At 66.7% G+C, this 55,530-nt stretch carries 56 protein-coding genes and 1 tRNA gene (2 of these 57 running past the window's edge); 29 read left to right on the forward strand and 28 right to left on the reverse strand.

Features of this window, described 5'->3' with window-relative positions:
• A protein-coding gene (locus tag AB0N05_RS23115) for a response regulator transcription factor (protein WP_364697707.1) crosses the window boundary here: on the forward strand, positions 1–590 show its 3' portion. 100 nt of this gene lie to the left of the window's left edge; only the last 590 of its 690 coding nucleotides appear in the window; its start codon lies beyond the left edge, outside the window; the stop codon is at positions 588–590.
• Entirely contained in the window at positions 587–1,882 is a 1,296-nt protein-coding gene (locus AB0N05_RS23120; protein WP_364697709.1) for a HAMP domain-containing sensor histidine kinase, read from the forward strand. The genes AB0N05_RS23115 and AB0N05_RS23120 overlap by 4 nt, the downstream gene beginning before the upstream one ends.
• 62 nt (positions 1,883–1,944) lie before the next feature.
• Here AB0N05_RS23120 and AB0N05_RS23125 read toward each other — a convergent pair whose 3' ends face one another.
• On the reverse strand, positions 1,945–2,487 hold the full coding sequence (locus AB0N05_RS23125) for a GtrA family protein (RefSeq protein WP_364697711.1): 543 nt from the start codon (positions 2,485–2,487) through the stop codon (positions 1,945–1,947).
• A gap of 64 nt (positions 2,488–2,551) precedes the next feature.
• Between AB0N05_RS23125 and AB0N05_RS23130 the strand changes: the two genes are divergently transcribed.
• The 5 genes from AB0N05_RS23130 (at position 2,552) to AB0N05_RS23150 (ending at position 6,821) form a co-directional block, all read left to right on the forward strand.
• A complete protein-coding gene (locus AB0N05_RS23130) occupies positions 2,552–3,775 on the forward strand; it encodes a 5-(carboxyamino)imidazole ribonucleotide synthase (protein ID WP_364697713.1) in 1,224 nt (407 codons plus the stop codon).
• Positions 3,768–4,271: a 5-(carboxyamino)imidazole ribonucleotide mutase gene (gene purE, locus AB0N05_RS23135; protein ID WP_364697715.1), complete on the forward strand. Its 504-nt coding sequence runs from the start codon at positions 3,768–3,770 to the stop codon at positions 4,269–4,271. The genes AB0N05_RS23130 and purE overlap by 8 nt, the downstream gene beginning before the upstream one ends.
• Positions 4,272–4,330: 59 nt before the next feature.
• Positions 4,331–5,017 carry a TetR family transcriptional regulator gene (locus AB0N05_RS23140; protein WP_364697717.1) on the forward strand — a complete coding sequence of 229 codons (687 nt, stop codon included), beginning with the start codon at positions 4,331–4,333 and terminating at the stop codon, positions 5,015–5,017.
• Positions 5,018–5,162: 145 nt separating this feature from the next.
• Positions 5,163–6,320: an acyl-CoA dehydrogenase family protein gene (locus AB0N05_RS23145; protein ID WP_364697719.1), complete on the forward strand. Its 1,158-nt coding sequence runs from the start codon at positions 5,163–5,165 to the stop codon at positions 6,318–6,320.
• Positions 6,321–6,473: 153 nt separating this feature from the next.
• Positions 6,474–6,821 carry a hypothetical protein gene (locus AB0N05_RS23150; protein WP_364697721.1) on the forward strand — a complete coding sequence of 116 codons (348 nt, stop codon included), beginning with the start codon at positions 6,474–6,476 and terminating at the stop codon, positions 6,819–6,821.
• Here the strand turns inward: AB0N05_RS23150 and AB0N05_RS23155 are convergent.
• The 3 genes from AB0N05_RS23155 to AB0N05_RS23165 all read right to left on the reverse strand — a co-directional run bounded on the left by AB0N05_RS23155 (position 6,818) and on the right by AB0N05_RS23165 (position 10,345).
• Positions 6,818–7,108: a GNAT family N-acetyltransferase gene (locus tag AB0N05_RS23155; RefSeq protein ID WP_364697723.1), complete on the reverse strand. Its 291-nt coding sequence runs from the start codon at positions 7,106–7,108 to the stop codon at positions 6,818–6,820. The two genes, AB0N05_RS23150 and AB0N05_RS23155, sit on opposite strands and share 4 nt — an antisense overlap.
• Before the next feature lie 46 nt (positions 7,109–7,154).
• Positions 7,155–8,474 (reverse strand): FAD-linked oxidase C-terminal domain-containing protein, encoded by a 1,320-nt coding sequence (locus tag AB0N05_RS23160; RefSeq protein ID WP_364697919.1) that lies wholly within the window; start codon positions 8,472–8,474, stop codon positions 7,155–7,157.
• 335 nt (positions 8,475–8,809) lie between these two features.
• A complete protein-coding gene (locus AB0N05_RS23165) occupies positions 8,810–10,345 on the reverse strand; it encodes an MFS transporter (protein ID WP_364697725.1) in 1,536 nt (511 codons plus the stop codon).
• Positions 10,346–10,419: 74 nt separating this feature from the next.
• On the opposite strand from AB0N05_RS23165, the gene AB0N05_RS23170 reads away from it, so the two are divergent.
• Positions 10,420–11,010, forward strand: a complete 591-nt coding sequence (locus AB0N05_RS23170; RefSeq protein ID WP_364697727.1) for a TetR/AcrR family transcriptional regulator — start codon at positions 10,420–10,422, stop codon at positions 11,008–11,010.
• 42 nt (positions 11,011–11,052) lie between these two features.
• Positions 11,053–11,373, forward strand: coding sequence for a co-chaperone GroES (locus AB0N05_RS23175; protein ID WP_364697728.1), 321 nt, complete (start codon positions 11,053–11,055; stop codon positions 11,371–11,373).
• Between the two features lie 69 nt (positions 11,374–11,442).
• Here the strand turns inward: AB0N05_RS23175 and AB0N05_RS23180 are convergent, their stop codons facing one another.
• The 5 genes from AB0N05_RS23180 to AB0N05_RS23200 form a co-directional block, all read right to left on the reverse strand.
• On the reverse strand, positions 11,443–12,231 hold the full coding sequence (locus AB0N05_RS23180) for an SDR family oxidoreductase (RefSeq protein ID WP_364697730.1): 789 nt from the start codon (positions 12,229–12,231) through the stop codon (positions 11,443–11,445).
• 71 nt (positions 12,232–12,302) lie between these two features.
• The gene (locus AB0N05_RS23185; RefSeq protein WP_364697732.1) at positions 12,303–12,878 is read right to left on the reverse strand and encodes a TetR/AcrR family transcriptional regulator; all 576 of its coding nucleotides are present in this window, start codon (positions 12,876–12,878) and stop codon (positions 12,303–12,305) included.
• Between the two features lie 91 nt (positions 12,879–12,969).
• Positions 12,970–14,391 carry an NAD(P)(+) transhydrogenase (Re/Si-specific) subunit beta gene (locus AB0N05_RS23190; RefSeq protein WP_364697734.1) on the reverse strand — a complete coding sequence of 474 codons (1,422 nt, stop codon included), beginning with the start codon at positions 14,389–14,391 and terminating at the stop codon, positions 12,970–12,972.
• Positions 14,392–14,393: 2 nt separating this feature from the next.
• Positions 14,394–14,711, reverse strand: a complete 318-nt coding sequence (locus tag AB0N05_RS23195) for an NAD(P) transhydrogenase subunit alpha (protein WP_364697736.1) — start codon at positions 14,709–14,711, stop codon at positions 14,394–14,396.
• On the reverse strand, positions 14,711–15,829 hold the full coding sequence (locus tag AB0N05_RS23200; protein WP_364697737.1) for a Re/Si-specific NAD(P)(+) transhydrogenase subunit alpha: 1,119 nt from the start codon (positions 15,827–15,829) through the stop codon (positions 14,711–14,713). The genes AB0N05_RS23195 and AB0N05_RS23200 overlap by 1 nt, the downstream gene beginning before the upstream one ends.
• A 328-nt stretch (positions 15,830–16,157) precedes the next feature.
• Between AB0N05_RS23200 and AB0N05_RS23205 the strand changes: the two genes are divergently transcribed.
• The 3 genes from AB0N05_RS23205 to AB0N05_RS23215 are packed head-to-tail and all read left to right on the forward strand — an operon-like array spanning position 16,158 to position 18,113.
• Positions 16,158–16,601 (forward strand): HIT domain-containing protein, encoded by a 444-nt coding sequence (locus tag AB0N05_RS23205; RefSeq protein ID WP_364697739.1) that lies wholly within the window; start codon positions 16,158–16,160, stop codon positions 16,599–16,601.
• A 48-nt stretch (positions 16,602–16,649) separates the two neighbouring features.
• Positions 16,650–17,468, forward strand: a complete 819-nt coding sequence (locus AB0N05_RS23210) for a maleylpyruvate isomerase family mycothiol-dependent enzyme (RefSeq protein ID WP_364697741.1) — start codon at positions 16,650–16,652, stop codon at positions 17,466–17,468.
• A 6-nt stretch (positions 17,469–17,474) separates the two neighbouring features.
• A complete protein-coding gene (locus AB0N05_RS23215; protein ID WP_364697743.1) occupies positions 17,475–18,113 on the forward strand; it encodes a Type 1 glutamine amidotransferase-like domain-containing protein in 639 nt (212 codons plus the stop codon).
• 123 nt (positions 18,114–18,236) lie between these two features.
• Here AB0N05_RS23215 and AB0N05_RS23220 read toward each other — a convergent pair whose 3' ends face one another.
• Entirely contained in the window at positions 18,237–19,670 is a 1,434-nt protein-coding gene (locus AB0N05_RS23220; RefSeq protein ID WP_364697745.1) for an MFS transporter, read from the reverse strand.
• Positions 19,671–19,741: 71 nt separating this feature from the next.
• On the opposite strand from AB0N05_RS23220, the gene AB0N05_RS23225 reads away from it, so the two are divergent.
• Positions 19,742–20,275, forward strand: coding sequence for a MarR family transcriptional regulator (locus AB0N05_RS23225; RefSeq protein WP_364697747.1), 534 nt, complete (start codon positions 19,742–19,744; stop codon positions 20,273–20,275).
• Here the strand turns inward: AB0N05_RS23225 and AB0N05_RS23230 are convergent.
• Positions 20,251–21,450, reverse strand: a complete 1,200-nt coding sequence (locus AB0N05_RS23230) for an MFS transporter (protein WP_364697749.1) — start codon at positions 21,448–21,450, stop codon at positions 20,251–20,253. The genes AB0N05_RS23225 and AB0N05_RS23230 overlap by 25 nt on opposite strands.
• A gap of 139 nt (positions 21,451–21,589) precedes the next feature.
• Complete coding sequence (locus AB0N05_RS23235) at positions 21,590–22,447, reverse strand: NAD(P)H-binding protein (RefSeq protein ID WP_364697751.1); 858 nt, start codon at positions 22,445–22,447, stop codon at positions 21,590–21,592.
• Between the two features lie 73 nt (positions 22,448–22,520).
• Here AB0N05_RS23235 and AB0N05_RS23240 point away from each other — a divergent pair, with 73 nt between their 5' ends.
• Positions 22,521–23,477 carry an AraC family transcriptional regulator gene (locus AB0N05_RS23240; protein WP_364697753.1) on the forward strand — a complete coding sequence of 319 codons (957 nt, stop codon included), beginning with the start codon at positions 22,521–22,523 and terminating at the stop codon, positions 23,475–23,477.
• Positions 23,478–23,503: 26 nt separating this feature from the next.
• Positions 23,504–23,947 (forward strand): thioesterase family protein, encoded by a 444-nt coding sequence (locus AB0N05_RS23245; protein WP_364697755.1) that lies wholly within the window; start codon positions 23,504–23,506, stop codon positions 23,945–23,947.
• 13 nt (positions 23,948–23,960) lie between these two features.
• Here the strand turns inward: AB0N05_RS23245 and AB0N05_RS23250 are convergent, their stop codons facing one another.
• The 3 genes from AB0N05_RS23250 to pdhA are packed head-to-tail and all read right to left on the reverse strand — an operon-like array spanning position 23,961 to position 27,442.
• On the reverse strand, positions 23,961–25,337 hold the full coding sequence (locus AB0N05_RS23250; RefSeq protein WP_364697921.1) for a dihydrolipoamide acetyltransferase family protein: 1,377 nt from the start codon (positions 25,335–25,337) through the stop codon (positions 23,961–23,963).
• A 45-nt stretch (positions 25,338–25,382) separates the two neighbouring features.
• Positions 25,383–26,366 carry an alpha-ketoacid dehydrogenase subunit beta gene (locus AB0N05_RS23255; RefSeq protein WP_364697757.1) on the reverse strand — a complete coding sequence of 328 codons (984 nt, stop codon included), beginning with the start codon at positions 26,364–26,366 and terminating at the stop codon, positions 25,383–25,385.
• The gene (gene pdhA / locus AB0N05_RS23260; protein WP_364697759.1) at positions 26,363–27,442 is read right to left on the reverse strand and encodes a pyruvate dehydrogenase (acetyl-transferring) E1 component subunit alpha; all 1,080 of its coding nucleotides are present in this window, start codon (positions 27,440–27,442) and stop codon (positions 26,363–26,365) included. The genes AB0N05_RS23255 and pdhA overlap by 4 nt, the downstream gene beginning before the upstream one ends.
• A 180-nt stretch (positions 27,443–27,622) precedes the next feature.
• Here pdhA and AB0N05_RS23265 point away from each other — a divergent pair, with 180 nt between their 5' ends.
• The 3 genes from AB0N05_RS23265 to AB0N05_RS23275 all read left to right on the forward strand — a co-directional run bounded on the left by AB0N05_RS23265 (position 27,623) and on the right by AB0N05_RS23275 (position 30,471).
• The gene (locus AB0N05_RS23265) at positions 27,623–28,138 is read left to right on the forward strand and encodes an Lrp/AsnC family transcriptional regulator (protein WP_364697761.1); all 516 of its coding nucleotides are present in this window, start codon (positions 27,623–27,625) and stop codon (positions 28,136–28,138) included.
• Between the two features lie 63 nt (positions 28,139–28,201).
• Positions 28,202–29,434 (forward strand): benzoate/H(+) symporter BenE family transporter, encoded by a 1,233-nt coding sequence (locus tag AB0N05_RS23270; protein ID WP_364697763.1) that lies wholly within the window; start codon positions 28,202–28,204, stop codon positions 29,432–29,434.
• Positions 29,435–29,637: 203 nt separating this feature from the next.
• Entirely contained in the window at positions 29,638–30,471 is an 834-nt protein-coding gene (locus AB0N05_RS23275; protein ID WP_364697765.1) for a sulfurtransferase, read from the forward strand.
• A gap of 9 nt (positions 30,472–30,480) precedes the next feature.
• Here AB0N05_RS23275 and AB0N05_RS23280 read toward each other — a convergent pair whose 3' ends face one another.
• Positions 30,481–31,170 carry a methyltransferase domain-containing protein gene (locus AB0N05_RS23280; RefSeq protein ID WP_364697767.1) on the reverse strand — a complete coding sequence of 230 codons (690 nt, stop codon included), beginning with the start codon at positions 31,168–31,170 and terminating at the stop codon, positions 30,481–30,483.
• A 132-nt stretch (positions 31,171–31,302) separates the two neighbouring features.
• Between AB0N05_RS23280 and AB0N05_RS23285 the strand changes: the two genes are divergently transcribed.
• Positions 31,303–31,869, forward strand: a complete 567-nt coding sequence (locus AB0N05_RS23285; RefSeq protein ID WP_364697769.1) for a helix-turn-helix domain-containing protein — start codon at positions 31,303–31,305, stop codon at positions 31,867–31,869.
• Here the strand turns inward: AB0N05_RS23285 and AB0N05_RS23290 are convergent.
• Positions 31,810–32,475 (reverse strand): HNH endonuclease family protein, encoded by a 666-nt coding sequence (locus tag AB0N05_RS23290; RefSeq protein ID WP_364697923.1) that lies wholly within the window; start codon positions 32,473–32,475, stop codon positions 31,810–31,812. The two genes, AB0N05_RS23285 and AB0N05_RS23290, sit on opposite strands and share 60 nt — an antisense overlap.
• A 198-nt stretch (positions 32,476–32,673) precedes the next feature.
• The gene (locus AB0N05_RS23295; RefSeq protein ID WP_364697771.1) at positions 32,674–33,036 is read right to left on the reverse strand and encodes a hypothetical protein; all 363 of its coding nucleotides are present in this window, start codon (positions 33,034–33,036) and stop codon (positions 32,674–32,676) included.
• A 284-nt stretch (positions 33,037–33,320) separates the two neighbouring features.
• On the opposite strand from AB0N05_RS23295, the gene AB0N05_RS23300 reads away from it, so the two are divergent.
• The gene (locus AB0N05_RS23300) at positions 33,321–36,182 is read left to right on the forward strand and encodes a DEAD/DEAH box helicase (RefSeq protein ID WP_364697773.1); all 2,862 of its coding nucleotides are present in this window, start codon (positions 33,321–33,323) and stop codon (positions 36,180–36,182) included.
• Complete coding sequence (locus AB0N05_RS23305; protein WP_364697775.1) at positions 36,179–36,949, forward strand: SWIM zinc finger family protein; 771 nt, start codon at positions 36,179–36,181, stop codon at positions 36,947–36,949. The genes AB0N05_RS23300 and AB0N05_RS23305 overlap by 4 nt, the downstream gene beginning before the upstream one ends.
• A 3-nt stretch (positions 36,950–36,952) precedes the next feature.
• Here AB0N05_RS23305 and AB0N05_RS23310 read toward each other — a convergent pair whose 3' ends face one another.
• Genes AB0N05_RS23310 through AB0N05_RS23325 form a run of 4 tightly spaced genes read right to left on the reverse strand, consistent with a single transcriptional unit; the run spans position 36,953 to position 41,104 of the window.
• Positions 36,953–38,488, reverse strand: coding sequence for an NAD(P)/FAD-dependent oxidoreductase (locus AB0N05_RS23310; protein WP_364697777.1), 1,536 nt, complete (start codon positions 38,486–38,488; stop codon positions 36,953–36,955).
• A complete protein-coding gene (locus tag AB0N05_RS23315) occupies positions 38,485–39,318 on the reverse strand; it encodes a hypothetical protein (RefSeq protein ID WP_364697779.1) in 834 nt (277 codons plus the stop codon). Before AB0N05_RS23315 ends, AB0N05_RS23310 begins: the two co-directional genes overlap by 4 nt.
• Positions 39,315–40,238 carry a ferritin-like domain-containing protein gene (locus AB0N05_RS23320; RefSeq protein WP_364697781.1) on the reverse strand — a complete coding sequence of 308 codons (924 nt, stop codon included), beginning with the start codon at positions 40,236–40,238 and terminating at the stop codon, positions 39,315–39,317. Before AB0N05_RS23320 ends, AB0N05_RS23315 begins: the two co-directional genes overlap by 4 nt.
• Before the next feature lie 29 nt (positions 40,239–40,267).
• On the reverse strand, positions 40,268–41,104 hold the full coding sequence (locus AB0N05_RS23325) for an SDR family NAD(P)-dependent oxidoreductase (RefSeq protein WP_364697783.1): 837 nt from the start codon (positions 41,102–41,104) through the stop codon (positions 40,268–40,270).
• Positions 41,105–41,213: 109 nt separating this feature from the next.
• On the opposite strand from AB0N05_RS23325, the gene AB0N05_RS23330 reads away from it, so the two are divergent.
• Entirely contained in the window at positions 41,214–41,870 is a 657-nt protein-coding gene (locus AB0N05_RS23330; RefSeq protein ID WP_364697785.1) for a TetR/AcrR family transcriptional regulator, read from the forward strand.
• A 135-nt stretch (positions 41,871–42,005) separates the two neighbouring features.
• On the opposite strand, the gene AB0N05_RS23335 is transcribed toward AB0N05_RS23330, so the two are convergent.
• The 3 genes from AB0N05_RS23335 to icmF form a co-directional block, all read right to left on the reverse strand.
• Positions 42,006–43,067, reverse strand: coding sequence for an amidohydrolase family protein (locus AB0N05_RS23335; RefSeq protein WP_364697787.1), 1,062 nt, complete (start codon positions 43,065–43,067; stop codon positions 42,006–42,008).
• Positions 43,068–43,262: 195 nt separating this feature from the next.
• On the reverse strand, positions 43,263–43,661 hold the full coding sequence (locus AB0N05_RS23340) for a DUF3224 domain-containing protein (RefSeq protein WP_364697789.1): 399 nt from the start codon (positions 43,659–43,661) through the stop codon (positions 43,263–43,265).
• A 34-nt stretch (positions 43,662–43,695) separates the two neighbouring features.
• Positions 43,696–46,905: a fused isobutyryl-CoA mutase/GTPase IcmF gene (gene icmF / locus AB0N05_RS23345; protein WP_364697791.1), complete on the reverse strand. Its 3,210-nt coding sequence runs from the start codon at positions 46,903–46,905 to the stop codon at positions 43,696–43,698.
• A 192-nt stretch (positions 46,906–47,097) separates the two neighbouring features.
• On the opposite strand from icmF, the gene AB0N05_RS23350 reads away from it, so the two are divergent.
• From AB0N05_RS23350 to AB0N05_RS23370, 5 genes are read left to right on the forward strand one after another with little or no spacing between them, the layout of a single operon-like run.
• Entirely contained in the window at positions 47,098–48,597 is a 1,500-nt protein-coding gene (locus AB0N05_RS23350; protein WP_364697793.1) for a CoA-acylating methylmalonate-semialdehyde dehydrogenase, read from the forward strand.
• 6 nt (positions 48,598–48,603) lie between these two features.
• Positions 48,604–49,743, forward strand: coding sequence for an acyl-CoA dehydrogenase family protein (locus AB0N05_RS23355; protein ID WP_364697795.1), 1,140 nt, complete (start codon positions 48,604–48,606; stop codon positions 49,741–49,743).
• Positions 49,740–50,828, forward strand: coding sequence for an enoyl-CoA hydratase/isomerase family protein (locus AB0N05_RS23360; protein WP_364697796.1), 1,089 nt, complete (start codon positions 49,740–49,742; stop codon positions 50,826–50,828). Before AB0N05_RS23355 ends, AB0N05_RS23360 begins: the two co-directional genes overlap by 4 nt.
• Complete coding sequence (mmsB, locus tag AB0N05_RS23365) at positions 50,795–51,736, forward strand: 3-hydroxyisobutyrate dehydrogenase (protein ID WP_364697925.1); 942 nt, start codon at positions 50,795–50,797, stop codon at positions 51,734–51,736. The genes AB0N05_RS23360 and mmsB overlap by 34 nt, the downstream gene beginning before the upstream one ends.
• Positions 51,733–52,509, forward strand: coding sequence for an enoyl-CoA hydratase (locus AB0N05_RS23370; RefSeq protein WP_364697798.1), 777 nt, complete (start codon positions 51,733–51,735; stop codon positions 52,507–52,509). Before mmsB ends, AB0N05_RS23370 begins: the two co-directional genes overlap by 4 nt.
• Before the next feature lie 76 nt (positions 52,510–52,585).
• Here the strand turns inward: AB0N05_RS23370 and AB0N05_RS23375 are convergent, their stop codons facing one another.
• Both AB0N05_RS23375 and AB0N05_RS23380 read right to left on the reverse strand, forming a co-directional pair.
• Positions 52,586–53,635, reverse strand: a complete 1,050-nt coding sequence (locus tag AB0N05_RS23375) for a hypothetical protein (protein WP_364697800.1) — start codon at positions 53,633–53,635, stop codon at positions 52,586–52,588.
• 76 nt (positions 53,636–53,711) lie between these two features.
• Positions 53,712–54,254 carry a MarR family transcriptional regulator gene (locus tag AB0N05_RS23380; RefSeq protein WP_364697802.1) on the reverse strand — a complete coding sequence of 181 codons (543 nt, stop codon included), beginning with the start codon at positions 54,252–54,254 and terminating at the stop codon, positions 53,712–53,714.
• 107 nt (positions 54,255–54,361) lie between these two features.
• Between AB0N05_RS23380 and AB0N05_RS23385 the strand changes: the two genes are divergently transcribed.
• Positions 54,362–54,432: transfer RNA gene (locus tag AB0N05_RS23385), tRNA-Cys, on the forward strand.
• Positions 54,433–54,542: 110 nt separating this feature from the next.
• On the opposite strand, the gene AB0N05_RS23390 is transcribed toward AB0N05_RS23385, so the two are convergent.
• Positions 54,543–55,052 carry a hypothetical protein gene (locus AB0N05_RS23390; RefSeq protein WP_364697804.1) on the reverse strand — a complete coding sequence of 170 codons (510 nt, stop codon included), beginning with the start codon at positions 55,050–55,052 and terminating at the stop codon, positions 54,543–54,545.
• A 153-nt stretch (positions 55,053–55,205) separates the two neighbouring features.
• Between AB0N05_RS23390 and AB0N05_RS23395 the strand changes: the two genes are divergently transcribed.
• Positions 55,206–55,530 carry the beginning of an iron ABC transporter substrate-binding protein gene (locus tag AB0N05_RS23395; RefSeq protein ID WP_364697806.1) on the forward strand. It continues 695 nt past the right edge of the window, so only the first 325 of its 1,020 coding nucleotides appear in the window; the start codon lies at positions 55,206–55,208; its stop codon lies beyond the right edge, outside the window.

Consider the following 55,530-nt stretch of genomic DNA (forward strand, 5'->3'; position numbering starts at 1 on the left):
CGGACGGAGCCGCCGCGCTTCAGCGCATTACCGCGAGCGCACCGCAGGCCATGGTCCTGGACCTGAATATGCCCGCCCTGGACGGCGTCGGCGTGGTCACGGCGCTGCGCTCGTTCGGCAATGACATCCCGATCTGCGTGCTCAGTGCCCGATCCGAGGTCACCGACCGGATCGGCGCGCTGGAAGCCGGGGCCGACGACTATCTGACCAAACCCTTCGATCTGGGCGAACTGGTCGCGCGCCTGCGCGCCATGCTGCGCCGCGCCCCCGCCCCGGCGCATGTGTCGGATCAGGTGACGGTCGGCTCGCTCATCGTGCACCCCAGCGCCCGCCGCGCCTACGCCGAAGACATCTTGCTCGAGCTGACCAAACGCGAATTCGACCTCCTTGCCGCCCTGGCGTCGGCCCCCGGCCAGGTCTTCACCCGCGCCCAGCTGCTGGATCGGGTGTGGGGCTACGACTTCGAGACTCAAACCAAGGTGGTCGATGTGTTCGTCTCCTATCTCCGGCGCAAGATCGAGGACACCGGCTGCCCGCGCCTGATCCAGACGGTGCGCGGCGTCGGCTTCGTATTGCGGACCGAAGCATGAGGCGGATCCGCCCGCGTCGCGATCGTGGTGTGCGCCGGCCGCTTTCGCTGCGTACCCGCGTCGCCTTGGCGAGTGCCGTGACAGCGGCGGTCGTGGTGGGCACCATGACGGCGGTGCTGTTCGCGGTGACCTCCACCGATGCCCGGACCCAGGTCGGCACGATCGTGAGCGCGATCGCCCTGGAGCCCGCGCAAGTCATGACCGAGTCTCCCGGCACCACGGACCCTTCCGGGACCGAGGCCCTGCCCGCCCTGCCGAGTCCAGGCCCCGACATCACGGTGGTGCGTCCGGCCGAACCTTCGACGGGGGAGTTCCAGCGCGCGCTACCGGTGGACGGCAAGACGGTGGTGCTGGGTGTGCCGCGGGACGTGGCGGCGGATTCCATTGCCAAGCAGCGGTTTCGGATCATTGCCATCGGCGTGGCCGGTATCGCGCTGGCCGCGCTGCTCGGCTGGTATTTCGCCTCGCGGGCGGTGGCTCCGCTGCGGCGGCTGACCGTGGCGACGGCGGGACTGGGGGACCGGCTGGCCCTGGACTCGCCGGAACAACCGGCGGCGAGTGAGACCGTGGAACTGGCCGAGGCCATGAACACCATGCTCGGCCGCATCTCGGAGGAACGTCAGCACACCTCCGAAGCGCTGGTCACCGCAAGGGATTTCGCCGCCACCGCCGCGCATGAACTGCGCACCCCACTGACCGCCATGCGCACGGATCTGCAAGTGCTGCGGTCCATGTCGCTGTCGGAGGCCGAGCGCGCGGAGATCCTGGACGAGGTGCTGGCCAGTCAGGGCACCATCGAATCGACCCTGTATGCCTTGGAGCGCTTGGCCGTCGGGGATCTGACCACCGAATCCGATTGGGAGGATGTCGATCTCGGCCAGCTGGTGGATCAGGTCGTGGACGACGCCCGCCGCGCCCACCCCGGTGTGGCCCTCGCCGGTCACGATGTGGAGCCGATCCGACTGCGCGGCTTGGCCGCCGGGCTCCGTTCGGTGCTGGACAACGCCATCACCAATGCGGTCCGGCACGGCACGGCCTCCCGCATCGACATTGCGGCGCACCGGATGTCGGACCGAGTCGTCCTGACCATCGACGACAACGGCACCGGTATCCCCGGGCCTGACCGTGAACGCGTCTTCGAACGCTTCCACCGTGTCGGCACCGCGGCCCCCGGCAGCGGTCTGGGTCTCGCCCTGGTCGCCCAACAGGCCCGCCTGCACGGCGGTACAGCGGTCATCGAGGACAGCCCGCTGGGTGGCGTTCGTCTCACGGTGACCCTGGCACCGTCCTGAAACGCCCCTCGAACGACAGCGGCCCGGAACCGTAGGGTTCCGGGCCGCTTCACGTTGTGTGGCTAGCTGTGTCCGAGTTGCTCTTCGTTGATGAGGTCCTCGAACTCCTCCTGGAGTTCTTCCATTTCGTCGGGGAATACCCAGCGCTTCATGGCGTAGAACCGGAACACCATCTGGAGCAGATTGCCGACGATGAACGCGCTGAAGAAGTCCGCGATGTTCTCGACGGTGAAACTCACATTCGGCTGCCGCAGATCGAACACGTAGCTCGAGATCCACAGCGGGACGGCGGCGAGCAGTACGCCGAAGCCGCTCACGGCGAAGAACAGCAGCGCCTCGTGATGCTTCTCGCGCCCGCCGCGCTTATCGAAGGTCCATTCCCGATTGAGGATGTAGGACACGATGACCGCGACGGTGCCCGAGAGGATTCGGGCGATTGTCGGTTTGGTATCGAGAACTGTCCATTTCAGGAGATAGAAGATGCCCAGGTCGATGACGAATGTGGTCGCACCGACAATCGCGAACTTGAGTAGTTCGGAATGACGGTCTGCGAGGTCCCGCAGCGGTTTGGGCAGGCGGTTCGCCACCTCGTCGACAAATGACACCCCGCGAGTCTACGTCTCTCATCGATGCGGTGAGTAACCCGCAGTAAAGGACCGGGTAGGTGTCATGACAACATTGACCGACGTGAGCGCCCGTAGCTTCGATTCCTCCGCCATGCCCACCGTCACCATGATCGGTGGCGGCCAGCTGGCGCGCATGACCCACCAGGCGGCCATCGCGCTGGGCCAGCGGCTGCGCGTGCTCGCGGAGCACCCGGACGACCCGGCCGCCCAGGTCACGCCGGATGTGGTGTTCGGCAGCCACAACGATCTGATGGCCCTGCGCAAGGCCGCGATCGGCTCGCACGCCATGACCTTCGACCATGAGGGCGTCCCCACCGAGCACCTCGAGGCGCTCATCGCCGAGGGCGTGAATGTGCAGCCGCCGCCGAGCGCGCTGGTCTTCGCTCAGGACAAATTGCGCATGCGGCACAAGCTGGCCGAACTGGGTGTTCCGATTCCGGCATTCGCGGAAGTGAATTCGGTCACGGATGCCGTGGAATTCGCCGATGCGCACGGCTGGCCGTTCGTATTGAAGGCCGTGCGCGGGGGTTACGACGGCCGCGGCGTGTGGATGCCCGCCGATGCCGCCGAGACCGAGCGGATCGTCACCGATCAGCTCGCCCACGGCTCCTCCCTCATGGCCGAGGCCAAGGTGGATCTCAAGCGTGAGCTGTCCGCCATGGTCGCGCGTTCCCCGTTCGGTCAGGCGGCCGCCTGGCCGGTCGTGGAGACCGTGCAGCGCAATGGCCAGTGCGCGGTGGTCATCGCCCCCGCCCCGGATCTGTCGCGGGCCCGCGCCACCGAGGCCGAGGCCCTGGCGCTGCGCCTGGCCGCCGAACTCGGCGTCACCGGTGCGATGGCCGTGGAGCTCTTCGAAACTCACTCCGGTGAGCTGCTGGTCAATGAGCTCGCCATGCGCCCGCACAATTCCGGCCACTGGGGCATGGACGGCGCGAGCACCGGCCAGTTCGAACAGCACCTGCGCGCGGTCCTGGACTACCCGCTCGGCTCGACTCGCCCGCTGGCCCCGGTCACCGTGATGGCGAATATTCTCGGCGCTCCCGAGGCCCCCGAGATGTCCATGGACGAGCGCCTGCACCACCTGGCCGCCCGCCTCCCCGACGCCAAGGTTCACCTCTACGGCAAGGGTGAGCGCCCCGACCGCAAGATCGGCCACATCAATATCCTCGGCGACGACGTCGCCACCACACGTGAGAAGGCCGAGCGCGCGGCTCACTGGATGTCGCACGCCATTTGGACCGACGGATGGGATCCGCACAATGACTGACACCGCCCAGGTAGGCCTGATCATGGGCAGCGACTCCGACTGGCCCACCATGGAAGCGGCCGCGGAAGCCTTGGCCGAGTTCGGAATCCGCTTCGAGGTGGGCGTGGTCTCCGCCCACCGCACTCCCCAGCGCATGCTCGATTACGCGAAAGAGGCTGCGGGCCGCGGCATTCAGGTCATCATCGCGGGTGCGGGCGGTGCGGCCCACCTCCCGGGCATGGTTGCCTCCGCGACGGCCCTGCCGGTCATCGGCGTCCCGGTTCCGCTGAAGTACCTGGACGGCATGGATTCCCTGCTGTCGATCGTCCAGATGCCCGCGGGCGTCCCGGTCGCCACGGTGTCCATCGGCGGCGCCCGCAATGCCGGTCTGCTCGCGGTCCGCATTCTCGCGGCGGCCGACCCCGAATTGCGTTCGCGTATGGAGCAATTCCAGGCCGGTCTGGAGAAGATGGTCCTGGAGAAGGACGCAGCCCTGCGCGCCCAGCTGCTGGGCTGACACGCGGTTGCGGCGAGGCGCGCGAGGGGTGCGCGTCCGGTGATGACTACCGTTGATCCGTGCCGATAGAACGTCCCCAGCCTGCTCACGACGCCAATGAGACCGCCCGCCGCCTGACGGTGGTGGATCAGGCGTTGCGGTTGTTCGCCGAGAAGGGTTTCGAGGCGACGACGGTCGATGAGATCGCGGAGGCGGCGGGGATCTCGCGGCGGACGTTCTTCCGGCAGTTCCGGTCGAAGGAAGATGTGGTCTTCGCCGATCATGAGTCGCAGCTGGCGCAGGCTCGGGTCTTTCTGGATGCGGTGCAGGGTGATCCGTGGGAGGCCGTGATCGAGGCGGTCGCCGAGGTGTTCGAGCGGTTCACGCAGTGGCGGGAGCTGGCCGCGCGGCGGTATCGGGTGGTGCGGCAGGAACCGGCGTTGCGGGAGCGCGAGATCGTGACGGTGTTCCGCTATGAGCGCTTGTTCACGGATTTTCTGCGCAGCCGGTTGCGTGGGGAGTTCGATCTGGAACTGGTGCAGTTCACGGCGGCCGTGACCGCGACGCACAACTATCTGTTGCGGCGGATGGTGCGTGGTGAGTCCGATGCGAGCGCCGCGGATCTGCGTGCGGCGCTGTCGGCGATTCCGCGCGGGCCCGCCGCCCCGCGCGTCGGGAGTGACGAGATGGTGGTGGCGGTGTTTCCCCGGGATTTGCCGCCTCGGCAGGTCGCGGATCTGCTGGCCCGTCGGCTCGATACGCTGTGACGTGTTCGCAGTGTCGTAAATGACACTGCGTGCCACGAATGCAGGGTAGAAAACTGCACGTGGCGACGTATACTCCATAGAGACTGGCACTCAGTGCCGAGCCGTTCTTCGGCGATCCGATCCGAACGACCAGGAGACGAACCCCATGGCGGGCAACCCCGATTTCGATCTGTTCAAGCTCGAGGACTTCCACGATGAGCTGCGTGCGGCCATTCGCGCCCTGTCCGAGAAGGAGATCGCTCCTTACGCGAAGGACGTCGACGGCAATGCCCGCTTCCCCGAGGAGGCGCTGACCGCCCTCAACGCCGCCGGCTTCAATGCCGTGCACGTGCCCGAGGCCTACGGCGGCCAGGGCGCGGATTCGGTCGCGACCTGCATCGTCATCGAAGAGGTCGCCCGCGTCTGCGGTTCCTCCTCGCTGATCCCGGCCGTCAACAAGCTCGGCACCATGGGCCTGATCCTGCGCGGCTCCGAGGAGCTCAAGACCAAGGTCCTGGCCGATATCGTCGACGGCAAGATGGCCTCCTACGCGCTGTCCGAGCGTGAGGCCGGCTCCGACGCCGCCTCCATGCGCACCCGCGCCCGCCAGGACGGCGACGACTGGATCATCAATGGCTCCAAGTGCTGGATCACCAATGGCGGCAAGTCCGATTGGTACACCGTCATGGCCGTGACCGACGCCGACAAGGGCGCCAACGGCATCTCCTCGTTCATGGTCCACAAGGACGACGAGGGCTTCGTGGTCGGCCCGCTGGAGCACAAGCTGGGCATCAAGGGTTCCCCGACCGCCGAGCTGTACTTCGAGAACTGCAAGGTTCCGGGCGACCGCATCGTCGGCGAGCCGGGCACCGGTTTCAAGACCGCGCTGGCGACCCTGGACCACACCCGCCCGACCATCGGCGCGCAGGCCGTCGGTATCGCGCAGGGTGCCCTGGATGCCGCGATCGCCTACACCAAGGATCGCAAGCAGTTCGGCAAGACCATCGCGTCCTTCCAGAACACCGAGTTCATGCTGGCCGATATGGCCATGAAGATCGAGGCCGCCCGCCTCATGGTCTACACCTCGGCCGCCCGCGCCGAGCGTGGCGAGAAGAACCTCGGTTTCATCTCGGCCGCCGCCAAGTGCTTCGCCTCCGATGTGGCCATGGAGGTCACCACCAATGCCGTGCAGCTCTTCGGTGGCGCGGGCTACACCACCGACTTCCCGGTGGAGCGAATGATGCGCGACGCCAAGATCACTCAGATCTACGAGGGCACCAACCAGATCCAGCGTCTGGTCATGGCGCGTCAGATTCTGCGCTGAAAGCTGTTCAGTAGCTAGACGATTGCTCCGGCTATCGGTCCGCCACCTTCGCGGTGGGGGACCGATGGGCCGGAGTTTTTCTTTATGTCTTCCTCAGTGAAACCACGGGTTTGAGGACTGTTCGACGGGGGAACCGGGGGGCACTATGGACCCATGGCCGGTGTCGAAATCAACGACACGTTCGTGCGCAGAACCCTGGCGGACGGACGGGTGGAAGAGGTCGCGTGGACGGAACTGGTGGAGGTGCGGATCATTACGACGGCGGACGGACCATTCGCCGATGACGTGTTCTTCGTATTGATCGGGGCCACCGGCAAGGGGTGTGTGGTGCCACATTCGGCCGCCGACACCGCGTTCCTGACCAGGCTGCAATCGCTACCGGGTTTCGACAATGGCAAGGTCGTCGAGGCCATGGTGAGCGTCGCCGACCGGCAGTTCCTGGTGTGGCGGCGGGCGGCCACGCGCCGGACCGGTGACGGGCAGGGCTATCGCGCCAATTAGGCGACCAGGTCGGCGTATTCGGGGTGCGCGGCAATGTACTTCTCGACGTACCAGCAGGTCGGGATGACCGAGAAGCCTTCGGTGCGTGCGTCGTTCAGCGCGTATTCGACGACCTGCGCGGCCACGCCGCGGCCCCGGAACTCGGGAAACGTGAGGGTGTGCTGGATGTCGCGGATCCGCTGGTCGCCGTCGGCGCGCTCCGCGTAGTCGGCGTAGCCCGCGAGAGTGCCGTCGAGGTAGATCTCGTAGCGGGTGGCGTCGGCATTGTGTTCCAGCCTGGTACTCATGGTCGGTTCGAACTCCCTTGCGGTGCGGATTGTTCCGATGGTCGGGTTACAGGACCGCGCCGGGATTGAGAATCCCGTGCGGATCCAGGGCATCTTTGATGCGGCGGGTGAGCGCCATCACGTCCGGGCCGACCTGATCGGGCAGCCAGGCCTTCTTCAGGCGGCCGACGCCGTGCTCGCCGGTAATGGTGCCGCCCAGCGCGATCGCGAGGTCCATGACCTCGCCGAAGGCCAGGTGCGCGCGCTCGGACTCGGCCGGATCATTCGGATCGTGCACGATGAGCGGATGGGTATTGCCGTCGCCCGCGTGCGCGATCACGGAGATCAGCACCTCACGATTGCGTGCGATCTCGGCAATGCCGTTCACCAGATCGCCGAGGCGCGGCAACGGCACACCCACGTCCTCGAGCAGTAGCGGCCCCTTCTTCTCCACCGCCGGAATCGCGAATCGCCGTGCGGCGCAGAAGGCCTCACCCTCATCCGGATCGTCGGTGCGGAAAGCCTCGGTGGCCCCGGCCTTTTCGCAGGCGGCAAGCATGATGTCGGCCTCATGCCCGGCGAATTGCCCCGGGGCGTCGGAGCGGGCCACCAGCAGTCCGGCGGCCTCCCGATCGAGCCCCATGCGAAGTTCGTCCTCGACCGCATTGATCGCGATCGAATCCATGAATTCCAGCATGGACGGCCGCAATTGACTGGTAATGGCCAGAATGGCGTCGGTGGCGGCGGTCATGGTCGGGAAGGTCGCGACCACCGTGGATTGCGGCGGCTGCGCCGGAAGCAGCCGCAGCGTGAGTTCGGTAATGATCCCGAGCGTCCCCTCGCTGCCCACGAACAGCTTGGTCAGCGACAGCCCCGCCGCATCCTTCAACCGCGGCCCGCCCAGTCGCACCACGGTCCCGTCGGCCAGCACGACCTCCATGCCGAGCACGTAATCGGTGGTGACGCCGTACTTCACGCAGCACAGCCCGCCCGCATTGGTGGCGGCGTTCCCGCCGATGGAGCAGATCTCGAACGAGGAAGGATCCGGCGGATACCAGAGCCCCTGTTCGGCCACCGCCCGCTTGACCTCGGCATTCAACAGTCCGGGTTGCACCACGGCCGTCCGCGTGACGGTATCGACCGTGATTTCGCGCATCTTCTCGGTGCTGAGCAGCAGCGCCCCATCCTGCGCGGTGGCCCCGCCCGAAAGCCCGGTCCCGGCCCCGCGCGGCACGATCGGCACCCGCCGCTCATGCGCCCACCGCACAACCGCCGCGACTTGCTCGGTGGTGCTCGGCCGAACCAGCGCCAGCGCCGTCCCCGCCTCCGGATCCAGCGCCCGATCCTGCCGATACCCACCCAGCACGTCGGGATCGGTCACCACCATCCCGTCGGGCAGCAGGTCACGCAGGGTGTGGAGATCGGTGTTCGGGCGCACACCCCAAAACCTACGTGCTTGGGTCGGGTTTGTCCGGTACCCGGTCCCGCTGACTCAGTAGTGCCGGAACGAACTGCCGGTGGCGACGCCGAGGATCACCCACAGCACATTGGTAACCAGATTGAACGGGATGATGAGTGCTTCCACGGTGAAATCTCCTCTATCGCAATAAGATCGAGTTCACCTTGGCAGTGCGGCGGGTCCCGGCCAATCCCCGACTTCTCGTGTCGTAACAAGCAGGGCGCCACCTCCGATCGAGGTAGCGCCCTGCTCGTTGATCCGTGTCAGCGGGCGGTCGGCCGCGCGAGGACGAAGGCCGCCGCCAGCACGACCGCGATGATCCCCAACGCCGCCCATCCGGCTGCCTGCATGCCGGTCACGAAATCCCCTACGCCGTGGGCATTTCCGACCGCACTGAAGAAGATGGTGCCGAGCACGGTGGCCCCGACCGCATTGCCGAACTGCTGTGCGGTGGTGAGCACGCCCGCCGCCATGCCCGCCTGGTGGCCGGGGATTCCGGTGGAGAGCACCGCGCCGATGGTGGACGGGATCGCGAGCCCATTGCCCGCGCCGACCAGCATCATGCCGGGGATGAGGGCGAGCGCGCTGATCGATGATCCGTACCAAGCCAGGACGCCCATGGTGACCAGCATTCCGGTGAGGCTGGTGGTCGCCCCGACCAGGATGACCCGATTGCCGATCCGCTCCGCGACCTTGCGGGCGAAGAACGACATAGTGGCGAAGGTGAGTCCGAGCGGGGCGAAGGTGAGCCCGGCCGCCAGCGGTGACATGCCGAGGCCGTTCTGCAGGAGCAGGGTCAGGCACAGCATGAATCCGGCGAAGAACGCCAGGTAGCCGCCCGAGATGACCATGCCGACCGCGAACTTGCGATCCTTCACCAGATCGGTGTCGAGAATGGGTTCGCCGCCGCGTGCCCGCAGCCGGTTCTCATAGCGCAGGGTGAGCAGCAGGACCGGCAGTGCGGCGGCCATGGACACCCAGGTCCACACCGGCCAGCCTTCGGGGCGGCCGAGGGTCACCGGAACCAGGATGAGGGCGAGTGCGGCCGAGATCCCGAGTGCGCCAACCGGATCCAGTCGCGGCCGGTGGGTCTGCTCGTGCCGGGGCAGCCAGCGTGCGGCGAGCAGTGCTGCGGCCAGTCCGATGGGCAGGTTGATGAAGAAGATGGTGCGCCAGCCCCATCCGAACAGGTCGAGGTCGAGCAGTACGCCGCCGAGCACCTGCCCGGAGACCGCGCCGAGGCCGATGGTGGCCCCGAATGCGCCCATGGCCCTGGGGCGTTCGCTCATCGGGAACATGGTGTTGATCAGCGCCAGCATCTGCGGCACCATGGCGGCGGCCGTAATGCCTTGCAGCACACGGAATCCGACCAGCGCCCATTCGTTCCAGGCGAGCCCGCACAGCAGTGAGGCGATGGCGAAGGCGAGCATGCCGACCACGAACATATTCCGGTGCCCGAACAGATCGCCGAGTCGTCCGCCGGTGATGAGGCCGCTGGCGTAGGCGAATCCGTATCCGCCGATGACCAATTCGAGGGCGGCTTCTCCGGCGTGCAGGTCGTGTTGCAGGGAGGAGGCGGCGACATTGACGACGAAGTAGTCGAACATCGCCATGAACATGGCGGTGAGGATGACGGGCAGTACCCGCCAGCGGGCGGCGTACGGCTCCGCGGCGGCGAGTGGCGCGGCGGTGGAGCGGTTTTCGAGGATTGTCACGTCGTTCTCCCGAACGGTGGAGCGGGGCTTGCGGAGGCGGGGCGTGCGGCGCGCTATTGCGCCGGGAAGTTCGTATGAGTTCATCAACCAACTGGTTAGTTGAAACTATTCCACGGTCCTCGGCGCTGTCAACTACTTAGTTGGTTAACATGGTGGGCATGGCACCCAGGGACCCCGAGGCGACGAAGGCACGCATCTTCGCCGCCGCCACGGACGAATTCGCCGCGCACGGCATCGCCGGGGCCCGGGTCGACCGCATCGCCGCCAATGCCAAGGCCAATAAACAGCTCATCTACGCCTACTTCGGCGATAAGGAACAGCTGTTCCATCAGGTCCTGGAGAAGACCATGCTGGCCGTCGCGGGCTCGGTGACCACCGATATCGAAGACCTCGACACCTGGATCGACCAGCACATCGACTACCACCGCGAGCATCCGGAGCTACTCCGCCTGCTCATGTGGGAGGCCCTGGAACTGGGCCGGGAGAACGCCTCCGCGGGCGAACTCCGCTGCGGCCGTTACCTGGAGAAGCGCCAGAAGGTGGAGGTGGCTCAGGCCAAGGGCCTGATGCGCGCCGATATGCCCGCGGGCCACATCCTCATGATCCTGATGAGCACGATCAACTACCCCCTGGCGGTCCCGCAGGTCAACCAGTTCACCCTGGGCGGCGACGCCGATCCGGAGCAGTCCCGCCTCTGGATCAAGGACGCCATCCGCCGGATCGTCGCGCCGCAGCCTCCCGTGTCTTGATTCGAGCGTCGTCTGATTCGAGGCGCGCAGTACACTGCCGCGGTGTCCGATGCCAAGCTCGAAATTCAAATGCTGCACGACCGCGTCATGGTCAAGCTCAATCAGGAAGCGGGCGAACGCCGCAGCAGCGGAGGCATCCTCATCCCCGCCACCGCCCAGGTGGCCAAACGCCTGTCCTGGGGCGAGGTCTGCGGCGTCGGCTCCCACGTGCGCGCGGTCTCCGTCGGCGACCAGGTCCTCTTCAGTGCCGACGACCAGTTCGAGGTCGAAATCCAAGCCCAGGCGTATTACGTCCTCCGCGAGCGTGACATTCACGCCGTCGCGAACGAGCGCCCCGAGCACGGCACCGGCCTGTACCTGTAGCGGCCGGACCGAATGCCAACGGCCCGCGTCCTTTTCGGGGGGACGCGGGCCGTTGTCGAATCGATGCGGTCACATGGTCTTGAGTGTGCCGCCGTCGATGACGTAGTCCGCACCGTGAATATTGGCGGCCCGGCCGGAAGCCAGGAAGGTCACCAGCGCGGCCACCTCCTCGGGTTCGGAGATGCGTCCCGAGGCGATGCCGAACTGCTCGGGCAGTGCGGCCAGGAACTGGTCGTGCGGAGCGCCATTGGCCTCGGCGATCTTCGCGCCCAAGCCGTCCTCGCCGCGCCAGATCCTGGTGCCGACCACGCCGGGGGAGACGGTGTTCACCCGCAGTCCTCCGGGCCCGAACTCCTCGCTGAGTCGCTTGCTGAACGAGGTGAGCGCCGCCTTGGCCTCGCTGTATCCGGCGGGTCCCACCGCGGGCAGTCGCGAGTTGATCGACGATACGGTGATGATCGCCCCACGGCGCTCGATCAGGCTGGGCAGCGCCGCCCGAGTGGTGGCGACGACGCCGAACAGATTGAGGTCGAACAGGTATCGCCACTGCTCGAGATCGGCGTCGAGTACCCCGCCGAGTTTCAACCCGGCCGCATCGCCGCCGCCCACATTGTTGATCAGAATGTCTATCCCGCCGAGCTCGGCGAGCGCCGCGTCCACCAGTGTGCGCGCGCCTTCGGCTGTGCTCAGATCGGCGGAAACGGCAGCGACGGCGACCTTTTCGAGCTCGGGTGTAATGGTGCGGGCCGCACCCACCACCCGAACTCCCTCGGCGGCAAGCTCTTCCGCGATGGCCAGCCCGATGCCGCGGCTGGCTCCGGTGACGACGGCAGTCTTGCCATTCAGTCCGAGATCCATTGTTGGTCCTTTCTTGAACTACAGGTCAAAAATTAGGGCATGAAAAAAGGGCCGTTGGCGTGGCCCTCGATTCAGAGTGTGGTCAGTGCGGTGTCGATAATGCGGTGCAGTACGGGGGCATCGCAGGTCTTGGCCATCAGCCGCAGTCCACTGATGGTGTTCATGAAGAATTCGGCAGTGGCCTGCGGATCGATATCGGCCCGGATATCGCCCTCGCGGACGCCCTGCTCGATTCGCGTCCGCAGCGCGACGAGGACGCCTTGCATCGCCATGTGCAGGGCGCGGGCGATTTCCGCATCGTGCGCGGCGAGTTCCGTCGTGGTGTTCACGACCAGGCAACCGCGCCGGACCTGTTGCGCGAGATCGGTATCCACCAGGTTCCGGAGCATGCCGCCGATGATTTCGCGGGTGCTGCCCGGTTGTGCGAGGAACTCCTCGGCCAGCTCCCGGCCCATGCGGTCGTATCGGGCCAGGGCGAGTGCGAACAGTTCCCGCTTGCTGCCGAAGGTGTTGTACAGGCTGCCCTTGCCGATTCCGGTGGCGGCGCACAGATCCGCGGGTGAGGTATTGCTGTAGCCATGGGTCCAGAACGCTTCCATCGCGCGGTCGACTACGTCGTCCGCTTCGAAGTTGCGTGGCCTGCCCATGGATATGACCGTAGTAGTTCTAGACCTCTAGGTCAAGAACTGGTGGAAACGAAAGGCCCGGGCTCGCTGGCGAACCCGGGCCTTGTCGTGGTTACAGGGCCTTCAGTTCCTCGGTGACCGCGCCCACGGACTTCTTGGCATCACCGAACAGCATCGAGGTGGTGTCCGCGTAGAACAGCGGGTTGTCGATGCCGGCGAAGCCGGAGTTCATGGAGCGCTTCAAGACGATGACCGACTTGGCCTGATCGACGTTCAGCACCGGCATGCCGTAGATCGGGGACGAGGCGTCCTCGCGGGCGGCCGGGTTGGTGACGTCGTTCGCGCCGATCACCAGGGCGACATCGGTGCGGGCGAATTCGCCGTTGATATCGTCCATTTCCTTCATGGCGTCGTACGAGACCTCGGCCTCGGCCAGCAGCACGTTCATATGGCCCGGCATACGACCGGCGACCGGGTGAATCGCGTACTTGACCTCGACGCCCTTGGCCTCGAGCAGGGCCGCCATCTCCTTGACCGCGTGCTGGGCCTGAGCGACGGCCATGCCGTAACCCGGGACCACGATGACCTGATTGGCGTACGCCATCTGGATCGCCGCATCGGCCGCACTGGTGGCCTTGGCCTGCTTCTGCTCGCCGTCGCCGGAAGCGCCGGGAGCCGTTCCGCCACCACCGAATCCGCCCGCGACAATCGCGGGGATGGACCGGTTCATGGCCTTGGCCATGAGGTTGGTGAGGATGGTGCCGGACGCGCCGACGATCATGCCCGCCACGATCATGGCGGTGTTGTTGAGCGCGAGACCCGCTGCGGCGGCCGACAATCCGGTGAGCGCGTTGAGCAGCGAGATGACGACCGGCATATCCGCGCCACCGATCGGCAGCACGACCATCAGGCCGAGGATGCCCGCCAGCACCAGCACCAGGATCATCCAGTACTGCGGCACACCATCCTTGGTCGCGCCGATGCCGATGACCACGGCCGCGGCGATCGCACCGGCGAACAGCAGCAGGTTCAGCGGCTGCTGCAGCTTGCCGATGGTGATCGGCCTGCCGGACAGCAGTTCCTGCAACTTGGCGAACGCGATGCACGAGCCCCAGAAGGAGATCGAGCCGATGATGGCCGCGAACATGGAGGCCACGACAATGTGCGCGGTCGGCTGCTCATCGGCCGGGAAGTGCGAGAACCCGCTGGTCTCCAGGAATTCCGCCCACGCGATCAGTGCCACGGTGCCACCGCCGACACCGTTGAACGCGGCGACCAGCTGCGGCATGGCGGTCATCTTGGTGAATCGGGCCGGGGGCACGCCCAGGCCGATACCGACGACCAGACCGGCAATGATGATGATCCAGTTATTGGTGGCGCGGATCGAGATCAGTGTTGCAACAACGGCGATGACCATGCCGACGGCGGCGATCTGATTACCACGCACGGCGGTCTTCGGGCCGGTGAGACCCATCAGACCGTAGATGAACATCGCGAACGCGACGATGTAGAGAATGTTAACGAGATTGTCCATGGTTACTTACCCGCCTTCTCCGACGCGGCGGGCTTCTTGCCCTTGAACATGCCCAGCATGCGGTCGGTCACCACGAAGCCGCCGATCACGTTCAGCGTTCCGAAGACCACGGCGACGAAGAGGATGATCTGCATGAGCACCGAGGGGTGCTCGATCTTGCCGAACACCACCAGCGCGCCCAGCACCACGATGCCGTGAATGGCATTGGTGCCGGACATGAGTGGGGTGTGCAGGGTATTGGGCACCTTGGAGATGACGGCGAAGCCGACGAATCCGGACAGCACCAGGATCGCGATGTTCGCCAGGAGTTCGGTGTACATCAGGCTTCCTTCTCACGTGTCACGCAGGAGTCGGCCAGCACCTGATCGCTGAAATCGGGTGCCAGGACACCGTCTTTGAGCATCAGGTCGAGCAGCGCCTGGATGTTCTTGGAGTACAGCTCGGACGCGTGCTCGGGCATGGTGGCCGGCAGGTTGAGCGGCGAGGCGATGGTGACCCCGTGGCGCACAATGGTTTTGCCGGGTTCGGTGAGCTCGCAGTTGCCGCCGGTCTCACCGGCCATATCCACGATCACGGAGCCGGGCTTCATGCCCTCGACCGCGGCGGCGGTCACGAGACGCGGCGCCGGGCGGCCGGGCACGAGCGCGGTGGTGATGACCACGTCGAAGCCCTTGATGGCGTTCTCGAGCGCGGTCTGCTGCTGTGCGCGTTCCTCATCGGATAGCTCACGGGCGTAACCGCCTTCACCGGCGGCGTCGATACCCAGGTCCAGCCACTGCGCACCCACGGAGCGCACCTGATCGGCGACCTCGGGCCGCACGTCGTAGCCGGTGGTCCGCCCGCCGAGCCGCTTGGCGGTGGCGAGGGCCTGCAGTCCGGCCACGCCGACGCCCAGCACCAGCACGGTCGCGGGCTTCACGGTGCCCGCGGCGGTGGTCAGCATGGGGAAGAAGCGGGTGGATTCGGAGGCGGCGAGCAGTACGGCCTTATAGCCCGCGACATTGGCCTGCGACGACAGCGCGTCCATGACCTGAGCGCGCGAGATACGCGGAATCGCTTCCACCGCAAACGCTTGCACGCCCGCGTCCTTGAGCGCGCCGATCTTGGTGTCGGCATTGCGCGGCGCGAGGAATCCGATGAGCGTCTGCCCGCTCGAAAGCTTGGCGATCTCAGCGTCATTGGGCGGTGCCACCTTGACGACGACATCGGCGCTCCACGGGTCGCCGATGGTGGCGCCCGCCTCGACATAGGCCTCGTCGGGAATGAGCGCGCCCAGACCGGCACCGGACTCGACGATCACCTCGGCACCCTGCTTCAGCAGTGTCGGAATGATCTTCGGCACCAATGCGACACGTCGTTCGTCCGGGTTCGTCTCCCGAACCACGCCGACGCGCGCACCGCGGGGCGCAGCCGTCTGTGCGCTCTGCGTTGTGTCCACTTGTCAAACTTCCTTCTCGTGGTGAGTCCAGGCCACCCTGTTTCCATGATGGGCCGTTTCACCGGTCCAAACCGTGGGCCGAACTTACTTGTGAGTAAGTTCGTGAGAATTCTCGCTACTGTACCTGGTCCGCGGTGAGGATAACCGAGATAGGCGTCACATGGTGTGGCGAGAAATTGCCGTACAGCAATGCTCTGCCAACGGCCCTACCGGCCACAACCCCGCACCCCCGCGTGAGCTACTTACCGGTAGGTGTGCGCCCAGCTGAGGCGCTCGCGGGGCGGTTCGGGGGTGTCGCGGATCACTCGTACGCCGTAATGTCTGCACGGTGAGCGGCTGTGGCTTTTGCAGGATCATCGCGGGGGAGGCGCCCGCCACCAAGATCTTCGAGGACGACATTCTGATGGCCTTCCTCGATATCCGGCCCATCACCCGGGGGCACACACTGGTGATCCCGAAATGGCATGCGAGCGACCTGGACGATCTGAACCCGGCGCTGGGCGCGCAGCTCTTCGCCTTCGGTCACCGGCTCGCCAAGGCCATGCGCCGCAGCGATCTTCGTGCCGATGGCGCGAACCTGCTGATCAATGATGGCAAGGCCGCCTTCCAGACCGTGCATCACGTGCACCTGCACGTGGTCCCGCGGCAGCAGGGCGACACCCTCAACTTCGCCAAGGGTTTCGTGCTGCGCCGCCCGCACGAGCGCGAATCGACCGCCGCCGCCATTCGAGCCGGACTGGACCGGCTCGCCGACGAGGAAAAGGCTGTGTGAGATGAAGGCTGTAGAGATGAAGGCTGTGGAGATGAAGAGCACCCGCGCATGACCGACACGGTGCCGGACCGCGCGGACATCACCGCCAAGTTGTCCGCAGAGTGGGACGCCCTCACCCGGCTAGTGGACGGCCTGGACGAGACCGCCTGGCGCACGCCCTCGGCGCTCCCCGGCTGGACGGTGTTCGATGTGATCGCGCACGTCATCGGCACCGAATCGCTGCTGCTCGGGGAGCCGACCCCCGATGTCGACGTCTCGGGCGAGCACATTCGCAATGACATCGGCACGCTGAACGAGAAGTGGATCGAATCGCTGCGGCCGCTCACCGGACCCCAACTGCTGGAGCGCTTCCGCGAGGTGACCACCCGGCGGCTGAAGGCGCTCGACGAACTCACTCCGGAGGCATGGGCCGAACTGGTGCCGACGCCGGTCGGTCTCGCGGCCTACGGCCGGTTCATGCGAGTTCGCCTGTTCGACTGCTGGATGCACGGCCTGGACATCGCCGACGGCCTGGGTGTCGCGGCCGAGGAAGGCGGCCCGATCGCCGAAACCGCCTTCGCCGAACTGCTTCCGGGCCTCGGCCGCTCGGTGGTCAAGGGCGCGGGCGCGACGGACGGCACCGGCGTCACCGTCGAAATCACCGGCCCGGTGCCGCGGACCCTGCACGTCGCGGTGGTCGGCACGCGCGCGAACCTGGTCGAATCCCTCGATGGCCCGGCCGATGTCGTGCTCACCCTGGGCTCTGGGTTGTTCGCTCGCCTGCGCGGCGGCCGCACTAGCATCGATGAACACGCGGGGGAGTACACGCTGGTCGGAGACACCGGACTGGGCGACCGCCTGGTCCGCACCCTCGCCTTCACCCTCTGAGGTCCGGTGCGACTGTTCCTGTCCAGCTACCGATTCGGCGCGCATCAGAACCGGCTGCTCTCCCTGGTCGGCGAGCCCGGCCGGGTCGCGGTCATAGCCAATGCCTGCGACGCCTGGCCGTCGGCGTGGCAGAGCGCGGTCACCAGCGACCTGTTCCCCCTGCGCCGCTCGGGTTTCCAGCCCGAGGTCCTGGACCTGCGCGACTACATCGACCGCCCCGCCGACCTGGAACGCACCCTCGCCGGATTCCCCATGGTCTGGGTCCGCGGCGGCAATACCTTCGTGTTGCGCGCCCAATTCGCCCGCAGCGGAGCCGATCTAGCCCTGACCCGCCTACTCGCCGAGGATGCCATCGTCTACGCGGGTTACAGCGCGGGAGCCTGCGTCATGACCCCCGACCTGCACGGACTCGAATCCATGGACGACCCCGCCGAGGTCCGCACCGCCTGCGGCATCGACCCCATCTGGGAAGGCTTGGCACTGGTGGACCGCCACATAGTCCCCCACCTGGATTCCCCCACCGACCCCGAGGGCCTCTCCCGAAAACTGGTCCGCGACTACACCTCCCAGAACATCCCCCACTGGGCGTTGACCGACGACCACGTGGTCGTAGTCGACGGCGACGAAACCACCGTCCTCACCTGAGCAGCGAAAAGCCGAGCGGCGCATCCCCACGAGGTGGATGCGCCGCTCGGCTTTTCGGTGAGGGAGCGCTGGTGGCGGTTTTTTCCACCGGCAGCCGCCACCGGTGCTCCCTGATGTTGTTGGCTACTCGCCCTTGTGGCGCAGGCCGTGGCCGAGGGCGACGGCGGCGGTGAGGAAGGCGCCGACGGACAGGATGGCGAAGCTCGCCACGTAGGCGTTGACGGTCGGCACGTGGGTGCCGTAGATGACGTGCGCCGACAGGATCGAGGCGGTGACCGCACCCGCGATGCTGCCGCCCGCGGTGCGGACCAGGGAGTTGATGCCCGAGGCGATACCGCTCTCGCTCATCGGCACGTGCTGCACGGCGAGGGTGCCGAGGGCCGCGTAGCCGATGCCGAAGCCGGTGCCCTGCAGGATCTGCGAGATCACCATGTCGTAGCCGTGCTCGTGGAAAATCGCGAGCCAGGCCATGGAGAGTCCGGCGAACGCGGCGCCGATGGCGAGCGTGTAGGCCGGGCCGATCTTGCCCGCGATCTTGCCGGTGCGGAATGAGAAGAAGGTCATCAGCACCGCGCTCGGGATGCCGTAGAGGCCGACCGCGAGCACCGAGCCGGACAGGCCGTAGCCGACCTTGTCCGCCGGGGTCTGAATGAAGTTCGAGACCAGCGTGAACGAGCCGAACAGGGCGAAGCCGAGCAGCGCCGAGGCGAGGTTCGCGGACAGCGACTGCGGGCCGACCAGCAGCGGCAGTCGCACCAGCGGCTGCTCGACCTTGAGCTCCACCAGCACCCACACCGCGGTGAGCGCGATGGCCCCGGCGAACATGCCGAGCACCGAGCCGGAGCCCCAGCCCCAGCGCGGGCCCTCGCTGATGCCGAGCAGCAGGCAGATGAGCAGTCCGGCGAGCAGGATCGCGCCGAGGTAGTCGGGCTTGCCGCCGTGCCGCACGCCGGTGTTCTTGGCGCTGAACTGGATCAGGATGGCCGCGATCACGCCGAGCCCGGCGGTCAGCCAGAACACCGGGTGCGGGTCCTGGGTGTGGTCGGCGATCACGCCGGTGATCAACAGGCCGATGGTGCCGCCGACGCCCATGGTGCCGGAGACGATGCCGATCGCGCTGACCAGCTTCTCGCGCGGGAAGGTGTCGCGAATGATGCCGATGGCGAGCGGGATCATGGCCGCCGAGGTGCCCTGCAGCGCGCGGCCGATGATGTAAATGCCGAGCGTGTCGGCGAACGCGCAGATCACCGAGCCGATGATGAGCATGACCATGGCGGTCAGCACGAGCGGCTTCTTGCCGTACATATCGCCGAAGCGGGAGAGCAGCGGCGTGGCCACGGCTCCGGACAGCAGTGCGGCGGTGAACAGCCAGGTGACGCCGGAGACGTCGGTGTTCAGCTGGACGATCATGCGCGGCAGCAGCGGAATGACGACGGTCTGTTGCAGCGACACGACCAGTCCGGCCGCGCACAGGGCGAGCAGTGTCAGGCCGAGATGGGCCTTGGGGCGGTCGTCGGCGGTGGTTCCGGCGGCCTGACCGACAGCGGTCGTAGTCATGCGGCGTTCCTCATCATTACCATTGCATTACTTACCGAAATTAAGTAAATGGGATTTCGTAAGATAACCACATGACGCGAGCGGAAGCTACCCCCCGCCACGAAGTTGACGCAGGTCACATCGTGGAATTGGAACGCGTGCTGGCCCGCGTCGCCTACCTGCTGACCCGCGTCCGCACCCACGACCTGGCCGTGGCCGAGTGTGGAGTGATCATCGATCGGGCCAGCGTGCCGCTGCTGCGGATCCTCGCGGATGCGGAGGAGCCGATGCGGCTCGGCGAGCTGGCCGTGCGGCTGGGCGTGGAGGCTCCGCATGTGAGCCGTCAGATTCAGCGGCTCGAGAAGGCCGGGTATGTGCAGCGCGTCGCGGATCCGGTCGATCGGCGGGCGCAGCGCGTGGGTCCCACGCCCGAGGGTCGGGTTGCCGTCGACGCGGTGCGGGACGTCATGCGCAGCTGGATGTCCGAGGCCCTCGCCGACTGGAGTTCGGAGGATCTCAAGGCCCTGGCCGTCCTGAATCACCGCATGGTCGACGACTTCCTCGACCACACCGAAAGTCTCGGCGAGCCGTCCTCACCCCGCTACCGCCGCGTCGATCCGGCCTGATCGGGTACGGGCGCGGCCACGGCCCGAGCCGCCAACGCGCACAATGCCATTGCGATCAGGGGCACCACCATCGCGGTCGTGAGTGAGACCGCCTTCGTCAGCCATCCGATGATCGCCGGGCCCGCCAGCAATCCCACATACCCGAGCCCGAAGACCCGGGACATGTCGGTGGCGGCCGTCGCCGAACCCAGATTCCCCGCGGCCGTGAACACCTGCGGAACGCATCCGGACAATCCGACTCCGCACAGCGCCCATCCGGCGAGAGTCAGCGGCGTCCAACCGGATACGACGATGAGCGCGAATCCGGCCGCCGCGACCAGCGTCCCCCATCGCACCACCGCCACCGAGCCGATGCGCCCGCTGACCCGATCGGCGGCGAACCGCCCCACCGTCATGGTGAACGAGACCGCCGCGAAGGCCAGTCCCGCGGTCGCGTCCGCCACACTCAGTCGATCGCGCATCTGCAGGGCACTCCAGTCCGCCGCCACCCCCTCGGCCATCAGCAGCGCGAAGGCGATCATCCCCAGTATCAGCACCTTCCGTGACACCCACCGGTTCTTGCCCTGTGCCACGGCCGAATCGGAGACCGAAGGAGTGTGGGGAGTGTGGGGGAGGAGGCGGGGTGTGCCGATCGCGACCACGGCCAGGCCGATGACGGTCGCGAGCGCGAAAGTGAGGCGGAGATTCCAGTCGGCGTGCTGGGTGGCCGCCCCGGCGAGGGAGCCGAGCAGTCCGCCGCAGGAGAAGAAGGCGTGGAAGGCGGACATGATGGGGCGGCGGTAGGCGCGTTCCACATGGACCGCCTGGGCGTTCATCGAGACGTCGAGGGAGCCGGTGCCGAAACCGTAGAAGGCCAGCGCTATTGCGAGTGTGACGGGGCTGGTGGCGAAGCCGAGGCCGAGCATGGAGACGGACACCACCGCGGCAGTGAGGGCGGTGAGAGCGCGACTGCCCAGGCGATCGGCGAGCGGCCCCGCAGCCTGCATGCCCACGATGGCGCTGCCCGCCATGAACAGAATGAGCATGCCCAAGGTGGTGTGCGAAACCCCCGTGCGTTCGGTGACGGCCGGGATGTGCACGATCCAGATGGCCGAGAGCATCCCGTTGAGGCCGAACACCGCGAACAGGGCGGCACGCGCTTGCCGGAGGGGAGGAGCGGGCGTCGCAGCAGCCATTGGTACGACGCTACCGGCTGAGCCGGCATCTCCTCGTCACCACAATCCTCGGCGGCTTCCTCGACGCTCCGGATCGGGATCCGAATCTCGTGCATTACAACCTGTTTCGTATCCCAGTGTATTCCCGGGCACCGACAAGTTATGCAGGCGCCGTGACCGACCAGACACCGGAAACCGCCATGTCACGCGCATAGTCCGCGAAGTCCCGGGGTTCGCGTCCGAGTGCCCGCCGCACGCCGTCGGTGAGGTGCGAATTGCGTCCGTCGAGGACCGTTCCGAAGAGGTAATCCAGCAGGCTGATCTCATCGGCGGGCACCCCGTAGGAGGTGAGCGCGGCGATGAAATCGGTTCGGGTGAGCGGAATGTAGGTGATCTCGCGTCCGCTGGCCGCCGCGATCTCGGCGACCGCGTCGGCGAAGCTGAGTCCGCGCGGCCCGGTGAGTTCGTACAGCTGTCCCGCATGCCCGGTCTCGGTCAGCGCGGCCACCGCCACATCGGCGATATCGTCGGCGTGCACGAACGGCTCCGGTACATCTCCCGCGGGCAAGGCCACCTCACCGGCGAGGATGAATTCGGTGAACGCGCCCTCGCTGAAGTTCTGGGAGAACCAGGCGCACCGCACGATCGTCCACTCCAGGCCCGAATCCTGCACGATGGCTTCGCATTCGAGGGCTTCCGGCTCGCCGCGTCCGGACAGCAGCACCACGCGCCGCACCCTGGCCGCCACGGCCTGCGTGGTGAGCGCCTTGATATCGGCGGGTGCGCCCGGCACCGCCAGATCGGGCTGATACGACAGATATACGGCGTCGATTCCGGCCAGCGCGCCCGCCCACGTGCTGCGATCGGTCCAGTCGAAGGGGATCTGCGCGGAGCGTGAACCGATGCGAGTCGGGACTCCGAGAGTGGTCAATCGGGCCGCCACCCGACTACCTGTTTTTCCGGTCCCGCCCAGAACCAGGACGATGTTTTCGCTGCTCACACTGTGTTCGTTGCTCATATGACAAGTACACCGAGTTTCGGTGAGATCAAACATGGTTGAGAAGCGCACGCGCATTTGCCATCGTCTTGGTATGGATGCGTTGGCCAGTCTGCTCGAAGGACCACGCGCAAGGGCGGCATTCGTCATGCGCACCTCATTCGATCCACCCTGGTCCCTGCGCATTCGCGATGAAGCGCCATTGACCTTGGTGGCCATGGTGCGCGGCGGCGGCTGGATCCTGCCGGACCCGAAGGGCGGCAAGCCGGCTCCGCCGCGGCAGCTCCGTACCGGCGATATAGCCCTCTTCCGCGGTCCCGACCACTACACCATGGCCGATGATCCCGGCACCGAACCGCAGGTGATCATCCACCCGGGCCAGACCACCACCACCCTCGACGGCGAAGTCCTCTGCGAGACCCTCAGTTTGGGCGTGCGCAGTTGGGGCACCAATGCCGACGCCGAAACCGTGATGGTCACAGGCACTTACGAGCAGGCATCCGCCGCCAGCCGCCGCCTGCTGCGCGCGCTGCCGCCGATCGCGGTGCTGAGCCGCGGCGAAATCGATTCCCGCGTACTGGACCTGCTGGTCGACGAGGCGGGTAAGGATCTCCCCGCCCAGGGCGTGATGCTCGACCGTCTCCTGGATCTGCTCCTGATCGCCACCCTGCGCACCTGGTTCTCCCGCGAGGACGCCCCCGCCTGGTACCACGCCTACGGTGATCCGCTGGTGGGCAAGGCCCTACGCCTGATGCAACACAATCCCTCGCACGCCTGGACCGTCGCCTCCCTGGCAACCGAGGTCGGTGTGTCCCGGGCGGCCCTGGCACGCCGCTTCACCGAACTGGTCGGCGAACCCCCGATGGCCTTCCTCACCGATTGGCGGCTGGCCCTGGCCGCGGACCTGCTGCACGAATCCGACGCCACCCTGGAATCCATTGCCCGGCGGGTCGGCTACGGCAGCGCCTTCGCCTTGAGCACCGCCTTCAAACGCCATTACGGCCTCAGCCCGCGCGATCACCGCAACGCCCCCGACCAGCGCACCGCCTGAACGACCCACCCGCTAGGGTCGGCGGTGTGACGCAGGATCAGGAATACCCGGTGCTCTGGCCGGTGCCGACCCGCTGGGCCGACAACGACCACTACGGCCACGTGAACAATGTGACCTACTACGCGTACTTCGATACGGCCGTGAACGCCTGGCTGATCCACGCCACCGGCACCGATATCCGCGATCTGCCCGCCATCGGCATTGTCGCGGAAACCTCGTGCAAGTTCCTGGACTCGCTCAGCTTCCCGGACCAGTTGAAGGTGGGCATTCGCATTGCCCGCCTGGGCAATTCCAGCATCAAATACGAGCTCGCCATCTTCCGGGATTCCGGCGATTCCCTGCACCTTGCCGCCACCGGCACCTTCGTCCACGTCTACGTGGACAACGAGACCCGCAAGCCCATCCCGATTCCCGAGGTGATCCGCGCGGCCGCGGAACCGCTGGTGGTCGGGGCCGCCACGGAGGTTTGACCACCTCGGTCCCTCAGACCCGCCCGAGGAGGGTGAGCGGGTCTTCGAGCAGTGCGGCGATGGTCGCCAGGAAGCGGGAGCCCTGTTCGCCGTCGACCATGCGGTGGTCGAAGCTCAGGCCCAGGGTGGTCACCCAGCGGACGGCGAGTTCGTCGCGGTGTACCCACGGGCGTTTGCGAATGGAGCCGAGGCACAGGATCGCGGCCTCACCCGGATTCACCAGGGGGACACCGGTGTCCACTCCGAAGACACCGACATTGGTGATGGTGAAGGTGCCGCCGGTGAGATCGGCGGGGGTGGCCGTGCCCGAGCGCGCCGATTCGGCCGCGCGGCCGATTTCCTGGGTGAGATCGCGCAGGCTCATGGTCTGCGCCTCTTTGAGATTCGGGACGAGCAGTCCGCGTTCACTGGCCACCGCGATGCCCAGATTCACGTAATGCTTGGTGACGATCTCCTGATTCGCCTCGTCCCACTGCGCATTGATCTCCGGGTATTCGGTGAGCGCGACCAGGGCCGCCTTGGCGACCAGCGCCAGCGGGGTGAGCGTGAGTCCCGAGAAGGTCGGGGTCGCGCGCAGATGATCCAGCAGTTCCATGGATCCGGTGAAATCGGTGGTCGCGAATGTGCTCGCCTGCGGTATGTGCTGCGCGCTGGCCACCATGGCGGCCGCCGTGCGCTTGCGGATTCCGCTGATGGGCGTGCGGGTTTCGCGTTCACCCGAGGCAGGCTTGCCGACCACCGTCAGATGCCCGGGTGTCACGGGCGGCGCGGTGTGGATCGGAATATGGTCGCGCCGCGCTCCGTGCAGGTCATTGACCGTCACCGCCCCCTCCGGCCCGCTGCCCGCGACGGCGGCCAGGTCGACGCCGATCTCGCGCGCCAGCCGACGCGCGGCGGGGGTGGCCGAGGCCCGGCCGCCGGGTGTGGGCAGGCGTCGGCCCAGATCATCGGCGGGCGACTGCACGGCGCGTTCGCCACGTGCCCGAGCCCGCCTCGAGACGGGTTCGCTGTCCGGGCCGTAGCCCACGAGCACCGACTGGCGTTCCTGCTGCTCCGTCGGGGCATCGGCCGCCTGCTGTTCCGCCGGAGCATCGACCGCTTGCTGTTCCGCTGGGGCGTCGACCGCTTGCCCTGCCGCGGTGGCACCGGCCGCGTCCGCGGCCACTCCGACCCGGATGAGCGGTGCCCCAACCGGCACCGTCTCGCCGGGTTCGGCGAGGAGTTCGAGCACCGTGCCCGCGAATGGGCAGGGCAGCGCCACCTGTGCTTTCGCGGTTTCCACTTCCGCGATGGTCTGGTTCAATTCGACGCGATCACCGACTTGCACTGTCCACGACACCAATTCGGCATCCGCTAAACCCTCGCCGAGATCCGGCAGCCGGAATTCCATGACCTGACGCTGTTCTTCCACCGTGCATCCTCCGTGGCGTAACCGTTAAGCGGCGAGCGTGCGATCGACCGCGGCGAGAATGCGGTCGGGGTCGGGCAGGTGGTGCCGTTCGAGTTTAGCCGGGGGATAGGGGATGTCGAAGCCGCCGACGCGCATTACCGGTGCCTCCAATTGATAGAAGCAGCGTTCGGTGATGCGTGCGGCGATTTCCGCACCGAGCCCGCCGAATACGGGTGCCTCGTGCACCACGACGAGTCGCCCGGTTTTGCGGACCGAGGTTTCGATGGTGTCGAAGTCGATGGGGGAGAGGCTGCGCAGGTCGATCACCTCCAGCGAATGCCCTTCCGTGCCCGCTATATCGGCGGCGGTGAGCGCGGTGGCGACGGTCCCGCCGTAGGCGACGATGGTCGCGTCCTCCCCGCTGGTGCATACCCGGGCCTGGTCCAGGGCCAATCCGCCGTCGCGATCCAGCTGATCGAAATCGACTTCGGCCTTGTCCCAGTACCGCCGTTTGGGTTCGAAGAACACGACCGGATCATCCAGTGCGACCGCCTGACGGATCATCAGATACGCGTCCGCCGGATTGCTCGGCGACATCACCCGTAATCCCGCGGTATGCGCGAAATACGCTTCCGGCGATTCGGAATGGTGTTCCACCGACCCGATACCGCCGCCGCACGGAATGCGAATGGTGATGGGCGCGACCACTTTTCCTTGCGTCCGGTAGTGGATTTTCGCGACCTGGCAGACGATCTGATCGAATGCCGGATACACGAATCCGTCGAACTGGATCTCGCATACCGGCCGCAGTCCGCGCAATGCCATTCCGAAAGCCGTTCCGATGATTCCGGATTCGGCGAGCGGCGTGTCCATGACCCGATTGTTTCCGAAATCCTTCTGGAGCGTGTCGGTGACCCGGAAGACGCCGCCGAGCCGCCCGATATCCTCGCCCATCAGTATGACCTTGGGATCGTCCTCGAGTGCCCGGCGCAACCCGTAGTTGATGGCGCCCGCGAATGTCGTCTTCATGACCGGACTCCCTCCAGGTAGGCCGCGTAGTCACGGCGTTCCTCCGCGACCAGGGGGTGCGGGGTGGCGTAGACGTGGTCGAACAGATCCATGGGTTCCGGGTCCGGCATGCCGAGGGTGGCCGACCGCAGCCGGGCCGCGACCGCATCGGCGCGCACCGCGACCTCTTGTTCGAAGTCGCTGTCCCACAGGCCCTCCCGCTCCAGTAGCCGGTGCATCCGGTCGATGGGATCGCGCTGCTTCCACAGTTCGAGTTCGGCGGTCTCGCGGTAGCGGGTGGGGTCGTCGGCGGTGGTGTGCGGGCCCATTCGATAGGTGATGGCCTCGATGAACGAGGGCCCGCCACCGGAGCGGGCGCGATGGAGCGCCTCGCGCGTGACGGCCAGCACCGCCAGCGCGTCATTGCCGTCCACCTGAATGCCCGGAATGCCGTATCCGAGGGCGCGATTGGCGATCGGCGTGGCACTCTGCACCCGCACCGGGGCGCTGATGGCCCAGTGATTGTTCTGGCAGAAGAACACGACCGGCGCGCTCCAGGAGGCCGCGAATCCGAGCGCCTCGGCAATATCGCCCTGACTGGTCGCCCCGTCGCCGAAGTAGGCGATGGTGGCCAGCTCCGCGCCCTCGAGATGGGCGGCGTAGGCGTATCCGGTGGCATGCAGCCCTTGCGAGCCGACCACGATATTCGGATTGGTCATCTTCACCGCGTCGGCGTCCCAGCAGGAGTGCGCTACACCGCGCCAGAGCCGGGTCAGCTGTTCCGGCGGTACCCCACGGCAGTAGGCGACGCCCGCCTCGCGGTAGGAGCAGAACACGTAATCGTCGGGGTGCAGGGCGTGGGCGGAGCCGATCTGCGCGGCTTCCTGGCCCAGCAATGGTGGCCAGAGGCCCAGCTGGCCCTGCCTTTGCAGGGCGGTGGCCTCGGTGTCGATGCGCCGGGCCACGGTCATATCGGTGAACAGGGCGCGCAGTCGCGCGCCGTCGACATCAGCGATCGACGCGGCGTGGACGCGGTCGTGCACGCGGCGGCCGTCGGGCTGGACGAGCTGCACCGGATAGGTGTTTTTCTCGGGCATGGGTATCGCCTCCTCGAACACCGGGTACACCCTCATCGCTATGGGATTGTGTCCCGTGAGCAACGGGTGTGTGTCCTGTACCACACAGCATCCTCTGTTGATCGTGCTGCGCAAGCATCGACACCCTTACTGAGCAGAATGCTCGGTCGCACGGCGTATGCGAGTGTCATACTGATCCGCATGAGCAGCAGGGAGCCGGTCGCCGCCCCGGTTGATGCCACCGATGCCAGGTTATTGCTGGAGCTGGTCGACAATCCCCGCGCCACCGGCGTCGAACTCGCTGCGAGACTTGGCCTCTCCCGTAACACCGTGCAGGCCAGGCTGGCGCGCTGGGAGGCGAACGGGGTGCTGGCCAGCTTCGAGCGCCGGGTCGAACCGCGGGCCCTCGGCTACCCCCTGGCAGCCTTTGTCGCGGTGGTCCTGGATCAGCATCGGCTCGATTCCGTGGTGGCCGAATTGGCCGAGATTCCCGAGGTCACCGAGGTGTGCGGCATGACCGGGCCCACCGATCTCACCGTGCGGGTGGTGGCCCAGGATGCCGACGATCTCTACCGCATCACCGGGCACATTCTGAAGATTCCGGGCGTGGAGCGCACCAATATGGCCCTGGTCATGCGCTCGCTGGTCGGTCCCCGTGCCGCTCCGTTGCTGGAACGGCTCGTGCAGGCGAATGTCATCCGTTCCGAATCGGGCTAATTCAGGCCAGTTTCGGGTGATTGGCCGCTGACCCGGGGGCGACTGGACCGGGACGATGGCGCGATGAGCACTACGACCAGCACCACCACGCCTGCCGTCGAGCCCGTGCCGGAGGTGGGGATCGGGCAGCCGATCGGGGCCGGAATCGTCACCGCGCTGGTCGGATTCACGAGTTCGTTCGCCGTGGTGCTGGCCGGTTTGACCGCCATGGGCGCGACCGCCGGGCAAGCGGCTTCGGGCCTGCTCGCCATCTGCGTGACGCAGGCGGTCGGCATGCTGCTGTTGAGCCCGCGCTATCGCATGCCGATCACACTGGCCTGGTCCACACCCGGTGCGGCGCTGCTGGCGGGCACCGGTGCGGTGGCGGGTGGCTGGGCCGCCGCGGTCGGGGCGTTCGCGGTGGCGGGCATTCTCATTGTGCTGACCGGATTCTGGCAGCGCCTCGGTGCACTGATCGCCGCGATTCCGGTGGAGATCGCGCAGGCCATGCTCGCCGGAGTCCTGTTGCCGCTGTGCCTTGCGCCCGTGAAATCGCTGACGGTGAGTCCCGCCGTGGTGATTCCGGTGATCGTCACCTGGCTGGTCCTGCAGAAGTTCGCCGCCCGCTGGGCCGTGCTGGCAGCCTTCGCGGTGGCGGCGATCGGCGCGGGCATCGACATTGCCGTGTCCCACCGGTCCCTCGACGCGTCCGCCATGATCCCGCGCATCGAATTGACTGTGCCGCACTGGAGTTGGCAGGCCATGATCGGCGTCGCCATTCCGCTGTACATCGTCACCATGGCCGCCCAGAACATTCCCGGCACCGCCGTCATGAGCTCCCTCGGCTACCGGGTCCCGTGGCGCGCCGCCATGACCGTCACCGGCCTCGGCACCGTCCTGGGCGCGGCCGCGGGCGGCCATGCCATCAACCTGGCCGCCATCAGCGCCGCCCTCTCCGCCTCCCCGTCCGCGCACCCCGACCCCAAGCGCCGCTGGATCGCCGCCACCACCGCCGGTGTCGTCTACCTGCTCCTGGCGCTGGCCTCGGGAGCCTTGGTGACCCTGGTGGCGGCGGCCCCCAAGGGCGCGTTGGAAACCGTTGCGGGCCTGGCCCTCATAGCCACCCTCGCCTCGGCCCTGACCGCCGCCCTGACCCCGGCCGACAACCGCACCTCCGCCGCCCTCACCTTCCTGGTGGCCGCCTCGGGCGTAACCCTCCTGGGAATCGGCGCGGCCTTCTGGGCCCTGGCGGCCGGACTCGTGGCCCGCTGGCTGCTGCGGCCCGCGCCCCAGCCGACTCCCGAACCCGCTCCTTAGCCCGCGCCGGGGAATCGGATGGGGTCGCGGCGGGGCCCTGGCCGCTGGACTCGTGGCCTGTTGGCTGCCGCGATTCGTGCCTCAGCCCACTCCCGAACCGCTTCCTGGCGCGCGCCGGGGAATTGGGCGGGTTGCTGCGGGGCGCGGTGGGGCTGGCTAGTGTGGATGCGGGGTGTGGGTGGAATCTGCGAAGAGGAGTTGGCTTGAGCGCGGTGCTGATCTCGGCGGAGGAACTTCGGGAGTTGCTGGCGGACGGGCATTCTCGGGTGCGGCTACTGGATGTGCGGTGGGCGCTGGGGGATCCGGATGGGCCGCAGCATTATCTGGACGGGCACATTCCCGGTGCGGTCTTCGTGGATCTCGAGACGGAACTGGCGGATCCGCCGTCACCGGCTCGCGGGCGGCACCCGATGCCGGAATTGGCGCATTTGCAGAAGTGCGCGCGGAGTTGGGGTGTGCGCACGGGCGATACCGTCGTCGCCTATGACGCCACCGGTGGCATGGCCGCGGCGCGCGTCTGGTGGCTGCTGCGCTGGGCCGGAGTCCCCGAGGTGCGGATTCTGGACGGTGGACTCCCGGCCTGGGAACGATCCGGCGGCAAGGTGATCGCGGGGGACGAGCCCGATCCGGAGCCCGGCGATGTGGCGCTGACGCCGGGCAATATGCCGGTCATCGATGCCGATGCCGCCGCGGGCTGGAACGGCCTGCTGCTCGATGCCCGTGCGGGCGAGCGGTATCGGGGCGAAGTGGAGCCGGTCGATCCGCGCGCCGGGCATATCCCGGGTGCGGTCAGCGCGCCCACGGCCGAAAACCTCACCGCCCAAGGACTCTTCAAGCCGATCGACGAATTGCGTTCCCGCTTCACCGGATTCGGCTCCGGCCCGGTCGCCGTCTATTGCGGCTCCGGCGTGACCGCCGCTCATCAGGTGGCGGCCCTCGCCGTGGCGGGCATCGACGCCGCCCTCTACCCGGGCTCCTGGTCACAATGGTCCAACGACCCCAAGCGCCCGGTCGCCACCGGCTCCGACCCGGCCTGACAGCGCGCGCTATTGCGGCTTGGTGGCGGTGAGGACGCCGACGGAGAACGGCAGTTCGGTGAATTCGATATCGGTGAAACCGATGCGCTGCAATGAGTCTCGATAGCGGCGGATATCCACCTCCGCGAGCGGGTCATGGCCGGTGCCGTGCTCGTGCCCGCCGTGCCGGTGTGCCGAGACATGGGCCATGGTGCGCATGACGAATCCGTGCACGCCGTGCGCCGGGCGGATATCGGCCAGTAGTAGGCGTCCGCCCGGGCGCAGGACGCGGAACATGGCCGCCAGGGCGGTGTCCCGCTCCGCTTCCGGTATGTGATGCATGGCGAAGGTGGAGGTCACGACGTCGAAGGAGGCGTCGGGCTGCGCGAGCGATTGCGCCGCGCCCAGCTCGAAGCTGCAGTTCTTCGGGGAATGGGCGGTGGCGTACTCGACCATGGGCTCGGACGGGTCGATGCCGAGCACCCGCCCCTGTGCGCCGACCTGTTCGGCCAGCACACGGGCGAGTTTGCCGGGCCCGCAACCGATATCGATGACCTGATCGCCGGGGCGCGCGCCGCTGGCCCGGGCGAGGTCGCGGCGGAGGGAATTCGCGCGGCCGAAGAGCAGGAGATCGGTCGTCAGGTTGTAGCGGCGCGGCTTGGTGAGGAGCGCGCCGACTTCGGGGGATTCGGTACCGGACACTTGCTGGTTTCGAGTCATGTGTTCCATCATCGAAGGATGGGAAACCCCAGGCCAGAACCAATATTAGGCGATCCGTCCGTTTCGGGACACAATGGCGCGACTTGTCCGGGAACTCCGCCCGCGAATCCCGCGCCGCCCGCTGATCGGCGCGTGCGCCGCACCCGGATGGCACTGCATCGCGCGCTGATGGAGCTCATGCGCACGCGCCCCTATGACCGGATCACGGTGCGCGACATCATCGATCGCGCCGATGTCGGCCGCTCCACCTTCTACGCCCACTACCGCGACAAGGACGACCTACTGCTGGTCAGCTGCACCGAGCACGTCCGCGAGATGGTCTCCACCGAACTGGCGGCCTATCTGGGTGAGATTCCGCTGCTGGCGCCGGTGCGGATCCTGTTCCGGCTGGCGGGGGAACATCCGGTGATCTATCACCCGCTGCTCAATCCCCGCGCGAACAGCACCGTGCTCCGTTCGGTGCAGCAGATGTTCGCCGATCTGCTCGGCGAATTCCTGGGCCCCCGTCTGGGTTTGGAGGGCGCCGAACTGGAATCGACGATCACCTTCCTGTCCTGGGGATTGTTCGGCTTGCAGGACGCCGTGGTGGATCCGCACCGCGCCTTGACCGCCGAACAGGCGTATCACCTGTTCGGGACCCTATGGGCAGGCTCGGGCTACTCGCTCGAGAGCGGATCGGTCGGCGCGGGTCACGGGTAGGTCGTAGCGGGTGGCGACGGTCAGGTACTTGCCCGCGTAGAAGCAGTGATTGGCGCGAGCGGGCGGCAGCCAATCCGCGGGCGTGCGATCGCCCTTGTCCTGGTTGGTCTTTCCGTCCACAGCGAGCAGATTGAGGTCCAGGTCATTGGCGAAGCGCAGGCGGCGATCGAGCGGCCAGCCGGAAGCGCCCATATCCCAGGCGGCGGCCAGCGGATACACGTGATCGATCTGCACGGCTTTGGCTTCGGCCTTGGCGAAGCCGATGCGCTGCCCGGTGTACGGATCGCTCAAGGTGCCGCCGACCACCACGCAGGTGCTGCCGGGCCGGAACGCCACCTCGGTGAGCTGGCGTGCCAGCGCGTTATTGCGGGTGTCGCAGCCGTCGTGCCCGCCCGGACCGTCCTGATCGTCACTCCAGGCCGCCCCGAACACGCACCCCTGCCCGGACTTGCACCCGCGCTCGTAGCCGCCCGGATGCCCGCGCTTGGCCGTCACCCGCACGCTGCCCAGCAACTGTTCGAGCTGCGCGCGAGTCGGGCTGCCCGGTGCCGGCGGCACCTGCCCGCCGATCATCGAGCACCCCGAGACGAGCAAGAGGGCGAGCATCGCCCCGAGTACGGCGCGCACGGTTCTACATCTACCCGAGCGCACCGGCGGGACGGTGCAACCGCGGAACTTCGCACCGGCGGCACGGCGAGTCTCCGGTTGCCGCAAGGGACTTCGGTGGCTGCCGCAAGGATTTCGCCCCGGGCACGAACGCTCGCACCGTCCGCGGATAACCGCGAACGGTGCGTTCGGGAGGTACTACAGCCAGGCGTGAGCGAGCAGGTCGTCCGCCGCGGTCTCGGTGAGTTGCGGCGGGAATCGCATGGCGGAAATCGACGTTATGTTCGCCCCGTCATGGCCGATCAGCCACGAACCACCCCGCTCCTCGCATTCGGCGATCTTGGCGAAGGTATTGAGCAGAAAATTGACGGCGTCTCGCGGATCCGGAGTGCGGGCGAGGCGTTGTGATTCGCCCGGTCGGGAAAGGTCGAGCCACACCCCCGATTGGCCGTCCAGACGCATGCCCACGATTTTTGTCGTGTCCACGAAGGTAATTTTTCGCCGTTCCCACTGTGTCGTGGGTGTGAAGCTCTGCTCGAGCACTTGGAGCAGAATCGTCATCGTCACGGCCTCCCTACGGTCTCGAAAGTGCCACGGCCCCGGATTGAGTCGCGGTGATTTTCAGGGTGCGCCCCGCACGCCTGTTGCCGAGCTGTACATCACTGTTGCTGGCACAGCGGACACCGTTGTATGCGGTGACCTGCGGTTATATCAGTATGTTCCGTAATCGGTCAGAAATAAAGACCCGGTAGGGGTGGTGATTTGCCGGATTCTTGCAAGACCCGGTCGCGGGCCGGGTCCGGGGAGGCCTCGAGGTTGTCGGTCGCGGCTGATTGGATGGTCGGATGCTGCACGGACTGTGGACGCCGGGATCGGGATTGGTGCTCTGGCACGACCCGGCAGGCGCGGACGTCGATGCGGAGAAGCTGCCTGATCCGCTCGGCTCGATCGTGCGCACCGGGCGCTTCCGACATAAGGCCGAAGTGCTCGTGTCCGGCCCGTACGGACCTGAGAAAACCCAGGTCAAAGCGCATGCACTGGCCCCCGAGGCGGCCGCGCGGGTCCTCCTGCAAGAGCTGCCTCGCGGGGCGGTGGCGGGCGACCTCCGCTATCTCGCGCATGCCGCGAGGGGCGTCGATCGCTGGGTGCGGGCGGGCCGGATCGTGCCCGAGGTGCGGCGCGACGACGGTGAATGGTGGGTGCGCTGGCGGCTGGTCGGCGGGCAGCGGCAGCGGGCGTGGCTGGCCGAACTCGCGGTCGCCATGCCCGCGGCGCTGAAGGTCGCGGGCAGTCCGTCCGGATTGCTGGACAGCCTCATTACGGAATTGGCCGATCCGGTGACTCGATCGCATCTCGGTCCGGGGTTGGCGACGCTACCGCCGCCGATCGGCACCGGGCCGCAGGAGGCCGGTGCATTGGGGTCGCGATCCCATCCACTGCTCACCGCACTGCTCGAAGCTGAGCCCTTGGAGATCGGTTCGCATCGGCTGAGCGCGGTGCTGGAGGACTGGCGCACCAGCCTGACCGTGGACGAGCCGGAACTGGTGCTGCGCCTGAAGGAACCCGGCAGCGACGAGATCGAGGGCGACAGCCCGCTGTGGCGACTGCAGGTGTGCCTGCGCACCGAGGGGGAAGCGCCGGAACCGGTGACGCTGCCGGGTGATCCGCATATGGTGCGCATTGCGGGGGAGAAGCTGGCCGCGGCCCGGCTGGCCTATCCGCGGCTGCGGGATCTGCCCGCGGATGCGCGCAGCATGGATCTGTTCCTGCCCACCGAGGTCGTCCTGGATCTGGTCGCGCACGGCGCGCAGGCCTTGCAATCGGCGGGTGTGCGACTGCTGCTGCCGCGTGCGTGGCGGTCGACCGCCCCCACCCTGAAACTGCACGTGCAGAGCCCCGCCGCCACCGAAACCGCGGTCGGGCTCAAGGGTTTGGTGTCGTTCCGCTGGGAGCTGGCGCTCGGTGACACGGTGCTGTCGCCCGCCGAGATGGCGCGCCTCATCCAGTCGAAATCGGATCTGGTGCAGATCCGCGGGGAATGGGTGCAGGCCGATCACCGCATGCTGGCCGCCGCCGCCAATTATGTGGCCGGGCGTCCCGACAATAGCGAGACCAGTATCGGCGGCCTCTTCGGTGAACTCGCCGCCAATCCGGTCGCCGGTGTTGCGCTGGATGAGATCACCGCGACCGGCTGGGCCGCAGAGCTTTTCGATGCCGGACGCGATATCGAACCCGTGCCCGACCCGGTCGGGCTGAAGGCCCAACTCCGGCCCTACCAGCAGCGCGGCCTGACCTGGCTGGCCACCATGAGCCGCCTCGGCTGCGGCGCGATCCTCGCCGACGATATGGGCCTCGGCAAGACCATCCAGGTGCTCGCCCTCATGGTGCACGAGCGCGAAACACGCACCGCCCCTGTCGGTCCCACGCTCTTGGTGTGCCCGATGTCGGTCGTCGGCAACTGGCAGCGGGAGGCCGAGAAGTTCGCGCCGGATCTTCGGGTGCTGGTGCATCACGGGGTGGGTCGGCGTTCGGGACCGGAATTGGATGCGGCGGTGACGGATTCGGATCTGGTGATCACCACCTATGCCCTGCTGGCGCGGGATGTGGAGGAACTGAAGCGGCAGGACTGGCAGCGGGTGGCCCTCGATGAGGCGCAGCACATCAAGAATGCCGGGACGCGGCAGGCGCGGGCGGCACGGCTGGTGCCCGCGCGACATCGGCTGGCGCTGACCGGAACTCCGGTGGAGAACCGCCTGGAGGAGTTGCGCTCGATTCTGGATTTCGCCAACCCCAAGCTGCTGGGGAAGGCGTCGGAGTTTCATGCGCGCTTCGCGGTGCCGATCGAGCGGGAACAGGACGAGAACGCGGTGACCCGATTGCGGGCCATCACCTCACCGTTCGTGCTGCGGCGGGTGAAGACCGATCCGGCGGTGATCTCCGATCTACCGGAGAAGATCGAGATGACGGTGCGCGCGAACCTCACCGTGGAACAAGCCGCGCTGTATCAGGCGGTGCTGGACGATATGACGGCCAAACTGAAGGACTCCAAGGGGATGGCGCGTAAGGGGGCGGTGCTGGCGGCACTGACCCGGCTCAAGCAGGTGTGCAATCACCCGGCGCATTACCTGAACGACGGCTCCGCGCTGCTGCGGCGCGGGCATCACCGTTCGGGGAAATTGGGCCTGGTGGAAGACATTCTGGAGTCGGTGATCGCCGACGGCGAGCGGGCGCTGCTCTTCACCCAGTTCGCCGAGTTCGGCAATCTGCTGGCCCCGTTCCTGGCCGAACGGTTCGGCGCGGAGGTGCCGTTCCTGCACGGTGGCGTGAGCAAGCAGCGCCGCGACGATATGGTCACCCGCTTCCAGGAGGAGGATGGGCCGCCGCTCATGCTGTTGTCGCTCAAGGCCGGTGGCACCGGCTTGAACCTGACCGCCGCGAATCATGTTGTGCACCTGGATCGCTGGTGGAATCCGGCGGTGGAGAACCAGGCCACCGACCGCGCCTTCCGGATCGGTCAGCGTCGCGATGTGCAGGTGCGCAAGCTGGTGTGCGTCGACACCATCGAGGAGCGGGTCGACGACATGCTCAGGGGCAAGAGCCAACTCGCGGATCTGACCGTCACCTCCGGGGAGAGCTGGATCACCGAGCTGAACAATGACGAGCTGCGGGACCTGTTCGCCCTGGGTTCGGAGGCGGTCGGCGAATGAACACGTATATCGATTTCAACGAGTTCGGTAAGCGACGGCCGGTCGAGGGCGGCGTGCAGTCACGCAGCCGTCGCGGGGCGGCCTTCGCCAAAACCTGGTGGGGCCGTTCGTTCCTGGAGGCGGTCGAGCAGGTCGCGGATGCGGGCCGACTCACCCGCGGCCGCACCTACGCCCGCGCCGGGCAGGTGGTGAGCTACCGCCTGGAGCCGGGTGCGGTGACCGCCGAGGTGCAGGGCAGCCAACCGCGCCCCTTCATCGCCCAGTTCACCATGCGGCAATTGCGCGATGACCGGCTCGACGAACTGGTCGAATTGGTCCGCGCCACCCCGGGCATGCTCGGCGAAATCGCCTCCGGCGCACTCCCGCACGGCCTTGGCCCCGTGCTGCTCCCGCACACCGCCTCCGAACTCGACTTCTCCTGCACCTGCCCCGACCCCGGCTGGCCGTGTAAACACGTGGCCGCCGTCTGCTACGTCCTGGCCGAACGCCTCGACGAGCGCCCGAAGGATCTGCTCACCCTGCGCGGTGTGGACCTGAACACCCTGATCGGCAGCGTCCAAGCCGAAACCTCCGCAACGAATCCCACCGATCTCTATGGCGAGGACACGCCCCTGCCCGCCCTCCCCAAAACCGACTTTCGTCCGGCCATGGAGGATCTCGACGCCGTGCTCCTGCGCCAGGCCCTGCGCATGACGGCCGAGGACGAACCCACCGCCGAGTCCGGTCTCCGTCAACTCCGGGCCCTCTACCGCCTTCTCGACGAATAGCGGTCAGCCCGCCGTGGCGCGTTCGACGGTTGTCTCGGTGTGCGGGCGTTGGCTCAACTTGTCGAAGTGGTAGTCGGTGAAGGCGAAATGACCTGCGCGCCAAGCGGCTTCGGGGGTGCTCATGGGGCGGAGCGGGACATCGCCGTTCTTGTCGAAGTAGTAGCTATTGGCCAGGGCGCAGCTGTCCTGCCAGAAGACCTGCGTGCCGCGCCGGGCGAGCATCTCCTGGAAGTAGCGGTCATTGGCCTCGTGAGTTACCTCGACGCGGGTGGCCTTGCGGCGGCGGGCCTGTCCGAGCAGGCGCAGGATGTGGCGGGTCTGGAGTTCGATGAGGGTGAAATAGGACGCGCCGTTGTAGCCGTAGGGGCCGATGATGGTGAAGAAGTTGGGGAAGCCGGGGATGCTGACGCCCTCGTAGGCCTGCAGGCGGTGGATGTCCCACCAGTCCTCCAGGCGGGTGCCGCCGCTGCCGTGCAGGTCGAAGGTGGGCATATTGCCGGATTCCATGACCTTGAAGCCGGTCGCCATGATCAGCACGTCGACCTGATGGTGCTGGCCCGTGGTGCGCAGCCCGGTGGCGGTGATCTCGGTGATCGGATCGGTCTCCAGCACCACGTTCTCGCGATTGAACGTCTTCAGGTAGTCATTGGAGAACGAAGGCCGCTTGCAGCCGAGCGCGTATTGCGGCGTGAGCTTTTCGCGGACCTCCGGATCCTGCACCTGCTGCCGCAGATGCGCCAGGCCGGATCGCTCACCCAGCTTCGACATGGGCACGACCTTGTAATAGTGCGCCGCCAGCGGGAAGGTGAGCTCCACGAAGGCTTGGCTGAGCGCCCGGGTGAGCAGCTGCCCGCCCGGCAGGCGCATGATCATCTGCACCGCCTTCGGCAGGGGTGCGTCCGGGCGCGGCAGGCACCAGATCGGAGTCCGCTGGAACACAACGAGTTTCGCGACATCCGGGGCGATCTCCGGAATGACCTGAATGGCGGACGCCCCGGTGCCGATGATCCCGACCCGCTTACCGCGCAGATCCTGGTCGTGATCCCAGCGCGCGGTATGCATGGTGACGCCCGTGAATCGATCCACGCCAGGGATATCCGGCAGTTTCGGCCGAGTCAGTACGCCGGTCGCACCGATCATGAAACGGCAGGTGAGTTCCTCGCCGTCGGAGGTCCGCAGCCGCCACAGATGCAATGCGTCATCGAAGTCGGCGCGAGTGATGGTGGTGCTGAATCGGATTCGTGGCCGCAACCCGTACTTCTTCACGCACCGCTCGGCATAGGCCTTCAACTCCCGCCCCGGCGCATACACCCGCGACCAATCCCGCTGCTTCTCGAACGAGTACTGATAGCTGAACGACGGAATATCCACGGCGATACCGGGATAGGTATTCCAATGCCAGGTCCCGCCCGCTCCATCGGCGTCATCGACGATCAGAAAATCGTCGAATCCCGCCTTACGTAGCGCGATCGCGGTGCCGATCCCGGAGAACCCGGCCCCGACAATAATGATCTCGTGGTCAACTACGGTGCTGTTCACGCCATGTCCTCCGCATAGATGATGCAATCAACCCGATGCTCGACCCCGTCCACGGTGCGAATCCCGAGCGGAGCCAGCCGGGCGATGGGCCACGTGACGAGTCGGCAGCTCGGCCGCTCCAAGGCCCGGTAATAATGGTTGTGCAGCCGAATCCCGGCCGCGGTATCGGGCGTGAGCTGTCGCCGCCGCCACGAATCACGCACCTGTGCACGAAGATTCGCCGCCGCCGCCCGCCGCAGCACCGCCCCGCTCAGCCGGTACACGACCACCTCGACCGGCCGCGATGAACCGCCTCCACCCCGGACGCCGCCGACGAGGTCTCGTACGGCACCGCCGACGAGCTCCAGCACCGCGCGGCCGACCAGCGATTGCCTGACCTCGCCGCCGGGCCGTTGCCGGGCATGGGCCCGTGCGACATCACCGGCGGGTTGAGGCCGAGCGTCGCCCGGCAATGGGGGAGCGGTATCGACCTCGAGTAGCCCGAGGAGATCCTCGGGAAGGCTGCGCACGAGCTGCCGTGCACCGGGGAGGGGTGTCCATGGCAGCACCCACACCGGATCGTGCTGGAAGACGGTCACTTTGCGGGCCCGGTGCGTGACGGCCGGGAGGACCCGGGCGACGGCCTCCCCGCTGCCGATCACCGCGACATGCAGCCCGGTGAGGTCGTAGTGGTCCTGCCAGCGAGTGCAGTACAGCTGCGGGCCAGTGTAAGAAGCCGCGCCTCGGAGGCCGGTGCCGGTCTCGCGGCCTGCGCGGGCGTCCGCGCGCGTACTGCGGGAACCGGCACCGCGCACTCTGCCGGAATCACCGTGCGGTACCGGGGCGCTCATTTCGCCACCGGCTCGTAGGTGAGTTCCTTCGACCACGACGGCGTCTTGCCCAGTGCCTTCACCGGGAATCTGTCGATGGCCCTGTTGAGCGCGTCATTGATGCCCTGAATGGGCTGCCACCGGTTGATGGTGGCCATGCCGTGCATGCGCACGACGTGGAACAGCGGGAGCCGCTTGATATCCGGGCTGCGTTCGCCCGCCTTCTCGTAGCGGCGGACGGCGTTCCACAGTTTCTCCTCGTCCAGGCCCATCGCCATGATGTTGGTGGACATGCGGGAGAGCAGTGGCGTGTACAGCAGTGCGCCCATCAAAAGGGTGGGCCGGAGCGCGTAACCCGCTGTCTCGATGGCGATTCGCCGCATGGGTCCCGCGCCGAGTTGTTCGAGCACCTGGAAGCCGACGGCCAGGTGGCGGGATTCGTCACTGTTGATATGGCGGAAAACCTGGTGGCACACCGGATCCCGGACCTCGTCCAGCAGGAATTTCACCAGTGCGCCGTCGAGCGCACATTCCAGCGAGGGGATGACCGTGCCGAGCACCGGTAGCGACAGGTTGTCGCCGTAGCGGTCCAGCCATTGGATGACTAGCTGAATGTTCTTGTTGGGCACCGGCATTGCTTTGCCATCGAGCATGCTCCAGCGCCGCATGAGCGCCAGCTCGGCATTGGCGTGCTTCTGTTCCTCCGCGTGGAAGTACCGGTAGATCTCTTTGAGCGGCCCGTCGGGTGCGTGCAGGGTGAGTGCCGCGAACCCGCGTGCGCCGACGTGTTCGATCCACACCAGGTCGGCCATGAAGGCCGTGAGTGCCGGTCGTTGCTCGTCGGTGATGAGCTCGGCTCCCGGTGCGTCCCAGTCGATATCGGCGAGGGCCCATTGCCGGTCCTGGATCACGGTGAGCATGTCGGAATATGCGAACGCCATTGTTCAGACTCCCTGTCTTGCTGTGAGCGTCAGCGCACCAGCCGCTCCAACAGTCCGGCGGCACGGGTGTAGGGCTCGGGCAGCAGTCGCTTGGACTGCCAGATCAATTTGGCCTCGACCTGCGGGACCACGTAGAGAGAACCGCGATCGACGGCGTCGAGGGTGATGCGGGCGATCGAGGCGGGTGGACGGCCGGTCCAGCGCAGCAGCCGGTCGCCCCATTGGGTGAGCGACTCATCGCCGATCGGAACGCCTTCGAGGATATTGGTTTTCACGGCCGTCGGGCACAGCACGGTGACGCCGACGCCGGTGCCGGACAGCTCCGCGGCTAGGGTCTCCGACAGTGCCAGCACGCCCGCCTTGCTCACGTTGTAGGCGGCCATGCGCGGTGCGACGCCGAAGGCCGCGGCGGAGGCGACATTCACGATCGCGCCGTGCCCGGCGGCGCGCAGCCTGGGTGCGAAGACGTGGCAGCCGTGGATCACGCCCCACAGATTGATATCGAGGACCTGATGCCATTCCGGGATCGGCGCATCGCCGATCACCGCACCGCCCCTGCCGATTCCGGCATTATTGATCACTATGTCGGCGGTCTTGCCGAACCACTGTTCGGCGGTGTCCGCGAGCGCCTCGACCTGGTCGAGCTTGCTCACATCGCAGACCGCGTCGAAGGCCTTTCCGCCTGCGGCGCTGACCAATTCGACGGTTTCGCGGGCCCGGTCGGCGTCGATATCGGAGCAGATCACCCGCCCGCCGCGCCGCCCGAGTTCGACCGCGAAGGCCTGCCCAATGCCGCTGCCCGCGCCGGTGACGACCGCGTCGGCCTGCTGGGTCCGGCGGGAACCGCCGAAGGGGTTGAGTCGCATGGGATCTCCCGGAGATATGCCATCCGGGCAGTCAATTGGTGTCGACTGCCACCATTGGCCGCACCTGCCACCAATTAGGCGCGCGATGAGGTAATTTGTCAATGTGGACGTGAGCGCACCGGCGGCCTCGAGTGCGACGGGCAAGCGGGGCAGCACCTGGGGTGGGCGCACCCAGGAGGAACGCCGCACCGAACGCCGCCACCGTCTCATCGAGGCGGCCCTGGCCATCTGGCTCGAAAACGGCTGGGCCGCAGTCACCATGCGCGGCGTCTGCACCGGCGCGGGCCTGAACGACCGCTACTTCTACGAACACTTCGCCGACCGCGATGATCTCCTTGGAACGGTCTGGGACGAAGTCTGCTTCGAAGTCTTCGGCGAACTCTCCGCCGTGGTGGCCGAACACCTCGACCACCCACCCCTCGAGATCCTGCACCTGGCCATCGCCAAAGCCGTGGCCCTGCAAGTCGACGGCCCCGCCCGCATCCTCTTCGCCGACCACGCCGGCAGCCGCATCCTCGAACAACGCCGCAAGGCCACCCTCACCGACGCCACCGACCTCCTCATCGCCACCGCCCGCCCCTACCTCCGCCCCGGCGTCGACGAATCCGACTTCCGCATGAGCACCCTCATGGGCATAGGCGGCTTCACAGAACTCCTCACCGCCTGGCGCACCGGCGCAATAGAATCCGACACCCCCCGCCTCATAAACCACGTAACCCGCACCGCCACCCTCCTCGGCACCCAATACCTAGCCCTCCCCACCTAGCGCCCACGCCCGACCGACCACCCGGCAGCCCCAGCGGCCGCGTCACACAGTCATTCGAAGTTGCAGACCTTCTCGACAGTTGCATGCGTTGTAAGGCCTGCAACTGTCGAGAAGGCCTGCAACTCGCACCCGCTGTCAGAAGTTGTCGACGCCGTACACGCGCTGGGCGGTGGTCCGGAAGACCTGGTCGAGGGCCTTCTCGTCGGCCCCGTGATCGGTGAGCGCGGTGGCCACCGCCTCGGCCGCATTGCCGATGCTTGTAATCGGTTTGTCCACAGGGAAATTCGAGCCCCACAGCAGGCGATCGGCTCCGAACACGTCCAGTGCGTGCTCGAGCATGGGGGCGATGCGATCCAGGAGTACCGGGACCGGGGTCGGCTCACCGCGCGGTGGGAGGGGATGTCCGAGGATCGGCATCATCAGCCCGCTGACCTTCGCCACCACATTCGGATGTGTGGCCAGGGCGCTCAGATCGTCGCGCCAGCGCAGGAACAGTTCGCGCCGCTCGCCGGGGTTGCGTCCGGTGTACTTGCCGACCGGGCCGAAAATGCCTGCGGGCGTGGCGAGATGGTTCAGCACGATGGTGGCGTCCGGATAGCGCTCGGCCAGCCCGGTCACCTCGGGCAGCTGCTGCGAGTAGACCCACGCCTCGAAGGACAGCTTGCGCTCCGCGAGCGCGGCGAACCCGTCCAGGAACTTGGGGGAGGTGAGCGCGCCGGGAGGCTTCTTGTGCCCCCGCACATCCGGATCGGGATGGTGTTCCACGCGGGTCCGAATGCCACGGAAGAGAGGCGAGGCCGAACGATGTGCGTCGAGCAGTTCCGCGAAACCGGGAGCGGCCGGATCCGCCGCGCCGATGATCGCGCCCAGGGCGGGCGTGTCGATGCCGAAGGGCAGGCTCGCCACCCAGCGGGTCTCCTCGGCCTGCGCGAGTCGTCCCTTTCCGGTCCACTCCACCTCGATGTGCACAATGGCCTCGACCGGCACGTCCCCGGCGTCCTCGCGGTAGTCCGCGGGAAGGTACGGGTGCACGAAGGGCGTTGGATCCCCGACGAATTCGCGATCTCGCTTGGGCGCGAGCCGCTTGGCCAGATCGATCGGCACGGGCAAGTAGTGGAACAGCCTGGCCACCCCGCTGAATTCGCGCGGTGTGGTCAGCGGATCCCACTGGTGGATGTGCGCATCGACGACTGTCATTCCCGCAAGGTCCATGATGTCCCTTCCGCCCGAGTCCGGCTTGTTCCGGATTCTTCCACGCCCGGTCCGCACCGGAGTCCGAATCGACACCGGTCGGTCGCTGCACGGCGTGCGCTGCGGCGACCCTACCGCCCCCGGGAAACAATCGTGCCGCACCGGGAAAACCGGACACGGCACGTTGTTGAACAGGGCACCTCAGAGTTCGTAATCGAACCAGATTCGATGCGTGCCATCCGCGTCCACGGCCATGCCACCGCCGCCGCGAATCTGCGCCAATTCACCTGTGCCACTGCCCGGCACGATGACGAACAGCTCGTCATTGCGGTCGTCACCGAAGGTCGTCGCGGAATGCGCGAAGGTGAAGGCCCCCGAACGCCCGTTCAGCGAACCTTCGAACGATTCCATCGCGACATAGGTGCCGACGCCGGTGCCCTGATCGAACGCGGCGGTGAACAGGGTGGTGGCCCGCCCCACCGCATCGCCCTCGAACTCCTTCTCGATAATGGCAATACCGACCGGTACGCCGGTGGTAATGGTCGGAGTTATCTCGGTGGGTACGAACGACTTCACACTGAAGGTCCCTTTTGCTTGCACGGCGCGAGCGTAACCGCGGGCACCGACACTCGCCTCACACATTGCGGCGATACTGCCCGCCCACCGTGAAGAACGCATCGGTGACCTGCTGCAAGGTGCACACCCGGGCGGCGTCCATGAGCGCCTCGAAGGCGTTCTCGTCCCCGCTGGCCGCCGCCGAGAGCCGAGCCAGCGCGGCGGGCGCTTCGTCCCGATGCTGTTCGGCGAATTCCCGCACCCGGCGCAGCTGTGATTGCTTCTCTTCCTCTGTGCCACGCGCCAATTCGAGCACCCGGTGCTCCTCGCCATGCGGATTCCGGAAGGTGTTCACGCCGATGATCGGCAGGCTCCCATCGTGCTTGCGCCGCTCGTACAGCATGGACTCGTCCTGAATCCGCCCGCGCTGATAGCCCGTCTCCATGGCCCCGAGCACCCCGCCGCGCTCGCTGATCCGCTCGAATTCCAGCAGCACCGCCTCTTCGACCAGATCGGTGAGCTCGTCGATGATGAAGCTGCCCTGCAAGGGGTTCTCGTTCATCGCCAGCCCCCATTCCCGGTTGATGACGAGCTGAATCGCCAGGGCCCGCCGCACCGATTCCTCGGTGGGCGTGGTGACGGCCTCGTCGTAGGCATTGGTGTGCAGGCTGTTGCAGTTGTCGTAGACGGCGATGAGCGCCTGCAAGGTGGTGCGAATATCGTTGAAGCTCATCTCCTGTGCGTGCAGCGACCGCCCGGAGGTCTGCACGTGGTACTTGAGCTTCTGCGACCGCTCATTGGCCCCGTACCGGTCGCGCATGGCCACCGCCCAGATGCGCCGCGCCACCCGGCCGATCACCGAATATTCGGCATCCATCCCATTGGAGAAGAAGAACGAGAGGTTCGGCGCGAAGTCATCGATATGCATGCCCCGAGCCAGATACGCCTCCACATAGGTGAATCCATTGGCGAGGGTGAACGCCAGCTGGCTGATCGGATTCGCCCCGGCCTCCGCGATGTGATAGCCGGAGATGGACACCGAGTAGAAGTTGCGAACGCCATTGCGCACGAACCACTCCTGAATGTCGGCCATCATGCGCAAGCTGAATTCGGTGGAGAAAATGCAGGTGTTCTGGCCCTGGTCCTCCTTGAGGATGTCGGCCTGCACCGTTCCGCGCACGGTGGCGAGGGTCTCGGCGCGAATATCGGCGGCCTCCGACTCGCTGGGTTCGCGTCCCTCGGCCGCCGAGAACCGTTCCAGTGCACGGTCTATGGCGGTATTGAGGAAGAACGCCAGAATCGTCGGCGCGGGTCCATTGATGGTCATGGACACCGAGGTGGTCGGCGAATCCAGATCGAACCCGTCGTAGAGCGCCTTCATATCGTCGAGCGTGGCAATGGAAACCCCGGAGGTTCCCACCTTCCCGTAGACGTCCGGCCGCTCCGCCGGATCGTGCCCGTACAGCGTCACTGAGTCGAAGGCCGTCGAAAGTCGTTTGGCCTCGGCATGTTCGGACAACACCTTGAACCGCCGATTGGTCCGGAAGGCATCGCCCTCACCGGCGAACATGCGGGCCGGATCCTCATTGTCCCGCTTGAACGCGAACACCCCGGCCGTGAACGGGAACCGCCCCGGCAGATTCTCCGACCGCAGGAACCGCAGCAGCTCACCATGATCGGTGTAGCGGGGGAGTGCGACGCGCGGAATCGAACTGCCCGACAGCGTCTCTCGCCGCAGCACGGTGCGGATCTCCCGATCCCGCACCCGCACCACCTGCTCCTCACCCCGATACGACTCCGCGACCGCGGGCCAATCCGCCAGCAGCGCCGCGTTTTCCGGCTTCAACCCGCTCCGGGCCCGCTGTGCCAGCTCGACCACGGACCCCTCCTCGGGCAGCTCGGCCAGCACCTGCTCGACGCGCTGTACGCGCTGCGCCGCCACCACCTGCGCCGCGGTCTCGGAGTGATAGTCGCGCACCGACTCGGCGATCTCCGCCAGATACCGCACCCGCGCGGGCGGAATGATCTGAGCGAAGCGGGTGGAGGCCCGGGTGTTCACGCGCGGCAGGAAGCCCGGTTCCAGGAGTAGCCCGCGCTCGGCGAGCAGTCCGCTCAGATGCTGATACAGCGCGGTCACGCCGTCATCATTGAAAGTCGCCGCGCTGGTACCGAATACCGGCATGTCCTCGGGCGAGGCGTGAAACTCCTCCCGATTGCGGACCAGTTGGCGCGAGACATCCCGCAGCGCGTCCTCCGCCCCGCGCCGCTCGAACTTATTGATGGCCACCACATCCGCGAAATCCAGCATGTCGATCTTCTCCAGCTGGGAGGCCGCGCCGAACTCCGGTGTCATCACATACAGCGACACATCGACGTGCTCGGCGATCGCCGCATCCCCCTGCCCGATGCCGGGCGTCTCCAGAATGACAAGGTCGTATCCCGCTGCCTTGCAAGCGATCACCATGTCGTCGATGCCGTTCGGCAGCTCGCGCGCGCCCCGCGTAGCGAGGGATCGGAAGTACACCCGATCGCCGTCGAGGGCATTCATCCGAATGCGGTCACCCAGCAGCGCCCCACCGCCGCGCCGCCGCGTCGGATCGACCGCGAGCACCGCGACCCGCAGCTTGTCCTGTTGATCGGTGCGTAGCCGTCGCACGAGTTCATCGGTGAGAGAAGACTTTCCGGATCCTCCGGTACCGGTGATGCCGAGTACGGGAATCTGCCGTGCACCGGCCGCCGCGGTGAGCGTGGCCAGATCCGCCTCCGGCAGCGTCCCCTGCTGCAAGCAGGTGAGCGCGCGTGCCAGCGCCGCTCGATCCCCGCTTAGCACCGCGTCCACCTCCGGCGGCGTCACCGAAAGATCCACGTCGCAACCGGAAATCAGCTGATTGATCATCCCCGGCAGTCCCAGCCGCTGCCCGTCCTCGGGCGAGAAGATGGTCACTCCGGCCGCCGCCAGCCGCGCGATCTCCTCGGGAATGATCACCCCGCCCCCGCCTCCGAAGATCCGAACATGCCCGGCCCCGGCCTCTTTCAAGGCGGCGGCCAAGTACTCGAAGTACTCGATGTGCCCGCCCTGATACGAGCTGACCGCGACCCCCTGGACGTCCTCGGTGACGGCCGCGTCCACCACTTCCCGCACCGACCGGTTATGCCCTAGATGAATGACTTCGGCCCCCTGCGATTGCAGGATCCGCCGCATGATGTTGATGGCGGCGTCGTGCCCGTCGAACAGGGCGGCGGCGGTCACGAACCGCACCGGGTTCACGGGAACATGCAGATCGGCCATGGGTTCCTCCGCAATGGGGCCGTGCTTGTTGATACCCCAATAGTAGGACGTCAAATCATTGCGCGGGTGAGATGTGCCACAGTGTTGCCATCTAGAAATAGTGGGACATCCAACTATATGGTGACCGAGAACCTCGCGGATGCGCGAGCAACAGCGCCGCAAGGCGCTGACGGCACACAGACAAGGACTGGCATGGTTCGCGAACTCACCCACTTCATCGGCGGCGAGCATGTTGCCGGGACCTCCGGCCGCTTCGGCGACGTCTTCAACCCCAGCACCGGCCAGGTCCAGGCCCGCGTGCCGCTGGCCACCAAGGCCGAGGTCGAGGCCGTCATCGCCAATGCCGCCGAGGCGCAGAAGGTGTGGGCCGCGACCAATCCGCAGAAGCGCGCCCGCGTGCTCATGAAGTTCCTGAGCCTGGTCCAGGACGAGATGGACTCCCTCGCCGCGCTACTGTCCAGCGAACACGGCAAGACCATCCCCGACGCCAAGGGCGACATCCAGCGCGGCCTCGAGGTCATCGAATTCGCCGTCGGCATCCCGCATCTGCTCAAGGGCGAGTACTCCGAATCCGCGGGCACCGGCATCGACGTGTACTCCATGCGCCAGCCGCTCGGCGTGGTCGCGGGCATCACCCCGTTCAACTTTCCGGCCATGATCCCGCTGTGGAAGGCCGGTCCGGCCCTGGCCTGCGGCAATGCCTTCGTGCTCAAGCCGTCCGAGCGCGACCCCTCGGTGCCGCTGCGCCTGGCCGAACTGTTCCTCGAGGCCGGACTGCCCGCGGGCGTGTTCAACGTGGTCAATGGTGACAAGGAAGCCGTCGACACGCTGCTCAACGATGATCGCATCAAGGCCGTCGGCTTTGTCGGCTCCACTCCGATCGCGCAGTACATCTACGAGACCGCCACCGCCAATGGCAAGCGCGCCCAGTGCTTCGGCGGCGCGAAGAACCACGCCGTCGTCATGCCGGACGCCGACCTCGACGATGTCGCCGACCAGCTGATCGGCGCGGGCTATGGCTCCGCAGGCGAGCGCTGCATGGCCATCTCGGTGGCCGTCCCGGTCGGTGAGGAAACCGCGGATCGACTGCGCGCCAAGCTGGTCGAGCGCATTGCCAAGCTCAATGTCGGCCTCTCCGACGACCCGGGCGCGGACTTCGGCCCGCTCGTCGGCCGCGACGGCGTCGACCGCGTCAATAACTACGTCCAGATCGGTGTCGACGAGGGCGCGGAAATCGTGATCGACGGCCGCGGCCTGGTGGTCGAGGGCGGCGAGGACGGATTCTTCGCGGGCGCAACGCTGTTCGACCACGTCACCCCCGAAATGCGGATCTACACCGAAGAGATCTTCGGCCCGGTGCTCGCCATCGTGCGCGCCAAGGATTACGAAGAGGCGCTGCGCCTGCCCAATGAGCACGAGTACGGCAATGGCGTCGCCATCTTCACCCGCGACGGCGATACCGCCCGCGACTTCGCCGCCCGCGTGCAGGTCGGCATGGTCGGCATCAATGTGCCCATCCCGGTGCCGATCGCCTACCACACCTTCGGCGGCTGGAAGCGTTCCGGCTTCGGCGATCTCAACCAGCACGGCCCCGACTCGATCCGCTTCTACACCAAGACCAAGACGGTGACGCAGCGTTGGCCCGCGGGCCAGAAGGAATCCAACGCCTTCGTCATCCCGACGATGGATTGATGAGTCATGTTCGTTCTCGACGAAGACGAGAAGGCGATCACCGAGACCGCCCGCTCCTTTGCCGACGAGCTGCTCGCCCCCAATGCGCTGGAATGGGATGAGCACAAACACTTTCCGGTCGATGTAGTACGCAAGGCCGGATCGCTCGGCATGGGCGGCATCTACATTCGCGAGGATGTGGGCGGCTCGGGCCTGCGGCGCTTGGACGCGGTGCGGATCTTCGAGCAGCTGTCCACCGGCTGCCCGGCCATTGCCGCCTACATCTCCATTCACAATATGGTCGCGTGGATGATCGACAGCTACGGCGATGAGGCACAACGCAATCGGTGGCTGCCGGGACTCACCTCCATGGATCTGCTGGGCAGTTACGCGCTGACCGAACCCGGCGTCGGCTCCGACGCGGCGGCCTTGAGCACCAAGGCCGTTCGCGACGGCGACGACTACTTGCTCACCGGCGTAAAACAATTCATCTCGGGCGCGGGCAGCACCGACGTGTACGTGGTGATGGCCCGCACCGGCGACAATGGTGCGCGCGGCATCTCCGCGTTCATCGTGCCCGCCGACACCCCGGGAATCTCCTTCGGCGCGAACGAGAAGAAGATGGGCTGGAACGCGCAGCCCACCCGGCAGGTCATTCTCGACAATTGCCGAATCCCCGCGACCAACCGGCTCGGCGACGAGGGCAATGGCTTCCGGATCGCCATGAACGGGCTCAATGGCGGGCGGCTCAATATCGCCGCCTGCTCGCTCGGCGGCGCGCAGGAGGCCATGGACCGGACCGTCGCGTACATGGGCCAGCGCAAGGCCTTCGGATCGCGACTGCTCGACAACACCGCCTTGCAGTTCGATCTCGCCGATATGCGCACCTCGCTCGAGGCCGCCCGCACCTTGCTGTGGCGTGCCGCCGCCGCACTCGACGCGGACGCCGACGACAAGGTGGAGCTGTGCGCCATGGCCAAGCGTTTCGCCACGGACGCAGGCTTCGACGTCGCCAATAAGGCACTCCAGCTGCACGGCGGCTACGGCTATCTGGCTGAATACGGGATCGAGAAGATCGTCCGCGACCTGCGGGTGCATCAGATCCTCGAAGGCACGAACGAGATCATGCGGGTTGTCGTGGCCCGCTCGGTGGTGGGAGCAGCATGAGTGAACCTGAAGTCTTGATCGAGAAGCGCGATGGACTCGGCCTGATCACGCTCAATCGGCCCAAGGCCATCAATGCGCTGAATCACCCCATGGCGCTGACCATCCTCGCCGCGCTACGCGAGTGGGCCACCGACGACGAGGTCCGCACCGTGGTCCTCACCGGCGCGGGGGAGCGCGGGCTGTGCGCGGGCGGTGACATCGTCGCCATCCATGAGGACGCCAAGAACGCTGTGGCCAACGGGGATTCGGCGCAGACCGAGGCCGATTCGCCCAGCGGCAAGTTCTGGCGGGACGAGTACATCCTCAATGCGCTCATCCACCGGTACCCGAAACCGTATGTGGCCGTGATGGACGGCATTGTCATGGGCGGCGGCGTGGGCCTGTCCGGACACGCCAGCCATCGCATCGTGACCGAGCGGTCCAAGGTCGGCATGCCGGAGACCGGCATCGGCTTCATTCCGGACGTCGGCGGCACCTACCTGCTCGCCAACGCACCCGGCGAGATCGGCACCCATGTCGCGCTGACCACCGCGCGCATGAACGCCGGGGACGCCATCGCGGCCGGATTCGCCGACTACTTCGTGCCTTCCGAACACCTCCCCGCGCTGATCGAGGCCCTGGCCACCGCGGAGCCGGAGGTCGCCATCGCCAAGTTCTCGCAGCCCGCACCGGTTTCCGACTTCGTCGCGCAGCAGGGGTGGATCGACTCCTGCTACAACGCCGATTCGGTCGAACAGATCGTGGCGCGGCTGCAGGGCTACGGCTCGCCGGAAGCGGCCAAGGCCGCCGAGGATGTGCTGTCGAAATCGCCTGTGGCGCTGAAGGTCACGCTGCGTTCGCTGCGGGGCGCCCGCACCGCCGCGAACCTGGAGGACGTGCTGAACCAGGAGTACCGGGTCTCGGTCGCCTCCCTCACCACCCACGACCTGGTGGAGGGCATTCGCGCCCAGGTCATCGACAAGGACCGCAATCCGCAGTGGTCGCCCGTGACCCTCGCGGACGTCACCGCCGCCGACGTCGACGCCTACTTCGGCGAACTCGGCGATCGCGAATTGGGTTTGGCCGCACCGAAGGACGCACAGTGAGCACTGAGAACGCAAGCAAGAAGGTCGCTTTCCTCGGCCTCGGGCATATGGGCGGGCCGATGGCGGCCAACCTGGTCAAGGCCGGATACGAGGTGCTCGCCTTCGATCCCGTGCCCGCGGCACAGGATCAGGCCCGCGCGGACGGCGCGACCGTGGTGGACACCGCGGTCTGGGCCGCGGCCGAGGCGGACATCGTCCTCACCATGCTGCCCAATGGCCGCATCGTGCTCGACGTCTACGGCGATATCCTCGCCGCCGCCAAGCCCGGCACCCTGTTCATCGACTGCTCCACCATCGATGTCGCCGATGCCCAGGCCGCCGCGGAACTCGCTGCGGCAGCGGGACATCGGGCCGTCGACGCCCCGGTCTCCGGCGGCGTGGCGGGCGCTACCGCGGGCACCCTCACCTTCATGGTGGGCGGCGCGGACGCCGACTTCGCCGATGCGCTGCCGCTGCTGGAAGTCATGGGCGGCAAGGTCGTTCATTGTGGGGCTGCCGGTGTCGGCCAGGCCGCGAAGATCTGCAACAACATGATTCTGGGCATCTCCATGATCGGCTTGTCCGAGGCCATCGTGCTGGGCGAGAAGCTGGGCCTGACCCACGACAAGTTCTTCGATGTCGTGTCGACCGCCTCCGGCCAGTCCTGGGCACTCACGTCCTACTGCCCGGTTCCGGGGCCGGTGCCGACCAGCCCGGCGAACAATGACTACAAGCCGGGCTTCGCGACCGCGCTCATGACCAAGGACCTGGGCCTGGCCGCGAACGCGCTGCGTGGCAATGGGGTCGACGGGCAGATCGGAATCCTGGCGGCGGAGATCTACAGCCGCTACAACCAGGACGAAGCGGGCAAGGACTTCTCCGCTATCGTCACCGATATTCGTAAGCGATCTGGAGAGGATCAGGCGTGACTGACTTCGAGACCATTCTGCTGGAGCGCAAGGGGCGGGTCGCCCTCATTACGCTGAACCGGCCGAAGGCCCTCAACGCGCTGAACTCGCAGGTCCTGACCGACATTTCGACCGCCCTCGATGAGCTCGAGAACGACAATGAGATCTCCGCGGTCGTGCTGACCGGTTCCGAGCGGGCCTTCGCGGCGGGCGCGGACATCAAGGAGATGCAGAGCAAGTCCTACATGGACATGTTCCTCACCGATCACTTCGCGGGCTGGGACCGTCTCGTCGCCTTCCGCAAGCCGATCATCGCCGCGGTCGCCGGGTACGCCCTCGGCGGCGGCTGCGAACTCGCCATGATGTGCGACATCCTGATCGCCGCCGACACCGCCAAGTTCGGCCAGCCCGAGATCAAGCTCGGCGTCATCCCCGGCATGGGCGGCTCGCAGCGCCTCACCCGCGCCGTCGGCAAGGCCAAGGCCATGGATCTCATTCTCACCGGCCGCAATATGGATGCCGAAGAGGCCGAGCGCGCGGGCCTGGTCTCGCGCATCGTCCCCGCGGCCGACCTGGTCTCGACCGCCCTCGAGGTCGCCGAAACCATCGGCTCCATGTCGCTGCCGTCGGTCATGATCGCCAAGGAAGCCGTGAACCGCTCCTTCGAAACCACCCTCACCGAGGGCCTCCGCTTCGAACGCCGCGTCTTCCACTCCCTGTTCGCCACCGACGACCAGAAGGAAGGCATGAACGCCTTCGTCGAGAAGCGCCCGGCCGACTTCAGCAACAAGTAGTAAGGGGGTCCGGGGGCTTAGCCCCCGGATCTTTCTCTATCAGGGGTTCGGGGGCTTGCCCCCGAGAAATCTTCACTCACCCATGTTTGGGCGGCCCGACGACTTCCACCGTGGGCGGCTTGCCGTCCGTTTGATCCCCGGTATTGCGGTCCATGGCGAGCGCTCCGACGATGGTTCCGCCGAGGGTGGCGGTCACAGCTACCGCAGCTACCAGTTTGCGGCGGGACACCGGCTCCGACAGGCTTCCTTGCGGCGAATTCACCGGCGTCAGGTGCACGCTGCGTACGCGGCGGGCGGACGGGCGCTCGGCGGCCAGCAGGACCGCGCCTCGGGTGGAGACGAATTCGGGTTCAGGGTCATAGATCAAGGGCAGATCCAGCTGCTGTTTCAGCTCGTCGCGGATGCTTTTATTGCGGACACAGCCGCCGAGCAGGGCTATGGCGGTCGGATGCACGCCGGTCTCGCCGATCATGTGGCGGACGAAGGAGGCCGAATGGTGGATGCCGGCCTCGATGAGATTCGCGAAGTCGCTGCGGGTGATGACCGCGCGGCGACCGGAGATGGGGTCGCACACCGCGAGCACCTTTTCGGTGGCCAGGGCTTCCTTCTGGTGGCGTGTGCCCTGCATGTCCAGGGTGACGCCGCCGCGGACCAATAACCAGCGCAGCAGGGCGTCGTGGCCGTCGCCGCCGAGCACGGTGCTGCGCTTGGTGGCGAGAATGGCGTCGGTACGGCAGTCGAGCTGGGTCAGGGTCAAACCGGACGCGCCCAGGTCGTAGAGCAATATCGACCCTTCGGACGGTAGTCGGCCGGTGAATCTGAGATATCTCATCTGGGCGACGGGCTCGTCGATGACGGTGAGGCGATTGCGCCCGGCCGTGGTTCTGATGGCCTCCGCTTGGGAGGAGCAGCGGGTGGTCACGGCGATGCCGGTAATGAATTCGTCCCGCTTGGCGGCCGATTTCCGCATGAGGCGGATGGATTCGAACACCGATTCCTCAATACCCCCGGCCGTGCGACGACCCACCTTGCACCGGTCGATCGGGGGGAGATGTGGCTGGTCGGAGTGGGTGAGCATGGCGCGCGCTCCCGCCGCGCCCGCCGAGACCCCGAGGACCAGCACCATGGCCTCAATGGTGAACCTTTTGCGAACGGAAGCCAAGACTATGACGCAGGAAATTGGCTGTTCGTATGCTGGACGGTTACTGTCCGGCCCATCTGGTCGGCGAGCCACCGGTATCGAAGTCGCCGGCAGCTTGCCGGAACTCCGCCAGCAGTTCCAGCAACAATTGCAAACGTTCCGGCGGCAGACTGGTTTCCGCGAACACCTTCCGGTTCAGCTCAGTGGTGGCCTTGGCCACCAATTCCCTTCCGGCATCCGTTATTTCGATCAGCGTCGCCCGCCGGTCACTCGGATGTGGCACCCGCTTCACCAGCTTCGCCGCCTCCAGCCGGTCCACGGTGTTCGTGACACTCGTCGGATGCACCTGCAACCGGGCACTGGCCACCGCCATCGGCAACGCACCCGTTTTGCTGAACCCCAGCAGCATGAGTAGCTCGTACCGGGAAAACGTCAGCCCCGAGGGCTTCAACGCCTCATCCACCCGAGCCATCACGATCTGCTGCGCCCGCACCAGCGAGGTCACCGCCGCCATCCCGTCGGCGACCTCACCCCACCCATGCTCCGTCCACTGACGATGCGCCTCCTCGATCGGATCGAGTGGCAAGGGACGTGGCCGGGACATGCACTCGATCATCGCATGTGCACGGCCGTCACCCCGAGCGCCGAAAGAAATCACGGTGATTCCAACCCTCGCCGGAAGCCGCCGAGCACGCCATTATTGATTGCAATGCGGGTGTGTCCGAGTGGCCAGGAGACGGTCTGCAAAGCCGTTCACGTGGGTTCGAATCCCGCCGCTCGCTCTGAAACCAAGTGTGCCCCTATGGAATCCATAGGGGCACACTTGCGTCCGAATCGCCGGTCGCTCACCGAATTCGGTTGGGCATGAGCCGAACTCGGTCGAATCAGCGAATTACTTGCCGTCCGCCGAACAGACTTTCCATGAGCCGTCTTCCTTGCGCAGGTGTTCGGTCGCGGTGGTGGTCTTGTTGTCGGTTCCGGCGAGCGCCAAGGAGCCCGTCATGGCGGCGGTGGCGCGGTCGCCGGTGATGGCGATCTTGTCGACCGAGACGATCTGAATGGTGAACTTGCCCTGATCGGCTGCGCTCTTCTGAGAAGCGGGTAGGGCGTTGAACTCGGCGCGGTCGGCGGCGCAAGCCTGCTGCACGGCCACGGATGGTCCCTGCTTGGACAGGGTTCCGTAGAAATCGCGGATTGCGGACTCGATGCGCTGATTGTCGGTCGTCGCGGATTCCTTGCCGTTCAAGTACACCGCCGTGGCGGTACCGCCGCCCAGTACGGCGACTGCCAGCACACTCAGTCCGACGATCAAGCCGGTGCGCCGCGGGCCTCGATGATTGCTGGAGACTTGCTGAACGGGTTGAGCTTCGCTGTACGGTTGTCCGCCGGGCGGGAAGGTCATCGAGTTCCTGTCGAGTCGAGCCAGCACTGAATGTCCGCAGATTACGGCAAATAGGTTGCGATTCGGTGGGGTGACGGATCCGCCCGTTTGTTCGGACGGTAGGTTGGTTAGCCAAACCTCATAGATGAGGATTGGTGTGTCGAAAGGACGGTCATGACGGCGGCCCGTTGGAAATTTCTCTCCGGTGCGATCGCGGCTATCACGCTCCTGGGGGTGACCGCCTGCTCGAATTCGTCCAAGGACGACAACGAGATCCTCGTCTACAACGCCCAGCACGAATCCCTCACCAAGGAATGGGCCGACGCCTTCACCAAGTCGACCGGCATCAAGGTGACCCTGCGCCAGGGCGGCGATACCGACCTCGGTAACCAGCTCGTCGCCGAGGGCAAGAACTCGCCCGCCGACGTCTTCCTCACCGAGAACTCCCCGGCCATGGCCCTGGTCGAAAACGCGGGCCTGTTCGCCGATCTCGGCCCGG

Origin of the sequence: Nocardia sp. NPDC051030 (genome assembly GCF_040683015.1) — a bacterium.
GTDB lineage: Bacteria > Actinomycetota > Actinomycetes > Mycobacteriales > Mycobacteriaceae > Nocardia.

What these genes read in the sequence shown, in the direction of transcription:
- AB0N05_RS23120 (WP_364697709.1), top strand. Translation starts at nt 587, where the DNA reads ATGAGGCGGATCCGCCCGCGTCGCGATCGTGGTGTGCGCCGGCCGCTT.
- AB0N05_RS23130 (WP_364697713.1), top strand. Translation starts at nt 2,552, where the DNA reads ATGACAACATTGACCGACGTGAGCGCCCGTAGCTTCGATTCCTCCGCC.
- purE (WP_364697715.1), top strand. Translation starts at nt 3,768, where the DNA reads ATGACTGACACCGCCCAGGTAGGCCTGATCATGGGCAGCGACTCCGAC.
- AB0N05_RS23145 (WP_364697719.1), top strand. Translation starts at nt 5,163, where the DNA reads ATGGCGGGCAACCCCGATTTCGATCTGTTCAAGCTCGAGGACTTCCAC.
- AB0N05_RS23150 (WP_364697721.1), top strand. Translation starts at nt 6,474, where the DNA reads ATGGCCGGTGTCGAAATCAACGACACGTTCGTGCGCAGAACCCTGGCG.
- AB0N05_RS23155 (WP_364697723.1), bottom strand. Translation starts at nt 7,108, where the DNA reads ATGAGTACCAGGCTGGAACACAATGCCGACGCCACCCGCTACGAGATC.
- AB0N05_RS23160 (WP_364697919.1), bottom strand. Translation starts at nt 8,474, where the DNA reads ATGGTGGTGACCGATCCCGACGTGCTGGGTGGGTATCGGCAGGATCGG.
- AB0N05_RS23165 (WP_364697725.1), bottom strand. Translation starts at nt 10,345, where the DNA reads ATGAACTCATACGAACTTCCCGGCGCAATAGCGCGCCGCACGCCCCGC.
- AB0N05_RS23170 (WP_364697727.1), top strand. Translation starts at nt 10,420, where the DNA reads ATGGCACCCAGGGACCCCGAGGCGACGAAGGCACGCATCTTCGCCGCC.
- AB0N05_RS23180 (WP_364697730.1), bottom strand. Translation starts at nt 12,231, where the DNA reads ATGGATCTCGGACTGAATGGCAAGACTGCCGTCGTCACCGGAGCCAGC.
- AB0N05_RS23185 (WP_364697732.1), bottom strand. Translation starts at nt 12,878, where the DNA reads ATGGGCAGGCCACGCAACTTCGAAGCGGACGACGTAGTCGACCGCGCG.
- AB0N05_RS23190 (WP_364697734.1), bottom strand. Translation starts at nt 14,391, where the DNA reads ATGGACAATCTCGTTAACATTCTCTACATCGTCGCGTTCGCGATGTTC.
- AB0N05_RS23195 (WP_364697736.1), bottom strand. Translation starts at nt 14,711, where the DNA reads ATGTACACCGAACTCCTGGCGAACATCGCGATCCTGGTGCTGTCCGGA.
- AB0N05_RS23210 (WP_364697741.1), top strand. Translation starts at nt 16,650, where the DNA reads ATGACCGACACGGTGCCGGACCGCGCGGACATCACCGCCAAGTTGTCC.
- AB0N05_RS23220 (WP_364697745.1), bottom strand. Translation starts at nt 19,670, where the DNA reads ATGACTACGACCGCTGTCGGTCAGGCCGCCGGAACCACCGCCGACGAC.
- AB0N05_RS23225 (WP_364697747.1), top strand. Translation starts at nt 19,742, where the DNA reads ATGACGCGAGCGGAAGCTACCCCCCGCCACGAAGTTGACGCAGGTCAC.
- AB0N05_RS23230 (WP_364697749.1), bottom strand. Translation starts at nt 21,450, where the DNA reads ATGGCTGCTGCGACGCCCGCTCCTCCCCTCCGGCAAGCGCGTGCCGCC.
- AB0N05_RS23235 (WP_364697751.1), bottom strand. Translation starts at nt 22,447, where the DNA reads ATGAGCAACGAACACAGTGTGAGCAGCGAAAACATCGTCCTGGTTCTG.
- AB0N05_RS23240 (WP_364697753.1), top strand. Translation starts at nt 22,521, where the DNA reads ATGGATGCGTTGGCCAGTCTGCTCGAAGGACCACGCGCAAGGGCGGCA.
- AB0N05_RS23250 (WP_364697921.1), bottom strand. Translation starts at nt 25,337, where the DNA reads ATGGAATTCCGGCTGCCGGATCTCGGCGAGGGTTTAGCGGATGCCGAA.
- AB0N05_RS23255 (WP_364697757.1), bottom strand. Translation starts at nt 26,366, where the DNA reads ATGAAGACGACATTCGCGGGCGCCATCAACTACGGGTTGCGCCGGGCA.
- pdhA (WP_364697759.1), bottom strand. Translation starts at nt 27,442, where the DNA reads ATGCCCGAGAAAAACACCTATCCGGTGCAGCTCGTCCAGCCCGACGGC.
- AB0N05_RS23265 (WP_364697761.1), top strand. Translation starts at nt 27,623, where the DNA reads ATGAGCAGCAGGGAGCCGGTCGCCGCCCCGGTTGATGCCACCGATGCC.
- AB0N05_RS23270 (WP_364697763.1), top strand. Translation starts at nt 28,202, where the DNA reads ATGAGCACTACGACCAGCACCACCACGCCTGCCGTCGAGCCCGTGCCG.
- AB0N05_RS23280 (WP_364697767.1), bottom strand. Translation starts at nt 31,170, where the DNA reads ATGACTCGAAACCAGCAAGTGTCCGGTACCGAATCCCCCGAAGTCGGC.
- AB0N05_RS23290 (WP_364697923.1), bottom strand. Translation starts at nt 32,475, where the DNA reads ATGCTCGCCCTCTTGCTCGTCTCGGGGTGCTCGATGATCGGCGGGCAG.
- AB0N05_RS23295 (WP_364697771.1), bottom strand. Translation starts at nt 33,036, where the DNA reads ATGACGATTCTGCTCCAAGTGCTCGAGCAGAGCTTCACACCCACGACA.
- AB0N05_RS23300 (WP_364697773.1), top strand. Translation starts at nt 33,321, where the DNA reads ATGCTGCACGGACTGTGGACGCCGGGATCGGGATTGGTGCTCTGGCAC.
- AB0N05_RS23305 (WP_364697775.1), top strand. Translation starts at nt 36,179, where the DNA reads ATGAACACGTATATCGATTTCAACGAGTTCGGTAAGCGACGGCCGGTC.
- AB0N05_RS23315 (WP_364697779.1), bottom strand. Translation starts at nt 39,318, where the DNA reads ATGAGCGCCCCGGTACCGCACGGTGATTCCGGCAGAGTGCGCGGTGCC.
- AB0N05_RS23320 (WP_364697781.1), bottom strand. Translation starts at nt 40,238, where the DNA reads ATGGCGTTCGCATATTCCGACATGCTCACCGTGATCCAGGACCGGCAA.
- AB0N05_RS23325 (WP_364697783.1), bottom strand. Translation starts at nt 41,104, where the DNA reads ATGCGACTCAACCCCTTCGGCGGTTCCCGCCGGACCCAGCAGGCCGAC.
- AB0N05_RS23335 (WP_364697787.1), bottom strand. Translation starts at nt 43,067, where the DNA reads ATGACAGTCGTCGATGCGCACATCCACCAGTGGGATCCGCTGACCACA.
- icmF (WP_364697791.1), bottom strand. Translation starts at nt 46,905, where the DNA reads ATGGCCGATCTGCATGTTCCCGTGAACCCGGTGCGGTTCGTGACCGCC.
- AB0N05_RS23350 (WP_364697793.1), top strand. Translation starts at nt 47,098, where the DNA reads ATGGTTCGCGAACTCACCCACTTCATCGGCGGCGAGCATGTTGCCGGG.
- AB0N05_RS23355 (WP_364697795.1), top strand. Translation starts at nt 48,604, where the DNA reads ATGTTCGTTCTCGACGAAGACGAGAAGGCGATCACCGAGACCGCCCGC.
- AB0N05_RS23360 (WP_364697796.1), top strand. Translation starts at nt 49,740, where the DNA reads ATGAGTGAACCTGAAGTCTTGATCGAGAAGCGCGATGGACTCGGCCTG.
- AB0N05_RS23375 (WP_364697800.1), bottom strand. Translation starts at nt 53,635, where the DNA reads ATGGTGCTGGTCCTCGGGGTCTCGGCGGGCGCGGCGGGAGCGCGCGCC.
- AB0N05_RS23380 (WP_364697802.1), bottom strand. Translation starts at nt 54,254, where the DNA reads ATGTCCCGGCCACGTCCCTTGCCACTCGATCCGATCGAGGAGGCGCAT.
- AB0N05_RS23390 (WP_364697804.1), bottom strand. Translation starts at nt 55,052, where the DNA reads ATGACCTTCCCGCCCGGCGGACAACCGTACAGCGAAGCTCAACCCGTT.